This is a genomic window from Halolactibacillus halophilus (assembly GCF_900115605.1).
GTDB classification, from domain to species: Bacteria; Bacillota; Bacilli; order Bacillales; family Amphibacillaceae; genus Halolactibacillus; species Halolactibacillus halophilus.
This window is the reverse complement of record NZ_FOXC01000023.1, coordinates 1-43,166: the sequence shown is the minus strand read 5'-3', so window position 1 is coordinate 43,166 and position 43,166 is coordinate 1. Positions and strand designations below refer to the sequence as shown.

Annotated in this window: 39 protein-coding genes and 2 pseudogenes; 32 read left to right on the top strand and 9 right to left on the bottom strand. The window is 40.1% G+C overall.

Annotated features, from left to right (window positions below):
* Positions 1–525 precede the first annotated feature (525 nt).
* Both BM098_RS08830 and BM098_RS08825 read left to right on the top strand, forming a co-directional pair.
* Positions 526–1,001: pseudogene (locus BM098_RS08830) on the top strand (transposase); the annotation flags it as partial.
* Positions 1,002–1,102: 101 nt separating this feature from the next.
* Positions 1,103–1,567, top strand: coding sequence for a DMT family transporter (locus BM098_RS08825; protein ID WP_089832509.1), 465 nt, complete (start codon positions 1,103–1,105; stop codon positions 1,565–1,567).
* 640 nt (positions 1,568–2,207) lie between these two features.
* On the opposite strand, the gene BM098_RS08820 is transcribed toward BM098_RS08825, so the two are convergent.
* Positions 2,208–2,468 carry a hypothetical protein gene (locus BM098_RS08820; protein ID WP_143423395.1) on the bottom strand — a complete coding sequence of 87 codons (261 nt, stop codon included), beginning with the start codon at positions 2,466–2,468 and terminating at the stop codon, positions 2,208–2,210.
* Here BM098_RS08820 and BM098_RS08815 point away from each other — a divergent pair.
* From BM098_RS08815 to BM098_RS08770, 11 genes are all read left to right on the top strand, one after another.
* On the top strand, positions 2,444–3,688 hold the full coding sequence (locus BM098_RS08815) for a GGDEF domain-containing protein (protein WP_089832505.1): 1,245 nt from the start codon (positions 2,444–2,446) through the stop codon (positions 3,686–3,688). The genes BM098_RS08820 and BM098_RS08815 overlap by 25 nt on opposite strands.
* A gap of 236 nt (positions 3,689–3,924) precedes the next feature.
* Positions 3,925–4,200, top strand: coding sequence for a hypothetical protein (locus BM098_RS08810; protein WP_089832503.1), 276 nt, complete (start codon positions 3,925–3,927; stop codon positions 4,198–4,200).
* Positions 4,201–5,547 carry a tripartite tricarboxylate transporter permease gene (locus BM098_RS08805; protein WP_089832501.1) on the top strand — a complete coding sequence of 449 codons (1,347 nt, stop codon included), beginning with the start codon at positions 4,201–4,203 and terminating at the stop codon, positions 5,545–5,547. It abuts the gene before it with no gap.
* A 30-nt stretch (positions 5,548–5,577) separates the two neighbouring features.
* On the top strand, positions 5,578–6,576 hold the full coding sequence (mvk, locus tag BM098_RS08800) for a mevalonate kinase (protein WP_089832499.1): 999 nt from the start codon (positions 5,578–5,580) through the stop codon (positions 6,574–6,576).
* Entirely contained in the window at positions 6,533–7,510 is a 978-nt protein-coding gene (gene mvaD, locus BM098_RS08795) for a diphosphomevalonate decarboxylase (protein ID WP_089832496.1), read from the top strand. The genes mvk and mvaD overlap by 44 nt, the downstream gene beginning before the upstream one ends.
* Before the next feature lie 16 nt (positions 7,511–7,526).
* On the top strand, positions 7,527–8,606 hold the full coding sequence (locus BM098_RS08790) for a phosphomevalonate kinase (protein ID WP_089832495.1): 1,080 nt from the start codon (positions 7,527–7,529) through the stop codon (positions 8,604–8,606).
* Between the two features lie 114 nt (positions 8,607–8,720).
* The gene (locus BM098_RS13860) at positions 8,721–8,846 is read left to right on the top strand and encodes a hypothetical protein (RefSeq protein ID WP_261766439.1); all 126 of its coding nucleotides are present in this window, start codon (positions 8,721–8,723) and stop codon (positions 8,844–8,846) included.
* A 429-nt stretch (positions 8,847–9,275) separates the two neighbouring features.
* Positions 9,276–10,298: a Wadjet anti-phage system protein JetD domain-containing protein gene (locus BM098_RS08785; protein WP_089832493.1), complete on the top strand. Its 1,023-nt coding sequence runs from the start codon at positions 9,276–9,278 to the stop codon at positions 10,296–10,298.
* Positions 10,280–11,785, top strand: coding sequence for a replicative DNA helicase (locus BM098_RS08780; protein WP_089832491.1), 1,506 nt, complete (start codon positions 10,280–10,282; stop codon positions 11,783–11,785). The genes BM098_RS08785 and BM098_RS08780 overlap by 19 nt, the downstream gene beginning before the upstream one ends.
* Positions 11,775–12,524, top strand: coding sequence for a DUF6063 family protein (locus BM098_RS08775; protein WP_089832489.1), 750 nt, complete (start codon positions 11,775–11,777; stop codon positions 12,522–12,524). The genes BM098_RS08780 and BM098_RS08775 overlap by 11 nt, the downstream gene beginning before the upstream one ends.
* On the top strand, positions 12,502–16,902 hold the full coding sequence (locus BM098_RS08770) for a coiled-coil domain-containing protein (RefSeq protein WP_089832487.1): 4,401 nt from the start codon (positions 12,502–12,504) through the stop codon (positions 16,900–16,902). The genes BM098_RS08775 and BM098_RS08770 overlap by 23 nt, the downstream gene beginning before the upstream one ends.
* Before the next feature lie 73 nt (positions 16,903–16,975).
* Here the strand turns inward: BM098_RS08770 and BM098_RS08765 are convergent, their stop codons facing one another.
* The 3 genes from BM098_RS08765 to BM098_RS08755 all read right to left on the bottom strand — a co-directional run bounded on the left by BM098_RS08765 (position 16,976) and on the right by BM098_RS08755 (position 20,320).
* Positions 16,976–18,151, bottom strand: a complete 1,176-nt coding sequence (locus BM098_RS08765) for an MFS transporter (protein WP_089832485.1) — start codon at positions 18,149–18,151, stop codon at positions 16,976–16,978.
* A gap of 363 nt (positions 18,152–18,514) precedes the next feature.
* Positions 18,515–18,922, bottom strand: coding sequence for a potassium channel family protein (locus BM098_RS08760; RefSeq protein WP_089832483.1), 408 nt, complete (start codon positions 18,920–18,922; stop codon positions 18,515–18,517).
* Between the two features lie 39 nt (positions 18,923–18,961).
* The gene (locus BM098_RS08755) at positions 18,962–20,320 is read right to left on the bottom strand and encodes an aldehyde dehydrogenase (RefSeq protein ID WP_089832480.1); all 1,359 of its coding nucleotides are present in this window, start codon (positions 20,318–20,320) and stop codon (positions 18,962–18,964) included.
* 232 nt (positions 20,321–20,552) lie between these two features.
* On the opposite strand from BM098_RS08755, the gene BM098_RS08750 reads away from it, so the two are divergent.
* From BM098_RS08750 to BM098_RS08720, 8 genes and pseudogenes are all read left to right on the top strand, one after another.
* The gene (locus tag BM098_RS08750) at positions 20,553–21,539 is read left to right on the top strand and encodes a ring-cleaving dioxygenase (protein WP_089832478.1); all 987 of its coding nucleotides are present in this window, start codon (positions 20,553–20,555) and stop codon (positions 21,537–21,539) included.
* Positions 21,540–21,819: 280 nt separating this feature from the next.
* Complete coding sequence (locus tag BM098_RS08745; protein WP_089832475.1) at positions 21,820–22,752, top strand: ABC transporter ATP-binding protein; 933 nt, start codon at positions 21,820–21,822, stop codon at positions 22,750–22,752.
* 10 nt (positions 22,753–22,762) lie between these two features.
* The gene (locus BM098_RS08740; RefSeq protein WP_089832473.1) at positions 22,763–24,007 is read left to right on the top strand and encodes an ABC transporter permease; all 1,245 of its coding nucleotides are present in this window, start codon (positions 22,763–22,765) and stop codon (positions 24,005–24,007) included.
* A complete protein-coding gene (locus BM098_RS08735) occupies positions 24,007–25,071 on the top strand; it encodes an ABC transporter permease (RefSeq protein WP_089832472.1) in 1,065 nt (354 codons plus the stop codon). The genes BM098_RS08740 and BM098_RS08735 overlap by 1 nt, the downstream gene beginning before the upstream one ends.
* 221 nt (positions 25,072–25,292) lie before the next feature.
* Positions 25,293–25,442 (top strand): annotated as a pseudogene (locus tag BM098_RS08730) (TetR/AcrR family transcriptional regulator); the annotation flags it as partial.
* Between the two features lie 19 nt (positions 25,443–25,461).
* Positions 25,462–25,608, top strand: a complete 147-nt coding sequence (locus BM098_RS13740; protein WP_234987463.1) for a hypothetical protein — start codon at positions 25,462–25,464, stop codon at positions 25,606–25,608.
* A 106-nt stretch (positions 25,609–25,714) separates the two neighbouring features.
* Complete coding sequence (locus tag BM098_RS08725; RefSeq protein WP_089832468.1) at positions 25,715–26,599, top strand: ROK family protein; 885 nt, start codon at positions 25,715–25,717, stop codon at positions 26,597–26,599.
* Between the two features lie 187 nt (positions 26,600–26,786).
* Positions 26,787–27,302 (top strand): HD domain-containing protein, encoded by a 516-nt coding sequence (locus BM098_RS08720; RefSeq protein ID WP_089832466.1) that lies wholly within the window; start codon positions 26,787–26,789, stop codon positions 27,300–27,302.
* A gap of 107 nt (positions 27,303–27,409) precedes the next feature.
* Here BM098_RS08720 and BM098_RS08715 read toward each other — a convergent pair whose 3' ends face one another.
* The 3 genes from BM098_RS08715 to BM098_RS08705 form a co-directional block, all read right to left on the bottom strand.
* On the bottom strand, positions 27,410–28,078 hold the full coding sequence (locus BM098_RS08715) for a phosphatase PAP2 family protein (RefSeq protein ID WP_089832463.1): 669 nt from the start codon (positions 28,076–28,078) through the stop codon (positions 27,410–27,412).
* The gene (gene pepT / locus BM098_RS08710) at positions 28,075–29,322 is read right to left on the bottom strand and encodes a peptidase T (protein WP_089832461.1); all 1,248 of its coding nucleotides are present in this window, start codon (positions 29,320–29,322) and stop codon (positions 28,075–28,077) included. Before pepT ends, BM098_RS08715 begins: the two co-directional genes overlap by 4 nt.
* 186 nt (positions 29,323–29,508) lie before the next feature.
* Complete coding sequence (locus BM098_RS08705; RefSeq protein ID WP_089832459.1) at positions 29,509–30,381, bottom strand: MerR family transcriptional regulator; 873 nt, start codon at positions 30,379–30,381, stop codon at positions 29,509–29,511.
* A 229-nt stretch (positions 30,382–30,610) separates the two neighbouring features.
* Here BM098_RS08705 and BM098_RS08700 point away from each other — a divergent pair, with 229 nt between their 5' ends.
* From BM098_RS08700 to BM098_RS08655, 10 genes are all read left to right on the top strand, one after another.
* Positions 30,611–32,107, top strand: a complete 1,497-nt coding sequence (locus BM098_RS08700; protein WP_089832457.1) for a phytoene desaturase family protein — start codon at positions 30,611–30,613, stop codon at positions 32,105–32,107.
* A gap of 59 nt (positions 32,108–32,166) precedes the next feature.
* Complete coding sequence (locus tag BM098_RS08695) at positions 32,167–33,669, top strand: phytoene desaturase family protein (protein WP_089832455.1); 1,503 nt, start codon at positions 32,167–32,169, stop codon at positions 33,667–33,669.
* Between the two features lie 3 nt (positions 33,670–33,672).
* Positions 33,673–34,503, top strand: a complete 831-nt coding sequence (locus tag BM098_RS08690) for a phytoene/squalene synthase family protein (protein ID WP_089832453.1) — start codon at positions 33,673–33,675, stop codon at positions 34,501–34,503.
* A gap of 38 nt (positions 34,504–34,541) precedes the next feature.
* Positions 34,542–35,567: a type 2 isopentenyl-diphosphate Delta-isomerase gene (gene fni / locus BM098_RS08685; RefSeq protein WP_089832451.1), complete on the top strand. Its 1,026-nt coding sequence runs from the start codon at positions 34,542–34,544 to the stop codon at positions 35,565–35,567.
* Between the two features lie 47 nt (positions 35,568–35,614).
* On the top strand, positions 35,615–36,145 hold the full coding sequence (locus BM098_RS08680; RefSeq protein ID WP_089832449.1) for a hypothetical protein: 531 nt from the start codon (positions 35,615–35,617) through the stop codon (positions 36,143–36,145).
* Positions 36,146–36,976 (top strand): sulfurtransferase, encoded by an 831-nt coding sequence (locus BM098_RS08675; RefSeq protein ID WP_089832447.1) that lies wholly within the window; start codon positions 36,146–36,148, stop codon positions 36,974–36,976.
* A 189-nt stretch (positions 36,977–37,165) separates the two neighbouring features.
* Complete coding sequence (locus BM098_RS08670; RefSeq protein WP_089832445.1) at positions 37,166–38,155, top strand: ABC transporter substrate-binding protein; 990 nt, start codon at positions 37,166–37,168, stop codon at positions 38,153–38,155.
* 77 nt (positions 38,156–38,232) lie between these two features.
* Positions 38,233–39,219, top strand: a complete 987-nt coding sequence (locus BM098_RS08665; protein ID WP_089832443.1) for an ABC transporter permease — start codon at positions 38,233–38,235, stop codon at positions 39,217–39,219.
* Positions 39,219–40,013: an ABC transporter ATP-binding protein gene (locus tag BM098_RS08660; RefSeq protein ID WP_089832441.1), complete on the top strand. Its 795-nt coding sequence runs from the start codon at positions 39,219–39,221 to the stop codon at positions 40,011–40,013. Before BM098_RS08665 ends, BM098_RS08660 begins: the two co-directional genes overlap by 1 nt.
* Before the next feature lie 53 nt (positions 40,014–40,066).
* Positions 40,067–41,251, top strand: coding sequence for an aminotransferase-like domain-containing protein (locus BM098_RS08655; RefSeq protein ID WP_089832439.1), 1,185 nt, complete (start codon positions 40,067–40,069; stop codon positions 41,249–41,251).
* 31 nt (positions 41,252–41,282) lie between these two features.
* Here the strand turns inward: BM098_RS08655 and BM098_RS08650 are convergent, their stop codons facing one another.
* Positions 41,283–41,720, bottom strand: a complete 438-nt coding sequence (locus tag BM098_RS08650; protein WP_089832437.1) for a YueI family protein — start codon at positions 41,718–41,720, stop codon at positions 41,283–41,285.
* 218 nt (positions 41,721–41,938) lie between these two features.
* On the opposite strand from BM098_RS08650, the gene BM098_RS08645 reads away from it, so the two are divergent.
* Positions 41,939–42,712, top strand: a complete 774-nt coding sequence (locus tag BM098_RS08645) for an ABC transporter ATP-binding protein (RefSeq protein ID WP_089832434.1) — start codon at positions 41,939–41,941, stop codon at positions 42,710–42,712.
* Positions 42,713–42,935: 223 nt separating this feature from the next.
* Here BM098_RS08645 and BM098_RS13735 read toward each other — a convergent pair.
* Positions 42,936–43,166: hypothetical protein (locus BM098_RS13735; protein ID WP_234987462.1), on the bottom strand; the 231-nt coding region annotated here is incomplete at its 5' end.

The following is a 43,166-nucleotide window of genomic DNA, read 5'->3' as shown; positions in this document are numbered from 1 at the left end:
GGAAGGCATTCGCTTATTAGTAAGTGCCTAATAAAAATATAAACTCTTGGAACAAGAGGGTTAGCTTGGTCAATTTCGTCAGCTACCAAAAGTGGCGATTACCCAAGAAGCCCCCACTTCAAGCAACCCGTAAGGGTGGTAAGTGGTGGGTAGTTCACATATTCATGCACAAGTAGAGACTCAAGCTGAAAAACAAAACATTCAGGGTTTCAGTGCAGTCGTTGTCGAACCGCAATACCATGATGGGCGCTATCCCAATTAAGCTATTGAAAAAGATTTTATGAAGGAGTTACCGGATTTCACGGTCGAATAAAACTTAGCAGTCACACGAAAATGATTATGACTAAGGTTTAATATTAAAGACAAACACTGATTTTGTTTCTTAATTTATACTAGTGAATGAATTTCATAATTCTGAGGCCTTGCGGCCCAATGGTTTTGAAGCATAAAAAAGGAAGTACCTCCTCAAGTCTTGTATAATGGTAAGTAACCAAACTAAACCAAAAGACTGGAGGAGAACTCCCTATGCCTATTATACGACAAGAGAGTTTATTTAGCATTAATGAATTATATGCAATGGAACCTACCCAACGATATGACGCTATTATTTCGGTCATTGATATTGATCACATTTACCATGAGGTAAGTAAAAAATCACGTCTTGGAGCTCCGGAGGAGGAGCTTAACTACGTTGCTATGATTATTTCTGTTTTTATAAGATATGTTGAGCGTATTCCTACAATTAAAGACCTGGTCAAACGCCTAAATGAAGATATAGCTTTCAAGATTAACTGTGGATTTCTTGTGTCTGATCATATCCATCCGAGGCTTCGTATTCACGCTTAATAACCAAGCTGAGTGATTCTCATTGTCTTGAAGAGATTCAAGAGCTTATTGTTCTAGCTGCCATTCAAGAAGGTTTTATCGTTGATAACACTGTGGCGATTGATTCTACGCACTTTAATGCGCGAGATCAAGTGCCACCTAAAGAAGATAAACCTAAGTGGCCTCTCACTGTATAACCTCTTGTTGAAAAGCATCTAAAGGTTTTGTGCAGTTTTGTGTTGACATACCACATTTTCTAATTTGGAGGGAGATAGATGTGAAAAAAATATTTTTTATTCTTGCTATTATTACTTTCCTAGAAATGGTTTTGTTATTTAGTGTTGGTAATGATTATGAAAACGTCAATAACAACACCGGCTACCTTTTGGCTCTCATTATAACGTTATTTCTAGCACTCTATAACCTCTTCAATTTCAAGAATGTAAAAATAGACTCAAAACGAACAAATTTATTTATAACTACTATTATTGTGTTACTAATTCCTACACTTTTCTTTTTTACTTTACCTGATTTCACCTATACAGAAGCAAAAGAATTAGTTGAAAAAGAGGAGAATGTTCAAATCATAACCAATGAAGATAATAGGTTTCCTGATACCAGAATTGAAGGTCCGAATGAACAAAGGCACTATATAATACATGCGAAGAATGATGAGGAAATAGTACGATTTATATTCAATCCTTATGATGGTTCATATCGACCAATTATTTTTGAGGATTAAGGTTGCAAACTATTTTTACAAAAGGGTTTAACCTTTGTTTAACAAATGCAATCTAATTGTATCACACTTGTATATTAACTATAATTATACAGGTTTCCAGTCGCGAGTTTCTGTTGACATTTCGATAATTTCCTGATTTCTAAGCACCATTCTATCGGCAAGGCATCACAAAGGAACCTACTCTAAGCCTGTGAAGGACAGGAGCTTAGAGCAGGTTCCTTTGCTTCCGTGTGTATGTAAGAATTTCAGCAGAACATACGCAATCAATGCAGCGAAGTAAGTGTAAAATAGTTCTCGAGGGTTCCTGTTTTAGTAGACAAAAATAGAGAGAGTGCCGTAATATCAATGTATACACCAATACACATTAGAAAAGAGGCACTCTCTCATGAGACAAATTATATCAGATATTATTGAAATGTTAAGGGGAACAACCGATTTAATTCAGTTTGAGGAAGACTTAAAATTATACATGTTTGAAAGTTTGTGTCAAGTTGTTCTCGATAAGATTGTCAAATAAAGATTTGAGTGCGCGTTTTTTTCCGAGTTCAGTGTTTTTTGCTACCGCACTGACGTTTGCTGGCCATTCCCCTTACGTAAGGTTTTCACAACCCGAAAACCTTACATAAGGGGAACGGTAGGTTTAGCTAAGAGAGAGGCTCTTAACCAGTTGTCCAATCGCGCTTGAATTTGCGCCGTTGATTGGTATACCACCTTGTTTAGCACCGACAGATGGACGTGTTTTCTGTGATAAGTGATAGGACATACGGACACTTTTCTTCATGTCTTTTTGTTTATACTGACTAAGCGCTGAGTGGTTTAAATACATGCTTCTTAACGTCTTATTCGCGCGGGCTTGAAGAAGCTTTACCATACCTAATGCGCCTGCTTGACTCCAATGCATCCCTCATTAAGTTAGATAAACAACTCATCAGAGGGATTGATCAAGACAATATTAAGTATGCCATCGTGAAAGGCATGGTAGAAGTCACAAAGATAACAAATATCGCTTTAATTGCCGAAGGTATTGAAACAATTGGTGAACTAGAAGCTTTAATCGATTTAGGTGTACATTACGGCCAAGGGTACCTTATTCAAAGGCCAGCAGAAGCGATTCTTGATATTGAGGAAAGGTTGGTAACTAAAATCATCGAATCCAATCAGAAAAAGCATGTCCTTAACCCATCAGCCCTCCCGCACATGCAAATTGAACATATTTGTTCACTGACGGATACTGTCTCCCCACATGAAAAAGTAGCCGTGATCCAAGCGTTCTTTGCGGCGCATCCTAATCATGTTGGGTTATCTGTCGTTGAAGGGAATGTACCTGTCGGGATCGTGACTCCTGAGAAGCTCGGGGTGAAATTAAGCAGTATGTATGGCTATACGCTCTATCAAAATAAGTCAATCAGTGAGGTCATGGACCGAAGTTTTCTTAGAGTGGATAGTAACTTATCCATCAGTGAAGTGTCAGCGGTTGCGATGGCAAGGCCGAATCACCAGCTGTATGATTTTATCGTCGTCACAAAAGCTGATGACTTTATCGGTACAGTCACGATTAAAGACTTACTCCAAAAGTCAATGGAAATTGAAATCACCTCAGCTAAACACCAAAACCCGCTCTCAGGGCTACCGGGGAATTTAATTGCGGAACAACAATTAGAACAGTTTGTACTAAATCCTCAAGCGGCAAGTGTCGCTTATATCGATATTGATCACTTTAAAGCCTTCAATGATTGCTACGGTTTTGAAAACGGTGACCGGGTTATTCGGTTTCTTTCTACCTTACTAAAAAAGACCTTTCCTCATCAGTTTATAGGTCATGTTGGTGGAGATGATTTTGTCGTTGCACTAGATGATGCGGTGACAGCATCATATTTTCATACACTCAAGCAACAGTTTAAAGACCAAGCTGAGTTGTTCTATTCTGACATAGATCAAATGAACGGTTGTCTGATTGGTCAAGATAGATGCGGAGACAGGAAAACGTTCCCGCTAATGACCATTACCTGTGTCGTTGTGAATAATCGTGATCACAGCTTCACTAATATCTATGATTTGACCGAATATCTCGCGGAGTTAAAACATCAAGCAAAAACAGAAAAGTTTCGATCAGTACAATAATCAAGTAGCGTTAATGTGTTTCTACCTCTTAAGGTAAAAATGATTAACGCTTCTTTTTTGTCGTCTGAATTCAGGGGGTGTCGTTGCTAAATGGAAACAAAAGCCTATCATTTTAACAAGAAATTTCGTATGATGAGAGTATTAAATAAAGGAAATATCGCGGGATATATTGAATCGGTTGTCACATTCACTTATAATTTACAACAGTGTGAGTCTTTTTTAGGAAGGATTTTATTATGACCACAAATAAACAGAATGATATAACATTACTAACAGAATCATCAAAAGAGCTGATTGAAGTATGGGAAGATGTGATTGATATCCGTGATTTAGTGCTAGCGATCATGATAACGGTCACACTGACTATGACACTTTATGCACTAGCTCCAGACCAAGCGCCTTTTCCGCTGATTTTCGGCTTAGTGGGTGCACTGTTAGGTTTTAGTTTAAGTATCTTTTTAATCAAACCAAAACGAACCGTCACGTTAATCAAAAGTAAGGGGGAAAAGTAAATGGACCCGTTACTGATTGTTCAACTCATTATTGCCGCCGTTGCTGGGACACTGATCTATACAGTGATTGGTATTGCCCCGGGGACAGATGAAACAGCGGTACTAGCCCCGGTGACACTCGTTTTAGTTCTTACCGGCTTAGAGCCAATTATTATTTTAACGTTTTTTATTAGCGCCATTGTCGCTAAAAAACTCACCGACTCGATACCAGTTGCTGTTGCGGGTATTCCAGGCGGGGTGATGGCGGCACCGATGGTCGAACATGCGCTGGTGTTAAAAAAACATAACCGCGCTGATTTAGCGATTCGTAAAATGGCCTCAGGCTCAGTTATCGGGACGCTCATTAGTGTGCCACTAAGTTTACTGTTAGCGCAACAATTGTTGCCATTTGCCGATGTCGTGAAGACATATGCGAACCCACTCTTTTTCTTTGGGGCGATTTTTTTAGCACTGATGTCAAAAGAACGCTTCGTTAGTTTACTAGCAATTTTACCATTCGCACTTTTGATCCAAGGGTTAAGAGAACTGTACTGGGCGACTGGGGTCGTGCCAGAAAGCCAAACGGTCTTCACCTCGTTTTTCTTAGGAATCACGATTGGGCCAGTTTTACTTACCTTATTTGAATTGTTTAATACGGATAAGCGCACAACTATAAAAAAGTATCAAACAAAAGAAGTGAAACTACGTTACCAACAACATATCGAAACATTGAACCCATTTAAAATTCTGTCGAAAGAAGAATTAACCTGGAGTACGTTATCGAGTGTGCTTGGTTCATTATTATTCATTTTAAGTCCGGTCGGGATTACGATACTCTTAGGGGAAGTCATCTCGAGTCGGGTAAAAGATCCTATCAGAAAGGCGAGCCTTGCGATCAGTAGTATGGATGCTCTAACAAATGCTGCTTATATTGCGGGGACTTTAATTCCACTGATTGCCTTAGGGATCCCGCTCTCACCAGTAGCGATTGGACCAGGCGGGGCTTTATTTAATGCCCCGCCTGTCTTTAACGAAACATACAACATGCATCACGCCTTATCGATGCCTGAGTTTGTCATCGCAACATTAATTGGGGCAACAGTGGCGATTGTGATTACGTATTTTATTATCATCAAATATGCTGAAACCATCTGTTATGTCGTGTTTAAATATGTCCCACATGAAGCCCTGCTTGCGCTCTTTATTGGACTCGTCGTGCTACTTAGCTTTATGGACGGGGGCTTACTCAACGTCTTTGGTGTTGGTCTTGTCGCGATTGTGGCGGGCTACTTTCATCGCCTCGGTATGAATTACGGCGTTCAATTTATGGTGCTGTATGCTGCCCCGTGGCTGATCAGTTTATTTTAAGATATACATCAAAGAAAAAAGGAGACAAATATGGTCACAAACAAACAACGCCTCGGTGTAGGCTTAGCACATAGTAAATTGATTCTTATTGGTGAACATAGCGTCGTCTACCAGAAGCCTGCCATTGCGCTACCGTTTGAAGCAGTCTTTAGTGAAGTGAAGGTAGAACCCTCAAATGGCGCCGTGACGTTAGCAAGCCATTTTTATAACGGCAAATTAGCACAGTTACCTGATAAATTACAAGGACTGAGACACGTGATTGAAAAAGCGTGTTACATCAATCAACAACCAGTGAAAGATTTTAAACTAACGTTAACGTCAACGATTCCAATTGGCCGTGGACTCGGGTCGAGTGCATCGATTGCAGCAAGTTTAGCACGTGGGATTTTTGACTACTTTAAAAAAGAGTTATCTTTATCTGTCTTACGCGAACTCGTTGACGTATCCGAAACCTACGCGCATGGTACGCCGAGTGGGATTGACCGAGAGGCCGTGATTAGTGATGAACCGGTTTGGTTTATTAAAGGTCAGGCGGTAGAATCGATTGAGGTAAAAGAGCCCTTAAATATTATTGTTGCTGATACCGGACGGATTGGCGATACCCATGCGGCGGTAAGTGCCGTTAACGCGCGCAGACAAAGTGAACCGGAAGTGACGAATCAACTGTTAGAAGACCTTGAAAAACTAACAGAAAATGCTCGTACATTACTTAAAACGGGGGACTTAAAAGCCCTCGGTCACGTCCTTACGACCTCGCATGAGAAGTTAAAAGCCCTCGGCGTGAGTGATGAAGGATTAGACCGTTACGTCGATATTAGTCTCAGTAACGGGGCTGTTGGCGCGAAACTAACCGGTGGTGGCCGAGGTGGGTGTATGATTGCCTTAACGGCATCGACAGAACAAGCGTTAGCGGTCGAACAAGCGTTACTAAAGGCTGGCGCGAAAGAAACATGGTATATTCAACTAACGAACGGGGTGAAAACAGATGAAAAAAACAGCACGTGCACACACGAATATCGCTCTTATTAAATATTGGGGAAAGCGTGATGAGACACTGTTTTTACCAACGAATAGTAGTTTATCGATCACCCTTGATCAGTTCTATACCGATACCTCAGTAGAATTTGATGACGTGTTAGACCAAGATACGTTCACCTTGAATAATCAACCGGTCAGTGAAACAGAACGTATTAAGATTAGCCGATTTTTAGATAAAGTCAGAAGCTTTACTGGTGAGACGCGTTTCTCTCGGGTAGAGTCGACTAATCACGTCCCTACAGCCGCCGGCTTTGCCTCATCTGCCAGTGGGTTTAGCGCACTAGCGGCAGCGGCCGTAAAAGCGGCCGGAGCGGAGGCAACATTAGAAGAGTTATCGATTCTTGCCCGGCAAGGATCTGGTTCTGCTAGTCGGTCAGTTTACGGTGGTTTTGTTGAGTGGCAGATGGGCGAGAGAGAAGACGGTCTTGATTCTTATGCGAAACAAATCTTACCAGAAGGCACGTTTGACGTCTCGGTCTTATCGGTGGAAGTCTCGACCGAACAAAAGAAAATCCTTAGTCGTGAAGGCATGAAACGCACCGTTGAAACCTCACCATTTTACCAAGGATGGCTTGATACAGTAGGTGAAGACCTTACCAATATAAAAGACGCCATTATTAATCAAGACTTTACCCGTATGGGTGAAATTTTAGAATACAATGCACTGAAGATGCATGCGACAACACTCGGGGCCAACCCACCGTTTCTTTACTGGCAAAGTGCCACGTTAAAAGTGATGGAAGCAGTCCAAGCGATGCGTGAAAAAGGTTTAGAGTGTTACTTCACAATCGATGCTGGACCAAATGTTAAAGTCATCACCACACCTAAAACAGAAAAAGAGATAGAGAAAAAACTTAGATCACTCGATGTGGTGAAAGATATTTATCCATGTCGTGTTGGACCAGGTATAAGTTATATCGATTAATAAGGGGGCAGCGTTTATGAACGCACATCGTTATACTATTCAAGCACCAGGGAAATTGTTCATCGCAGGTGAATATGCGATTACTGCACCAAATCAACCAAGCATTGTGGCTGCGATTGACCGCTATTTATCAGTTGATATTCAGTCGAGTCATTTAAAGCGGATTGATTTACCACAACTTGGACTCACCGATATTCATTGGCGATTTGATGATGATAAGTTTAAGTTATCCGTCCACGATGACCGTCTGCATTTCTTTGCATCGGTGATGAAAACGATCTATCAATATAAGGGCGCTGATACACCGGCCCATATTTTTGTGACGAGTGACCTTGACCATGACGATGGCAAGAAATATGGACTCGGTTCAAGTGCCGCTTTTGTGGTCGCGCTAACTGAAGCACTGCTTCAGTGCGGCGATAAACAAGCCGTCGATAAGTTAACGGTTTTTAAGCTCGCAAGCATTGCTCACTTTAAAGCGCAAGGCAATGGGTCATGTGCCGATATTGCGGCAAGTGTCTACGGGGGACTTGTCTATTACCGTAGTTTCGATTTCGGCTTTTTAACCCAGGCGTTATCTAACAACATCCCAGTTAAAGACCTTGTCCAGATGGACTGGCCACACCTTCAAATTGAGCAACTGACTGTTCCAACGAGTCTTTATTTTATGGTCGGTTGGACAAAGGAAGAAGCACAAACGAAACCGTTCATCGAACGCTTCCAACAATTAAAAGAAACCGATCGCACGTCTTATCAAGCGTTTTTAACTGAGACGGATACGATTGTAGAAACTTTACACGAAAGCTTTAAAGACAACAGTCAAACCGGTGTACTCGCAGGCATTCGCGCCAATCGTCAACTGCTTAGAGGGCTCCAAGAAAAAATCGATGTGCCGATTGAAACAGAGACACTCACAAGATTAATTGATAGCGCAAAATCAGGTGCTTTTAAAACGTCAGGCGCTGGTGGGGGCGATTGTGGCATCGGCTTTGTCAGTGATAAAGCGACTGTTAAACAAGTAAAAGCAGCCTGGCTAGAGCACGGGATTGAGTATCTGGACCTTAATGTGTCTCCGTTTGGAGTTACTGTCAATTAATTATCATCGGAGTATATGACTATCCTTTCTAGAGGAAGGGAGAGGTTTATGAAAAAGATAACGACTATGACGGTGATTTATACTTTGTTGTTACTAGGTTAGTGGGGTTGGTTTTTGTATATTGACAACAAGCCGAAAACAAGTGTAGATCTATCGGAACAGATGTTGATTAGTGAAGACTTATCTAGCTTAATCGCTCCAAATGCTTCTATATCAGAAAGTGACGTTGAGTCTTTTTAAACCTATTTTTCAGAGGAAGGTCCGCTTAAAATCAGTCAATATACGTTGCTTGAGTATGAGGATAACTTTTTGCTTATTCAAACGAATCCTGGCTTAGTCAATAAGCAACTGTATATTCAAGATATAAGAAGTATTGAAGCAAATGAATTTAAGCGTATCTTGGAAGAAGAGTAACGGATAATCTTGGTTTTAAGAGGGTGTATAGTCACGCTTTCTCAGAAACATGTTCATATTATTTCTTAAACAAACATTCAAGTAGGTTTTGATGCTACCTTGAATGTTTGTTTTTGTATTTTAAGTTTAAGTTAACTAAACGCGAAGGATAACAGTTATTATTTGTTAGGATGTGAATGAATTACGCGGTAGATGATGTTCTCTGGCGCAATTTCTTGTACAATAGAAGAAACAAGACAAAGATAGGTGAACAAAATGAAACAAGTTTTTGACGTGCTTAAATCATATAAAAAACAGATACTATCGTTAGGGACATTGGAAACGTTACTGACACCTTTTGTCGATTCGTACGAATCGTTCAGTAAGACGGTCCTAGAGTTAGAGTCACGTGAGGTGTTGCTTCCGATTAAATCAAAAGGCCGCACCGGCCGGCAGTTATCACTTGCCCTCGGTTACCGCCTTAACCGACAACGGCTGAATGACACAGTGATTGATACGTTGCAGCACTATCGCCGCATATTTCACCCAGCGATTAACTTAGATGATTACTATACTAAATCAAACCAGGCGTTTGAACAGGATTTAGTAGCTTTAATCAAAATTGATCAGTATCTTCAAACACATGGTTTCCCTGAGAGTGAACAATCGTCTCCTGAAGTGAGCTTTTTACTCATGCACGATGAAAAATGGCTCGATGAACAAGGCGGACGAGAATTACTGAAAAGGATTCGTTTATATGATCAGTTTAATATTCGTTCAGTGGCGGATCCGCTTAGTATGGCCATCAATCCACATCAATTACATACGTCCGTTCACCGGCATTTAATTGTTGAAAATAAAGCGACTTTTCATAGTTTACTACCAGCCTTAGTCAAGACAAACTTCTCAACACTTATTTATGGCCAAGGAAAAGCGATTCTATCAAGCATTAGCCTCTTTGATGATCAGTTTCCTGTCAGTGGTAAGCATCAGTTTTATTACTTTGGTGATATTGACCGAGAAGGCATTTATATTTGGCACTTACTGAATCAAAAAAGAGACATGACGCTTGCCGTGCCGTTCTATCAAGCGTGCTTAACAAAAACATGGGCCAAAGGAAAAACGCATCACCAAGTGCGTGAACAAGCACTGGCTGACTTTCTACGAGTCTTTGATGAAACAAGTCAGCACCAGATTGCGTCTACCCTAAACAGCGGGTACTACTACCCGCAGGAAATCTTAACGACAGAGGAACTACAAACGATTTGGAGGGAATCACGATGGGGTTTATTAACTTAACCGATGTCACATCCGGATATAAAGAACGCCTGCGCCGGTTAGCATTATTTGATCCGTTATATGACTTAGACCGTAAACGCGAACGCGATCAAGATAATCAGCCGATTGATATGAAAGGGCTCGGTTTATTGACGTTACTGTTTTTCTTTGAACAAAAATTACTGCGCCATTATAAAACATCACGTGAAGATGTCGCTGACTTTTTAAAAGAGATGACAAACACCACCTACCGCATCGATGACCGTCAGCTTAGTCGACTCGTTCAAGTCATCATTGAGACCTTCCGGCCTCAAACCGGTGTGAAGCGTCAATATACGGCCTTTGACTGGGAGACGAAAACCGACACGGCACTCACTTATTCGATCTTAAAGAGTGATCACTTTGACCGGGAACAACAACGCCAATATTACACATTAGATGAAGATGGTCTAGAACTGATCTTTGCGACAAAAGAGTTTTATAGTGAGTTTCAATTATCGATTAATCAGTTGATGTTGCGAAAACAACTTGAAAAAGGCGAATATAAGGGTGCGCTTCGCCAAATCAATGAAATGCGGATTGATGTCGAGTCACTCGATACCCGGCTCGATCAATTAAAACATGAAATTAGTCGCAGCATTATTTCAGAAGAAACGTTTGAACGTTATAAACAATTGCTGGATGATATTTATCTTCGGCTTGAGCGCGAAGAAGAAGAGTTTCAAACGTTACGCCAATTTGTCCTAGAAACAAAAAATCGCCTCTATGCGAAAGATTTACATATTAAAGAACATGAGTCATATGGGTTGATCATTAAGATTGCCAGTGAATTAGAATCGGTGCACTATACGCATACGGGCTTGTTAAATCAAACGTGGGAACTTAAAAACACAACGTTAGTGAAGGCGCAGGAATCAATTTATTATACCGGGGTCGATGTGTTTAACTTTGATACCGATATTAATGCTAAAATCTTTTCTGAACCGTTACCACTTGAAGCGATGACCGGGGTATTCGCCCCGTTTTTACAGGTTGAAACGAACTCTCGGTTTTCACCGCTAACCTTCATGGCTGAACAAGCCATTATTGAACAAAAAGACGCCCCAACAGACGTTGATACGTATAAAATAGTCGACTTTAAGGATGATCCTTACTTACAAAAAACAAGTGCTTACTATGAAGCACTGATGCAAGATTTGCTTGAAGCGATGACAACTCGGCAGGTGACGACATTATCAGACTATATCGATGACCAAAATAAACGCAATGTCAATTTGTATCAATCAAAAGCGTTTTATCATTTCTTTTTAATCTTGCACCAGCGCTCACCGGTTGCTAATAGTGACCTTGAGGATGATCGGCAAACAGTGCTGACCAGTGCGATTTATCTGCTTAAAAATCAGACGTTATCATTGACAGAGCGACCAGAAATTATTAGAAAAACGACGCGCTATTCGATTCAAGATTTTACATTTGAATTAACGGAGGGAACAGCTGATGCATTATAGTGAACAACAAGTGATCCAGGCTTTTCATATCTACATGAGTTTGCAACGAGACGGGGTTGTCTATGATGAGGCAACGAAAGTATACCGTGCCGATGAGACAATTCGGTCTTTATTAGATCTTTATAGTCGTGAAGTAGATTGCGTCATTATAACGGCAGGCAATGCGCTTTATCTCATACCAGAATCCCGGCTCTCACCGTTTCATGTTAGTAATGACTGGTTAAAGCGCCATTATTTAAAAGCGAATGCGACCAATGCTGATCTATATTTACTCTACTTCGCCTCACTAATCTTTATGGGTGCTTTTTATGATAGCTATCAATCAACGACCGTTACGCGCGATTTCTTACCGTCAGATGAGTGGATTAAACTGATTCAAGAACGGATTGATCTGTTGACGAGCCACAGTGAGGAACGGTTGATTGAACTAGAAAAAGAGTTTTCTTATAACTGGCGCTTAATTATTGAAAAGTGGCAAGACATGGACGACATTAAAGAAAGTGCAAAAAAACAAACCGGTAACACGATTAGTCGGTTAAGCTTTATCGATACAACGACCCGTTTTTTACTCGACCAAGGTCTCTTAAAAGAAGTTGGTCCAGATGAATTTACCATCACCGAGAAAACAAAAACGATTGTCGAAAGTTACTTTATGGAAGTGGAATACAACAAAGGGATTTTTGCCTTCCTGTATCAATTTAGTGAGGAGGATCACGATGCCAGCGATCTCGAAGATTAGATTAACCAATGTTGTTTACGAAGAAGGGAACAAGCGTTATCATGATGAAACGTTTATGTTTGACGGACATAACGGGGCGATTGTATTAGAAAATGGTGGTGGGAAAACGGTGCTTATTCATACCGCCCTACAAGCAATCTTCCCACACGTCGATTTAGCTGATCGTAAAATTAAACAAACGCTTGTTTTAGACCAAGCCCCTGCACATATTGCGATTGAGTGGATTGACCATGACCAACCGAGACGCTACGTCGTGACCGCTGTGACGTTATTTATGACTAAACATGGACTAGATTCAGTGCGCTACGTGTATGAGTACGATGAACATGATCCGAATCGAATCGAAGATATCCCTTTTACAAAAGAAACAAAAGACGGCACCCGTGTAACCGAACGCGGAGAAATCGTCGATTATTATAGTCAAATGAAAGAAAAATCACTCACCGCAAAGACATTTCAAACGATTAAAGCTTTCCGGGAATACATTGAAGATCAGTACCACATCATTCGAAGTGAATGGGAAAGTATAGTCAAGATTAATAGCACCGAAGGTGGGGTTGAAGCGTTTTTTGATGAATGTAAAACGACCAACCAACTGTTCGACCGGTTACTGATTCCCACCGTCGAAGATGCGATTGAAGGGCACAATAAAGAAGCGTTTAGTGATCTCTTCTTTAAACAACAAGACGGTTTAAAAGAATATAAACGATTAAAAGAAACAATCGAAGAAACAAAAGATATTGAACAAGCACTCACGGTCTATACGAAAGTGTATGAACAGCTCCATCAATCAGAAACAGCTTATACTGAATCAAAACAACAAACAAAAGGGATCTACTTACATGCTAGAGGTAATGCCCGAGAGTTAGAAAAGGCCTTAACTGATAACGATCAGCATATGGATATCTTAAAACAAGACCAGCGGACGCTCAGTATGAAAGAAAAGAGTCTTGAGATACAGCGGAAAGAATATGAGCAGAAACAACTAAAAGAAACAGTGGACGCCTTACTTGGACAACAAGCCACGCTTGAAGCAAAACATCTAGAGACAAAAAAGACGCAGATTAATCTTGACTACGCGAGAGTCAAACAGTTAAAGAAGACAATCAATGAAGAACTGGCGTACATTGATGACCAACTCCGTCAGCTTGACCGGTCGGATGAACAAGTCGATTTAGAAGAGAGGCTAACGGAACGAAAAGGTGCGTTAAGAGGGTGTTATCTGACGTTACTCGAGGAGTATGAGAAGAAGTTAACCGGATTAACTCACGAACACCAACCGCTTGAACGTGAACTTGAACGTCTCAAACAAAAACAAGGAAGTGCAGTTAATGACCAGAAGACACTCAACCAACATATAACAGAAGCTGAGACCCTGATTCGTCAGCGCCAAGAAGACCTTGACTATATTAAACAAGACATCTTAAGTCAGCCCAATGATGCGGTCTTAAAAGAAGAAGTCGCCAACTGGCAACAAGAAGAAGTCGTGCTTGATGAGGCAATCGTTGACAATAAAACAGCGCTCAGTCAATTAAAGAAAGATGATTTAGCCTTAAAAGAAGAAGAAAAACTAACAAGAGACACGCTCGCTGAGGCACTTAAACAAGCAACGATTTGGCAGGAGAAAAAAGAGACAATTAAAATAAAAGAGCAGGTCGTGATCGATCAATTAGCGGCGACGCGTCATGAATGGAAACGACTCAGTAGTCTATATGAAAAAGAAGCGTCTATTTATGATACGTTTACGCATCTCCTTTATCAACAAAGAGAAGAGAAAGAACGCTTAATTGAAAAAGAACGACTCAGTTACCGGTATGTTGACTTTTATCAACACCAAACCCGCTTCTTTGCCGATCCCGTCTTACATGATGCGGTGGAGAAATGGAAAGTGAGTTTTGGCTATATTGAGACAGGGGTAGAATTTATCTCAAGGCTAGAAGACGCTGAAAGAGCGTCTCTTACGCCTAACTATCTTTGGCCAGAAGTGATTGTTACCCAGCAATCCCTTAAAGAACAAGTGAAGCGCAAAATTGTTGAGATGAAGGACCGGTTAATTTTCCCGGTCACTGTGCTTTCAACCGAAGAAGCGTTACAACAAAATCAACAAGTAGAAGCGATTCAACCAGCACACTGGGAAGAGAACTTAGATGAGGCGCATTTTACCGATTGGAAGACAGAACTGACCAGTCATGCGAAAACGTTCACGGAACGAAGAAAAGAAAAGGAACGTGACATTGAGCGTACCGAGGTTGTTTATCGTCAGTTCACGCAATTCATTGAAGATTATCCGTTTGACACTTTTAAAGATGTGACCGAACAGTTACAAGAAGCAACAAAACAAGTCTCCCAACAAAAACAACAACTCAAAACGATTGAAATAAAGCGTGAGCAGCTATTAAGAAAAGTAACTGGGCGAGAAGCTGATGTGTATCAAGCGGAGAAAAAATTAGCCTTTATTCATCAGAAGTTAATTAAAGGCCGCCAAGGGTTAAGCTATGAAGAGGTTATTAGAGAAAAAAAGGCTGAGTTAAAGACGTACATCAGTGAGTTAAACGAGGTTGATAAACGTCTCCAGAGGCTAATAGACAGTCAGGCTCGATTGGACGAGGATAAGCGTCAGCTCGGGGACCGGATGTTAGCATTAAAAACGACAAAACAAATGGTCGAAAATAGTGCGGACTTTATCAATGTAAAAAATGAAGAGGCCATTTATACCGATGACTCAGAAGCGGTGATTAAACGGGCTATTTATGATCTTGAACTTCAGCTCAATCAGTTTAACTCAACGCGAAATGAGTGGGAACTAAAGGCTAAACATGCGAAAGAAAAACGCACAAGCTGTGAACATGCGATAGAGAACATGAAAAAAGATTATGACGCGCTTGATGAAACGGTCACATTCCCAGTTGACGGGGACCGGTATTTAGAGCAACTAAAAGAAGAGTTAAAAACAATGGATGAGGCGCTTGTCGATGTCGGTAAAAAGTTAAAACAACAAGAAGCGGCCTTAAATAAAGCAATCGGTCACCTTGAAAGTGACATCGATGCATTTAAGCAATTGTATCAACAACCACCGCTTAATCTATCGGATGAAGAGCTAAATGAAGCGATCCTTGAAGAAGAGAAACACGCCTTATTAAAACGAGAGACGTATCTCATAGAAACGCGTCAGCGTCTTGACAAAGAAAAAGCGGTCCTTGATGAGGCAATCAGTTTACTCGAGCGGTTTATTGAAGCTCACCACTTTAATGGTCCTGATATTGAGGAATATAAGCTCACGCCAAAAGAACAAACAGACTTTGGTTACCAGCCGGTTGAATGGGCGAAGCGTCTGACAGATGAACTAAATAAACAACGCGAGCGACTTGAACAAACGCGTGATGTACAGGCGCAAGAGAAGAATACATTCCGTTCGTTTTGTTTAAAACATGTATCGAATGTGCAACTTCAACACATGGCGATCAACGGTATTGATACGAAACTGACGTATGATGATGTGATGACGTTTAAACAAAATATGTTGACGAAAATCCAACTCGTCTCAAAGTATGCGCATGAACATATGCGCCAGTATGATGAAGACTTGAAAATGTTCATTAACCAGATGGCAACCCATATTATCACGGTCGTAGAAGAATTAAGTCAGATTCCGAAAAAGACACGAATGAAAGTAGATGATCATTGGAAACAAATCTTTACGTTCAAATTACCGGAGTGGGATGAACAAAGTGGTAAAGCACATCTGCGTGAACATATTGAGTGGATTCTAGATAAAGTGGCGACGACGATGACAGATGAAGCAGATGAAGCTTCAAGTGAGTTAAAGAAAAAAATCCGTCATTGGCTGGAAACAAAACAATTGTTGCGGGTCGTGTTTGGTGATCAAACGATGAAAGTTCGCTTAGCCAAAGTGACCAACGATAACCGGGTCACAACGCGGACATATACGTGGGAAGAATCGAATGTGTGGTCTGGCGGAGAAAAGTGGAGTAAAAATATGACGCTCTTTTTAGGGTTGTTGAATTACGTCGCTGAGAAGAAAAAGCATATTGAACCAAGTGCTAAACGGCACCGTTCGGTTATTTTAGACAATCCGTTTGGTAAAGCATCGAGTGACCACGTCTTAAGCCCGGTCTTTTTCATCGCCGAACAACTTGGTTTCCAACTCATTGCCTTAACCGCGCATGCGGAAGGAAAGTTCTTAGAAGACTACTTCCCCATCATTTATAGCTGTCGACTCCGCGCGACCAATCACCCAGGTAAACAGATGGTTCAAAAAGAAAAATGGCTCCATCCTGCTTACTTTAAAGACCATGAACCAGATACAATGGACCGCGTCCTTGAAATGAAACAATTGGATTTATTTACTGATGAATGACAAGAGCCCCATCAATCGTGATGGGGCTCTTTCGATCAGGTATGAAAGTAGACGGATGTGTTTAAAAAAGCGGTTATTTTTGTTGTTTCACTAAAAGTAACGGGATAAACGTTCCAGTTAAGATGATGAAAAGTAAAAGGAAACTAACGTGAAAGCCTAAGCGGTCAATAAACCATCCGAATAGTGGAAAAGCAATCATAATCATAAGACTTTCAACAGCGCCAACCATTGAAAAGAAGGTCGCTCTGAAACTTGATTCGAGTTTGTGTTGAATAAAGTTTGAAAAAATCGGTTGAAGCACGGTGAAAGCTTGGGATAATAAGAGAAAACTAATGATCAAAAGCCCATGCGTCGAGTAGATAAACGCAATAAATAAGGCTAAATAAATGAAGTAGATCAGTCGGTTTATCTTAATGAACGAAAATTTTGCCTCTATCAAATAGACATACTTAACGACAAGGGCCCCAAGCAAGCCTTCAACCGCAAAAATAAAGCCAATCATAGGTGTTGAATAGCCAAGTGCTTTAAAATAACTTTGCGCATAAAAAATAATGATCACCGTCGCTGTTGACAGCAGCATGTAAACAATCACTGGCACATGCATCGTGTGATAACGACGCCAGATTTTCACACTTTCTGTCAGCTGATAATGCCAAGGCTCACTTTTTTCTGTTGTTTGAATTATTTTTTTTGGCTCTTTGATCGCGAGAAGCGGTAAAAAGGCGAGTAAGTGAACGATCATGATACCGATATAGACATAAGTGAAGCTAAACTCAGCCAAAAAACCGCCGATAAGTTGAGCGGCGCTTAGTGAGATGAGCCCAAGCATTGAAAACATGCCAAACACTTTCGTGTAGTGACTTTCTTTGCCTGTTTCTTTTAAGGAATCATATAGAAGTGCTTCCTCAGCTCCGGATTGAAAGGTAATACCTAATCCGAGTGACATCAGTGCTAAGCCAATGAAAAATATCTGATTGGTTGCCAACATAAGTATCGCGTAGACGATGCTTAAACCGTTTCCGATGAGTAAACTCCGCTTTCTACCGAAACGATCACATAATATCCCGGTAGGGATTTCAAAGATAACAATACTAAGGTGTAATAATGCCTCCACAATCCCGATGTCTGTCATGGAAAACTGTTTTTGCGTTAAAAATATCACCCATAATGACCGGTCAAAGAAAAGTTGAGCTAAAAAAATATAGCGATACATCGATGGTATATTCTGATGATACAATGGTTTTTTCATGTTTTTTCTCCTTATTGTTGTCTGGAGAAACCAAAAAACCACCGGTAAACATTACCGGTGGAAATCTAAACAACGCTCGCGAGAAGTGATGCCTAGTGTTTGTAAGGTAAATGGTTTACGACAACGTGTGTATTTTTAGGTAGTGATTAAAAAAGGGCAGACGAGTCCCGTTCACATGAAAAATACCAAAAATAGTCATCATAAAAGCGATAAAGCGTTTATGTTGATCAACACGATGCGTGAAAACCATATTTCCTCACCTACCTTCTTCTTAATTACTGTTATCATATCTTAACGTATGATAATAAACAAGGGTTATTTGGACATATTCATCTCGTATGTTAGTCGTTTCCTTTAAACTATTCATGAATCACGATCCGATTGATTCGAATTATTCCAGGCCGTTAAGAAAAAGGCAGAAGGTATGAGTAAACCAAGACTTGCTTCGAGTAAGCTGAAAATTTTGGCCACACCGACAGGGACTAAATCACCGTAACCAACAGATAGTAATGTCACACCACTAAAATATAAGTAATCACCGAAGTGGCTAATCGTGCGATTATTGACAGTGTCATGAACGACAACATAATCGTTTAAGAAAAGGCTATAATAGATCAGACTAAACCCAATGAAGACAATAAATAACGTTAAAAAGAGCCGTAAAAACATCGCTTGACTAAACTCAGTCAACGTATAGCGTTTATGTTTAATAAACCAATAGAATTTAACAATAAACAAAACGACAACGGCGCCAATGAGTAAGTTAGCCACAAAAACCCTCCTTTCTTAAATGTAGGAAATAAATCTGTCTTACTTCATTAATTTTTTCACCCATTTTAAACCCGCTTTTTGATTAGGGTAGCGTAACGGGACGTCGAACATTGTCGTCTGTTTTAAGATACTCTTTTGATGGGTGAACGTATCGAATGAGAATTTACCATGATAATTCCCGGTCCCGCTTTGACCGACACCACCAAAGGGTAAGTACGGGGTAGCTAGGTGATAAATCGTATCATTAATACATCCGCCACCAAACGGAATTTCAGCAATGACTTTTTCTCTTGTGTAATCTCTTTCAGTAAAGAGGTAAAGGGCTAATGGTTTCGGTTGTTTCGTAATGTCATCAATAATAAAATCAAGATTTTCATATGTCATGACCGGTAGAATCGGTCCAAAAATCTCTTCAGCCATCACCGGCCTATCCCAAGTGATGTCAGTTAAAACAGTTGGAGCGATAGCGCGCGTCTCTTTGTTGGTGTCACCACCATAAAAAAGTGTCCCATCATCTAAAAAGTGCGTCAGGCGGTCAAAGTGCTTGTCACTGACAATGTGTGTATAGTCAGGGTTTTCAAGTGGTTGATGTGAATAGAGGTCTTCGATCGCGTCTGTTAAGTACGTTAAAAAGTCGTCTTTCACATCTTGATGGACATAAACGTAATCAGGTGCGACACAGGTTTGTCCCGCATTAATAAATTTACCCCAGGCAATCCGTTTAGCCGCTAATTTTAATGACGCATCCTCATGGACAATCGCCGGACTTTTACCACCAAGTTCAAGTGTGTGCGGTGTTAAATATTTGCTGGCTTTCTCCATCACAATTTTTCCGACATTGACACTACCGGTAAAGAAAATATAGTCAAATGGTGTGTCTAAAAGTTGTTGGGACACGTCAACCCCACCTTGTTTTACCGCAATAAATTCGGGAATAAACGCAGCGGTAATGATTTTTTTAATCACTTCCGCTGTATGTGGGGTTAATTCAGACGGCTTAACAATCGCTGTATTTCCCCCAGCAATCGCCCCGATAAGTGGTGCCATTGCGAGTTGGAATGGATAATTCCACGGAGCGATAATCAATGTGACCCCGTAAGGATCAGGGTAAATCTTACCCTTAGTCCCAACGTGGGTGAGTGCTGTTTTCACTTTCTTAGGTTTCATCCATTTCTTTAAATGTTTGATTGTATAATCAATTTCGGTGTAAAGAATACCAATCTCGGTCGTATACGACTCAAATTCTGATTTATTTAAGTCTTGGTGTAATGCCTCAATTACTTCAGCTTCATAACGTTTGATCGTATCTTTCAAATGGTTTAATGCTGTTAGGCGGTGTTGCAGCGGTCGTGTTTGCCCACTTTTATAATAACTTTTTTGTTGATCATAGATATGCATGTATTTCGCCAACCTTCTTTATAGTTTAGTGATTTAAAAATCACAGTTTCAACTTATATTCTAATTTATATTTATACCCGAAAATGACGGGAATTAAACAAATAAGCATTGTCTTTGACGTGTACATGGTTCTCGAGTTATATTTATCTCAAATTAAAGATAATTTGTGAAAAAGATAAAAATCAGGCATAGATGCCAGTTTTTTATTAACCGAAGAAAAGGATGTGAGAAGATGGTTCAACCATTAAAAGGGATTCACCATGTAACTGCAATGACGAGTAGTGCAGAAGAAATTTATCGTTTCTTTACCTACGTGTTAGGGTTACGTTTAGTAAAGAAAACTGTTAATCAAGATGATATTAATACGTATCACCTCTTCTTTACCGATGATAAGGGTAGCCCAGGAACAGACATGACCTTTTTTGATTTTCAAGGGATACCAAAAGGTCGCCACGGGACGAATGAAATTGAACGTACCGGATTTAGAGTGCCATCAGACGAAGCACTCGCGTACTGGAGAAAACGCTTTGATCACTATGATATTAAACATGGTGGCATAACGGAACAATTCGGAAAAAAGGTCATTAATTTCATTGATTTTGATGATCAATATTATCAGTTGATCTCAGATGAACAAAATAGTGGAGTAAATGGCGGAGAACCGTGGAAGAATAGCCCGGTACCGGATGAATATCAGATTATTGGCCTCGGACCGATTCATATTACGATTGAAAAATTCGATTTCTTTAAAAAGGTACTGACAGAAGTGCTTGGGTTTACCTTAATTGACCAAGCAGATGAAAAGCATTTATTTGAAGTAGGTGAAGGTGGTAACGGGGCACAAGTCCTCGTCCGCCATGTGACGAATAAACCAGATGGACGTCAAGGATACGGGACAGTTCACCACGTAGCTTTTAGAGTCGAAGACAGAGAAGCGCTAGATGGTTGGATTGATTACTTACCACAATTCGGCTTAAGAACCTCAGGTTATGTCGATCGGTTCTTCTTTGAATCACTCTATGCCAAAGTAGCCCCACAGATTTTGTTTGAATGGGCGACAGATGGGCCTGGTTTCTTAAGCGATGAACCCTATGAAACATTAGGTGAGAAATTATCATTACCACCATTCTTAGAGCCAAAACGTGACGAGATTGAAAAAATTGTGCGTCCAATTGATACAAAAAGAAGTAATAAGAAGATTGAAAAAGAATATTTCTAATCGATAGAAAATTATGAAACGAATAATAGGTAGTATAGGAAGGGTATATGTAATCCATCGTCTTCGAATACCGTGATTCAAAGGACTTTTATGCTTTGAGTCACGGTATTTTTATCATTGCTGAGCAGTAATATGTTATAGCGATACAGTTTAAAAGTCACGATGTGGAAAAAAGTAAAGATTATAACTATTAAATAGTACGTGAGTTATATATACTTGACGTGATGGCGGTACGTTAGCTATTAAAGGTTCACACTGAAAATATGGATGAGGTGAAGACATGTTAGAAGTGCAAGGATTATCAAAATCATTTAAAGATTTACAAGCAGTGAAAGATGTAAGTCTTACATTAAAAGAAGGAGAATCGGTCGGGTTACTGGGACCAAATGGTGCCGGTAAGTCAACAACGATTCAAATGATGTCGACTGGTCTAACACCCACGTCAGGTCAAGTAATCTATAATGACAAAGATGCGCTGAAGAACCCGAAGCAATTACGACGTGACTTAGGGGTTGTGCCACAAGACATTGCTTTATACGAAGAATTATCTGCCTATGAGAATTTACTGTTTTTTGGTCGATTATATGGACTGAAAGGAAAAGCGTTAAAAACAAAAATCGAAGAGGTGTTAGCGCTTGTTGGTTTAAGTGATCGAAAAAAAGACCGGGTGAAAAATTATTCCGGTGGGATGAAACGCCGGATTAATATTGCGGCTAGTTTACTCCATAACCCGAAAGTATTAATTATGGATGAACCGACCGTCGGGATTGATCCGCAATCAAGAAGTTATATTCTTGATTTAATTAAACAACTCAACAAAGAAAATCATATGACGGTTCTGTATACATCGCATTATATGGAAGAAGTTGAAAAACTCTGTGACCGGATTTATATTATGGACCACGGAGAAGTGATTGCGAGCGGAACAAAATCAGACTTACAGAACTTGATGCAAGAAGAGGAAACAGTCTGGGTGGAAACGTTAGAGAAAAATCAAGCGTTTAAACAAGCACTTGAAGCTGATCAAACAATCACGCAAGTCATTGAATCAGACCAAGGCTATAAAGTGATAGCCGAAAAACGAGAAGACTTGCTTGGTGACTTATTTGACTATGCTAAAGTACATCACGTAAAACTAACGGCGTTAGCGATTCAAACCCCGACCTTAGAGGACGTTTTCCTGCATTTAACTGGTAGAAAGCTCAGAGATTAGAGGTGATGGTATGTTGAATTTATTAAAAAAAGATATTTTAACCATCTCTAAAGCTCGTTCAGAGGTATTAATTTTACTTGTGATGCCATTTGTCTTAATCACCATCTTGAGTCTGAGTCTGGGTGGTTTAATGACGGGTAGTGCCGAGATTGAACCGATTCATTTAGCCATTGTTGACGAGACAACAGAACGTGATGGTGATTCGGCAATACTGTTAGATCAAGGACTACCAGATGAACAGGCAAAAGCTGTGATAGACAATTTAAAAGTCAATCGTCAAATTATAGCTGTTATCGAGACGCTTGAGAAAGAACAATTATTAGTGACCGAGTTGATGACAACAGAAGCTGCAAACGAAGCATTAAATCATGCAGATGTCGAAGCTGTATTAACGATACCAGATGCGTTAACAACCCAAGTCCTTGCGGTGATGAACGGTGGTGAGGCAACCGAATCACTTCGGTTAGAAGTGATTGATGAGACGACGATTCAGTCGCAAGTCTTGCGTCAGATCTTTCACCACTTCACGTCAGAATACAATTTAATGATGAGTATTCAAACAATCAAAGGAGACACGCTCGTTGTACCAGAAGACGTGACCTTAGGTGAGATTGATACAATTGAAACAACGACAGAAGTCTCGGCGTTTCAATATTTTACAATTGGAATGGCGATGATGTTCAGTCTTTATGTCGCCTCATCAATTAGTTCAAATGCCTTTATAGAAAAGAAACAAGATGTTTTGTTAAGGATGATGTTAGCGGGTGAAAAACCGGTCCGTTATTTACTTAGTAAAGTCGTGAGCGGCTATGTATTAGCCGTGATACAACTTGGGATTTTATTTGGGCTATCACAACTGTTATTTGATACCTTTAGTGAGCGCTCGGGTGAATTTTGGCTCACGATTATAGCGGTCACTTTTATTTATGCGACGGTGATAGGGGCCTTAACGGCGTTGTTAACGTCACTGACCTTAATGATGCCAACCGATTCTGTTTCAGGTATCTTTAGTGGGCTCGTTGTAACTCTTTTTGCTTTCTTAGGTGGGAGCTTTACTCCGGTCGAACAAATCTCACCGTTTATTCGTACACTCGGTAACTGGACCCCGAATGGGGCGATGATGACCGTGTACTTACAACAAATTCAAGGCTACAGCTTGAGCGATAGTATGCCGCTATTAATGCGGATCCTGTTGTTAAGTGCGATTCTTTTCATCATTGCCTGGGGTTTATTCCCGAAAAGGAGGTTTAGCTAATGTGGACTGTCTTTATGATGCAGTGGAAGCGCCTGTTGAAACAACCGTTTGTTGTGTTAACATTCTTTGGGCTTACCCTCTTATTTGTCACCTTCTTAGGTCAAAGTCAGACGACCGGTAAAGTCGGTGTCCAAACCTATACAGACGATTTATCTAATCCGGCGTATACCATGCTGATAGATGAATTAAACGACAGCGATCAATTTGAGTTTAGACAAAGTGACAGAACAACGGTTGAAGAGCGGATTAAAAATAATCAACTCAGTTTTGCGGTCGAACTAAATGAGGCGTCTTTTAGTTTCTTAGTCGGGCAATCATCTTTTTCACAACCGCTCGTTCGTGAATACTTAACGGAAGTGTATCAAGAAAAGCGCTGGTTAGACGCGAATGATTTAACGGAAAGTGACTTGAATAATTATATTCCACTAGAAACAACCTCCGTTGATACAGCGGGAGACTCGATCCAATATCAAACCCAAGTTGTGGTTGGTATGACGCTTTATTTTGTGATGTATACCGTCCTGTTTCAAATGATGAGTATTGCTGAACAAAAAACAGACGGGACGTGGGAGCGGATGATGTTGTCCCCCGTGTCGAAGATGAAAATTTTTAGTGGCTTATTTCTCCATTACTTCCTGATTGGTTTCATTCAAGTTGGGCTCAGTTTTGTCATCTTCACGCAGTGGATTGGCTTCTCATTTGGCAATCACTACGGGTTACTCTTGTTATCAATTAGTCTCTTTTTAACTGCGATTGTCGCTTTAGGTTTGATGCTTGTCAGTTTAGTAAAAACGCCGCAACAACTTCAAGCCGTCATTCCAATTGTCGCGACAGCTTCAGCGATGCTTGGCGGGGCGTTTTGGCCATTAGAATTTGTCACACAGCCAGTGTTACTCATCTTCAGCCGGATCATACCGATTCGCTACGGTATTGAGACATTATCTGACGTGATTGTCCGTGGTGCGTCAATGAGTGAGCTTGTGTCGGGTTATGGCTTCTTAATCGCCTTAACAGTATTATTTGGTGCTATCGGTGTCTTTTTCCTTGAACGAAAGCAGGGTTAAAAAATAGCTGAGAAAAAGAGGTTGTATCTTACGGGAATATCGTTATTCAAGGTGATGCTAGACAGAAGCGTAAGTTAATATTAAAGCATAAAAATAATAATTGACCACCCTGGTCTACCGCTTTATAATGAAGTCGACCAGGGTGGTCTAATTTGTGTTTTACGAGGATTTTAATAGACGTTAAACGGTATAAGTCATGTCAATCTTTAAGGAGAGAGCGTATGACGACAACTTTTCATAATGTTGAACCGGATAAACAACAACGAATTATTGAAGCAGCAATGAAACATTTTGCTGAAAACGGTTATAAAGATGCTTCAACAAATAAGATAGTAAAAGAAGCAGGTATTGGTAAAGGGATGCTATTTTATTAGAATCCCAAATTGGCTGATGGCTGTGTCACCTTTCTACTGGACTCCAGAATTACCTGTGGATGCGTTTAATATCTGGCCATTAGTGACGTTAACAGAAATAAGTCTAATACTTTTCATCATTGGTGGTGTCGGTTTTATCTCACGTGATATCCGGCAAAATTAAGCGATGGCTGTTTAAATAATAATGGTTGCTTTTTTCCTAGAAAGCGTTATGCTTGAGTTAATGGATATATTTAGCTGGAAATTAACTTATATTGGAGTGAGAACAGATGTATATGGTCTATGATATTGGTGGCACGTTCGTTAAGTATGCTTATGTTGATCGAACAGGTGAGGCAGTAAATTCGGGTAAGTTTGAAACACCGTATGTTGATGCTGAAACGTTAATTAAACAGATAGTTGCTGTCGCAAAAACCTACACAGGTGTTCAAGGACTCGCCATCAGTTGTCCTGGCACCATTGATGTTCAAACCGGTGTTGTGTATCACGGTGGTGCTCTTAAGTACTTACATGAAGTAAATATGAAACAACGTTTATCTGAGGCGCTTCATCTACCGGTGTCGATTGAGAATGATGCCAAATGTGCCGCACTAGCAGAATTATGGAAAGGCAGTGTGAAAAATCACTTAAACAGCGTTGTATTAGTTATTGGTACCGGTGTAGGTGGCGCTATCATTATTAACGGGGCACTTTATCGAGGCGCACATTTAGAAGCAGGTGAACAAAGTTATGTGATGGACCGTTATGATGTCCAAACGAATAAAGCAACATTTGTCGGTGAAACGTGCTCAGCCTCACTGACAGTTAAAGAAATCGCCGAGACTGTTGGATTAGAGGCGCATGATGGTGAAGGGGTCTTTCGGTACTTAAATGCTGGCCACAGAGAAGCCCTTCAAATCTTTGACCGGTTCTGTCATCACTTGGCAGCACAAATTATTAATTTACAGTATGTTGTTGACCCAGAAATATTTGCGATTGGTGGCGGTATTAGCGTGCAACCACTCTTTATAGAGCGGTTAAGAAAAGCAATTGCTGAGATATTAACTCAGAATCCTCACCATGTCGCAAAGCCGAAATTAACGACCTGTCATTTTAGAAGTCAAGCTAATGTTTATGGCGCATTATATCAGCACTTACTCGAATATCAATCATAAATGAATGCTTATCCTTTGATGGGATGAGCTTTTTTTGCTTCTTTTCTCCTTTTAAATGAATAAGGCGTAGGTATGAAATAGCCGCCTGTACGTTTGCTAAAGCAATCAATTGGGAATGGTAAACTAACTTGCGTCTTTTTTAAAAACGTGCTAGGTTAGTAAGAAAAAATAAAGGGGGGCGATTCGATTGCGACAAGTCAGACTAGAAGAGTTATATCATCATCATATTGTGCAAAAGTATGTCAATCGCTCCGGTATGGCTCATGCGATTGATGTTGCTGAAGTTGCCTTAGAGATTGCGGAGGATTTTGGGGTTGATCCGGATTTAGCAACAAAAGCAGGCTTCTTACATGATATTGGTCACTATGAATGGTATCGTGATGGGGAATGGGACTATGATTTATATAAAGAAAATGATATTCATGCGATTAAAGGCGCAGAACGCGCGCATAAATTATTGATTCGTTTAGGTGAAGATCGTAAGAAAGCCAAAGCAATCGCACTTGCGATTCTTTTGCATACCGATTCCTATTTGCCAGAAGGAAAGTTAAACTTAACCCCACTACAACAGCTCGTACATGAAGCCGATACGAAAGTAGAAGAAGTTGGGGGTAATCACCACTACCGTAAAATTAGTCATGAAAAAGCACTTGATAGAATTCAAGCGCTGGACCGGCAAATTGATTATTTTCTTAGTGACTAGAGTGATTAACTGGATCAAAGGTATTTTAAAAATAGGTATTTATTAAAGCCGTAAGTGATAGCTTCGTCACTTACGGCTTTAATGTTTGGTTTTACAGGTGATTAGGTTCAATTTTTTCGCCAGATAAAGAGAATACTTAGAATAGATACGCCAAGCCAAATAAAGCTCAGTGTCGCACCGGCAATGACATCAGTAAGGTAGTGGACGTGCAAGAACACACGACTCATCATCACGTTAACAATGATGATACTGAGAATGAGACTTAAAGTGATTTTAAGCGCCCGTCTTTGTTGACTAATGATGACAAGAAAGATGAGGAAACCATAAAAGGCCATCGCACCTGTCGCATGTCCGCTAGGAAAACTGTAACCAATCCCGTCAAAAGCCTCAATCACATTGGGACGATCGCGGCCGAAAAACTGTTTGAGAAGTAACGTTAATCCGGATGTTCCGGCCATATTAATAAGAAACATTGTCACAAGAAAGCGTTGTTGATAAAACTTCACTAACACAAATATCGTCACAAGTGAGGCGGCAATGAGAAACCAAGCTGAACCGAGTTCTGTCACCCAACTGTAAAAGGTATAAAGACTTTGGTTTTCCTCTAAAACAAGCGCATCTTCGATGACGCGGTCGATATAGAACCCTTCTCCTTCAAGCACGTCTTCAGCGAGTTCAATAAAGAGCGCACCGGCAAGATACAACGTGATAAAGCTAAGACTTAAGAAGACTAAAGAACGATGTGCCTTGATAAACCTTCGAATGTCTCCAATCATAATTTACCCGCCAAGTAGTAGTTAGGAATCAGTTCAGCGATTTTACAAATGGTTTGAACCGATTTTGTCATGTCATCCAGTGAGGCAAATTCAAACTTACCGTGGAAATTTTCACCACCAGTAAAAATATTAGGCGTAGGCAGTCCTTTGTATGATAGCTGGGCGCCATCTGTCCCGCCACGAATCGGCTCAATCACCGGTTGAATGTTTAAGGTAGTCATTGCTTCACTCGCCACATCAACAATGGCCATTTTTTCTTCAATCTTATTTTTCATATTGTAATACTGATCATTCATCTCTATCTCGATCGCCGCATCACCGTATTTTTGTTTAAACTCTAGCACCATCTTATTGAGTCGGTCTTTTCGTTGATGGAATTGATCGGTATCGTGATCACGAACGATATAATAAAGTTCAGCCTGTTCGACATCACCTGACATTGATAAGAGGTGATAAAAACCTTCATACCCCTCAGTAAATTCAGGTGCTTCGTCTTTTGGTAAGCGGTCATGAAACGCCATTGAAAGCTTTGTTGCGTGGACCATCTTATTTTTAGCGGTACCTGGATGGACGTTATTACCGAAAAAGCGCACTTTCGCATAAGCGGCATTAAAACTTTCATACTGCAATTCACCAATAGGTCCACCATCAACTGTATAAGCAAAGTCGGCTCCGAAAGCATCGACGTCAAATTCGTGCGGTCCCCGACCAATCTCCTCATCAGGGGTGAAACCAATTCGGATATCCCCGTGCAAAATATCAGGATGTTGAATAAGATAGGCCATTGCCGTCATAATTTCAGCTACCCCGGCTTTATTATCAGCACCAAGGAGCGTTGTACCGTCAGTAGTGATCAGCGTATGTCCAAGATAGTTTGAAAGTTGTGGGTACTTTTTTGTTTCCATGATGATTTGTTTATCAGTGTTTAAGACAATGTCGTCACCATTATAGTCTTCGTGTAGTTGCGGATTAACATTTGTCCCAGTAAAGTCAGTTGCGGTATCGACATGGGCTAAAAAGCCAACCGTTGGTACGGTAGTGGTGGTATTTCCTTTTAAAGTTGCGAATAAATAACCGTTGTCATCAAGCGTCACATCAGTCATGCCAAGGTCAAGTAATTCTTGTTTTAATTGGTTAAGTAAGGTCCATTGTTTAGCGGTCGATGGACATGTGTCACTTGATTCATCGGATTGGGTATCTATTTTTACGTAAGAGATAAAACGGTTTAATAAAGTATCCTTCATATCATTTATTCCTCCAAAGTGTTTTTCATAAGTGTAGCATGAATTCTAAAATATTTAAAACAAGCGATTCATCCCCCACTTCGTGCTAATGCACTTGAGGAAGGTATCTTCTCGCTCTAAGACGATAAAAAATCACCTCAGGTTAGGAAAACTCGAGGTGATTAATTGAAGTAACACGTTAAAATATTAAGCCATCGTGTCCATCACCCATGTCGTCCAGTCAACGGGATCAGGACTAATCAAGTATGAATGAAAGCGTTTGGGTAATTCTGATGCTTGTTGTCCACCGATGGCCAGTTTAACGTGAGGGAAATCTTTATTTAACGTATCTAAAAATGTTATCACATTCTCTAGTTCATGTGATGTTGTTAGTGAGATAGCCGCTAAGCGAATATCGTTTTCTGCGATCATTTTCTTCACATCGTCAAGCGGGGTGGCTTCGCCGACGAATAAGACGTCAATGCCATGTTGTTTTAAGAAAATAGAAAACAACAACAGCCCAATTTGGTGCATTTCATCGACCGGACAGACCGCAACGGCCGTTGCGCGTTTTGATTTTACTTCATAATGATAGAAGTAATGCGCAATTTGTTGCTGGATAAAGTGACTCATGTAGTGTTCTTCCGCAACAGATAAGTCTCCGTGCTCCCACTCAAGTCCAATTCGCGTTAAAATAGGGATGAAGATATTGTGAAAGAGAATATCGATTTCAATTAATTCTTTTAAGTCTTCGACGTAGTTGCTCGCTTTATCTAACTGATGATGTTTCAGTAATAAAAATAACCCGTCAATAAAACGCGGGTAGTCATCTTTTGAAATTTGTGCTTTTTTAATATGTTGCCGTTTATCTTCAAGTGCTTGCATGGCTTGACCGATGGTTAAGTGGTTCTGCTTTTTTTGTCGGATGACCCACTTTAAATCTTCTAAATGTTCATCGGTATACACTCGTGTTCCACCATCTGTGCGGTCTGGTAAAATAACGCCATAGCGATTTTCCCATGCCCTTAAGGTGATAGGAGAAACGCCCGTGAGTTCTGCGATGCGTTTAATGCCGTACATAGCTCCACCCCTTTTTTTCTATTTAAAAGTATACAAAATCCTCACTTGTTTGTCATGATTTTAGACAAGCATCAGCCTTTTTAACTTTTTAAATTAGATAGATTAAGATTCTACAAAATAAAGTATAATTCTATACAAAAGTTATACAGTTATTATATAATGATTGTAAGGAAAAGTCACGGAAAAGACATATGAATTAGAAGGAATTAAAAGAAAGGCGTGAAGTGTGATGTTAAATCAGTCCGTTAGTGTGGTTGGTGCAGGTCCGGGTGGTCTTGCGATTGCGATGCAGTTGTTACATAAAGGTTATCATGTGGATGTTTTTGAAAAGGCAGCACAAGTAGGCGGGAGAACGTCAAGGTTAACCGTAGGCGATTTTCATTTTGATTTAGGACCAACTTTTTATATGATGCCATCAGTCTTAGAAGAAGTGTTTACAGAGAGTGGACGCGATCTTAAAGATTATATTCCAATGACAGAAGTTGATCCGCTTTACACCTTAAAATTTGGTGACATTGAATTTAAACCAAGTCGTAATCACCAAAAGACATACGAAGAAATAGAACGATTATTTCCTGGTAATGGTAACGGTTATTGGCGTTTTTTAAAGCGAGAAAAAAAGAAATTTGATGTTGTCAGTAATTTATTAAGAAAACCGTTTGGCTCGCTGACGGATTATATGTCCAAAGAAGCGATTACGGCGTTACCTCATTTAGATGCATTTGAAACAGTATATAGTTGTTTATCCAAGTACTTTGATGATGAACGATTAAAATGGGCGTTTTCTTTCCAGTCAAAATATTTAGGCATGTCAGCTTGGGATTGTCCTGGGACATTTACGATGCTGTCCTATTTAGAACATTCCGGTGGTCTTTTTCATCCGACAGGCGGTGTGAGTCAAGTATCAGAAAAAATGGCGGATGTAATCAGGGAATTAGGTGGGACGATTCATTTAAATACTCCAGTTAAGCGAGTTTTAGTCGAAGACAAACAAGCTATCGGTGTAGAGTTAGTAAGTGGAGAAAAGAAGTACTCAGATGATGTCGTCATTAATGCTGACTTTGGTTACGCGATGATGCAATTATTTGACCAAAAGGATTTAACAAAATATAAAAAAGACAAATTAGATAAAAAAGGTGTATCCTTATCGACCTTTATGTTGTACTTAGGAGTTGATCAACCGCTTGATTTACCACACCATATGATTCTATTTGCGAATGATTATGAACAAAATGTTAAAAATGTCACGTCTGGTGGGATTTTGTCGGATGATGACTCAATTTACGTCCATAATCCGTCGAAACTTGATCCCACACTGGCGCCGCAAGGGAAGTCGTCTCTGTATGTTTTAGTGCCTGTCCCTAATTTAGAAGCGGATATTGACTGGGAAAAAGAACAGCCCATATTACGAGAGAAAATACTGGGCCGGTTAGAAAAAGAGCCAGGTTTAGAAAACTTGCGTCAACATATCGAAGTAGAAAAGATTGTGACGCCGCAAGACTGGCAAGATGAGTACAACGTATATAAGGGTGCGACTTTTAATTTAGCACATAACTTATCACAGATGATGTATTTCCGTCCTCACAATAAATTTGAAGATATTGATCATGTCTTTTTAGTTGGTGGTGGAACACATCCTGGTAGTGGGTTACCGACGATTTATCAGTCCGCGCTGATTAGTGCGCGTTTGTTAGATCAACAATATGTCATAAGAGAGGACAACTGACCTGTTCTTTTAATGATGAATAGAGAACGAAAAGAGCGAGACTTAAGTCTCGCTCTTTTATGCCATATACACATGAACTAAAGAAGGGGGGAAGACAAGTAACGAGTGGTTATTTGTCAAGAGTGATGACGAAGATAGCAGTAGTTGGTGGTGGAATTGGTGGTATTACGGCGAGTTTATATTTAAGGCGTTTAGGGCATGAGGTGACATTATACGAACAGTCAGACCGATTAGGTGGGCGATTAACCTATGAAAGACAGGGTCACTATGAAATAGATCAAGGTCCAACGATTGTGTTGTTGCCAGAATTACTCAAAGAGATTTTTCATGAGGTAGGATTTACAGACGACCAATATGAGTTAATCCAGGTTGATCCTGTTTATGATATTCATTTCAAAGACGGTACTAACTTTCGGAAACACCGTGATCCGGCTAAAACAAAGGCAGAAATTGATCAGATATTTCCGGGTGACGGTGACGGATTTGAACGTTATTTACGTGAAATGAAGGGCGTATATGACTTCGGCGTAAAGGCGTTTTTAACACGTGACTTTCAAACTAAACGTGACTTTCTATCGTTAACCAATTTAAATTTTGTCCTAAAGTCGAAATCATACCGAACGGTGACGGACTATCTGTCACGATTTTTCAACGATCAACGGCTAAGGGCGGCCTATAGTTTACAAACACTCTATATTGGTGGTGCACCGCATCAAGTTCCAGCTTTATACGGGTTAATTTCTTATAGTGAACATGCCTTTGGTGTCTGGTATATCAAAGGCGGGTATTATTCACTCATACCAAGACTAGAAACGTATTTATATGATCAAGGCGTGATTGTAAAAAAAGAAACGAAGGTTGATAGAATCATTGTTGAAAATAATCAGATAAAAGGCCTGATTTCTTCCGGCAAGTCTGAATTATATGATAAAGTAGTGTATAACGGAGATTATCCAACGATAGAAGGTCTGATTGATCATCATAAAGTCTGGAATCGGCCATTAAAACCATCGAGTGGTTGTATTTTGGTCTATTTAGGCTTATCGAAACAATATAACGATCAGCTGCCCCATCAATTTTTCATGTCAGGTGATTTTAATTACTATATGAAAAGTGTCATGGAAAAACAAACACTACCAATGGATCCATCACTTTATGTGTTTAATCCAAGCGCGATTGAACAACAATCCCAATTAAATAGCACATTGTATGTCCTAATCCCTGTTCCAGCCGCTATTGATCCTACTGAAAAAGAGCTTCACACTTTCGTTGATAAGCAATTAAGCTGGTTAGAAGCAGCCGCTTATAAAGATTTAACGAAACATATCGAGTGGAAAAAAGTACGCACACCGCGTGATGCTGAACGAGATGGTTTATATTTAGGAGGGGGGTTTGGCGTTAGTCCATTGTTGTCACAATCTGGTGCCTTTCGTCCCCAGATTGTTCACCCGACGATTAAAGGGCTGTATGCGGTAGGGGCCAGTGTTCATCCAGGTGGTGGGGTCCCGATTGTCATGCAGGGGGCGCGATTATTGAAACAAGCAATAGAAAGAGGAGAGTAAGGCATGTATTTAGCGAAAGATTTACGCGAGCAAGCGAAAACAATGATGAAACAAGGGTCATCAAGCTTTTATCATGCGTTTAAATTCTTACCAAGACAAGAACGCGAAGCGGTTTATGTCGTGTATGCATTTTGTCGATTAATTGATGATGCGGTTGATGAACCAGAAACATCCGTTTATACGATTGATGAGATTAAGACGCACTTTGATCAGTTAGAGAAAGCCGAAGGCCATTTTATTTGGCCCGCACTGCGCTGGGCATTTGATGCTTTCCCACTGACAAAAGCTCCTTACTATATTCAGATGAGTGGTCAGTTGTTAGATTTCAAGCAAACTGAATACGACACGATGGCTGCACTTGAAGATTATTGTTACCGAGTGGCTGGCAGTGTCGGTGAAATGCTGATCCCAATTCTGCATCCGGATCCAACAGATGAGCTCATTCAAGCCGGTATTCAACTTGGTAAAGGGATGCAGATTGTCAATATTATTCGTGATGTTGGACAAGATATGACACTGAACCGGCGCTATTTGCCCCTAGAAGTATTTGGCCGACACGGTTATACATTAACGATGTTTGATAACCAAGAAGTTAATGAGCAATTTAAAGCAGTGATTGATGATTTAACTGACCAAGCTGATCTGTGGTTTACCGAAGGCCTAGCGTATGTTGATCAATACCCGAAAAAAAGTGCGCTTACCCTAAAATTAGCGGCTCGTTACTACCGTGAGATTATACAAGTCGTTAAAGAAAATGAATATCAAGTCTTCAATAAACGCGCATTTGTGACAGATAAGCGAAAACTAACGTTGTTTAACCGTATTAATCAGTAATATATTAACCATTTTAGATGGAGAGGGGGTAGTCATAAATGACAGAATCGATTCACCAACGAAAAGCCGAACATATTAAATGGTGCTTAACAGATGAGGTATTAGGGGAAGGAATTACGACAGGATTAGAGAAGGTTCGATTCATTCATAATGCCTTACCAGAAATAAACTTTGATGATGTGTCGCTTTCGACGTCTTTATTTGGCGAAACAATCAATACCCCGTTTTTAATTAGTTCAATGACGGGTGGGGCAGCACTTGCCGGGAGTATTAATGAATATTTAGCGCGTGCGTGTGAAGCGCGAGGGTGGGTGTTTGCGCTAGGGTCCACGCGCGCCTTAATTGAAGATGAGCAATTTAGACAATCATTTAAAGTCCGTCCTTACGCACCAACAATACCGATTATCGCGAACTTAGGAGCGGTCCAGCTTAACTACGGCTTTACTGAAGCGATGTGTCAAACAATTATCGATGAGACAGAAGCAACAGCACTTGTACTGCACCTTAATTCGATTCAAGAATTAATTCAAACAGGAGGCGACACAAACTTTGAGTCACTGTTACCGAAGATTGAATCACTCGTTAAAGCACTCGATGTCCCTGTCGGTGTAAAAGAAGTCGGTTTTGGGATTGATGGTTACTTAGCCAAACAGCTGACGAATATCGGTATTCAATTTATTGATGTTGCCGGTGCTGGTGGGACGAGTTGGTCCCAAGTCGAAAAATTACGTTCACAAGATAAAGTGAAAAAACAAGCGGCCGAAGCATTTACTGGCTGGGGTATCCCAACTGTGGAAAGTTTACGCGCGGTTCGAGCAAATACCAATCAGCCTGTGTTTGCATCAGGTGGGATGCGCACGGGTGTGGATGCAGCTAAAGCGTTAGGGCTAGGTGCTGATCTCGTTGGATATGCGCGTGGTATACTAAAAGAAGCAACGGATTCTGTTGAAGCAGTGATGGAAACGATGGCGATTCGAGAACGCGAGCTTAAGATGGCGATGTTTGGTTTAGGCCATCAAACGATTGCTGACTTAAAACAATCCAGTCGTGTTATTATCGATTAAGACGACATGTTAATCTGATAAAGAATACAATTAGAAAGAGGTTATATATGAAAAAAATACTAACAACATTAATCATTAGCTATATCGTTATCTTATTTGATATTGAGTTAAATGGTTTTGATTTACTATTTGATAGCGTTGGCTATGGGTTCATTGCCTATAGTTTGTATCAGTATAATCAAGCGGAATTTACTGATTTACGAATCGTTTTACCTATTGTAGGAGCAGTGATTGCTTTTATTGATGCGCTTTTCTTTTATAATTCTACGGATATACTTGGTTCTCTCAGCTGGAGTGTCATGAGCATCATTCATTTCCTTGTTGTGCTAGAAATACTAAAGCTGTTACATAGTCGGGCAAAATCTTATCAATATCAAGATTTAATAAATGGGGTTGAAAATTTAAGAAGAAGTTACCAACTTATTTTTGGTGTGAGCTTTGGCTTGAATGTTTTTGTCCTCCTGTTACCTAATATCGTGACAGGCCTTGCTGCTCTAGTCTTTATAGTGTTGTTGATTATCGCTGAAGTTAGGATTATCTTTAGAATTAATAAGTTTCGTACATTGGAGGTTGCTTAAATGTCATTTTTAATTGAACCAGAAGCATTACTTGATTCAATCGATCAATATACTATCATCGATACACGTTTTGAACTAATGGATCAAACAAAAGGTCAAGCGCTATATGAAGCTGCTCATATACCAGGAGCTGTTTACTTTGATTTAAATAAAGATTTATCAAGTATGCCCGGGACCCATGGTGGTAATCATCCGTTACCAGATGAACAGGTCTTTATTGATAAATTGCGGACGATTGGTATTACGCCAGATACGGAGGTCGTCATTTATGATCAGGGCAATGCGATGTTTGCCGCTCGGCTCTACTGGTTATTTGATTATTACCAACACCCATCAGTAAAGGTGCTCAATGGTGGTTTTAATCGCTGGGAAGAGCTTCAGTATCCTGTCACTTCGGTCGTAAAACGAAAACAAACATCATCGACGCCGTTTATTAAAAATAATGATTTGATCGTTGATATTGATTATGTGATCGAACATAAAGATGATTTTAATATCACACTGACAGATGCGCGCAGTCTAGAGCGTTATCTCGGTCAAACCGAACCACTCTATCATAAAAAAGGACACATTCCAGGAGCAAAATGCTTTGACTGGCAGCAAGTCTTAAACAGTGATGGAACGTTTAAGTCAAATGCTGAACTTGAAGAAGTGTTTAAAGAGTTAAATAAAGATGAGGAAATTATTCTTTCCTGTGGGTCCGGGGTCTCTGCTTGCATGAATTACCTCGCTTTAAAGTCACTCGGATATAGTAATGTGAAATTGTATCCCGGGAGCTTTAGTGATTGGATTAGTCATCCTGAGTTACCGGTTGAAACAAAACAAGAATAATAGATTGACACACAAGTGATCAACGCTTGTGTGTTTTCTTTTGTCTTTTAATTTAACTTTGACGAATATTATCGTGAATTTTTAGATTATTTAAAAAACATAGTACTCGAACGGTAAGGTTTGTGTTATAATAATCGTCATATATTCTGAAAATTTAAAAAAGACAAACAATAAAAGGGGAGACAACAGATGAAAAAATGGTTAGGTATGGTGATGTTACTTATTACCACAATTGCACTAGCAGCTTGTGGTGCTGCAGATGAAGAAACAGAAGCAGAAAATGAACAAGGAACAGAACAAATATATACAATTGGGGCAAGTCAATTTGTTGAACACCCCTCACTTGATGCGGCATTTGAAGGGTTTAAACAAGCACTGACAGATCAAGGTTTAGAAGTTGAGTATGATTTCCAAAGCGCACAAGCGGATCAAACGAACGCATTAACGATCGCCCAAAGCTTTAGCTCAGATCAAGTTGATTTAATTTTTGCCAACGCAACGCCGAGTGCATTGACGGCCTTACAAGCAACGAAAGATATACCGATCGTGTTTACGTCAGTAACAGATGCGGTGAGTGCGGGATTAGTTACAGCGATGGATTCACCAGGAGACAACATTACCGGTGTTGTTGATATGCATCCGGATGCAGTGAATAATACCGTACAATTTATTGATCAATATTTTGAAGGTGCAACTGTTGGGATGATTTATAACACGGGTGAACAAAACTCGATCGTCCAAATTGAATCGGTGAAAGCAGCAGTGGAAGGCACAAGTCTTTCAATTGTTGAACGTACCGTATCGACCTCAGCAGAAGTGCAACAAGCTGCTACGTCATTAGTTGGTGAAGCGGATGTCTTTTATATTGTCACTGATAACACTGTTGTATCAGCTCTAGAGAGCGTTGTTGGGGTAGCGAATGAACAAGATATTCCTCTTATTGTTGGTGAGCCCGATTCACTTGCGCGTGGTGGTTTTGCGACATACGGCATTGATTATTACACAATTGGTTACCGCTCTGGAGAGATGGCCGCGGATATACTAACGGGCGACAAACAACCCAATGAAATCGCGGTTGAATACCCACCAGAAATGCAATTGTTTATTAATAAAGAAGCAGCAACAGAACAAAATATTACCTGGCAAGACGCTTGGGACGAAGAAGCGGCTATTGAATAAAAGATAAAAAGAACAGTCGACTAAACAAGCATATCGTTATGTTTAGTCGATTTTTCTTATCGTGAAGGGGAGTTATTATGTTTATTTCAATGTTTAATGCGGTAGAATCAGGGGTTATTTTTGCGATTATGGCTTTAGGTGTTTACTTATCTTTTCGAATTTTAGATTTTCCAGATTTAACGGTTGACGGGAGTTTTGTGACGGGGGCGGCAGTGTCAGCTTTAATGATTGTGAATGGCATGCCAACAGGTGTTGCGATATTAGGGGCGTTACTTGCCGGTTTTCTAGCTGGTAGTATGACGGGACTCCTTAATACGAAGGGCAAAGTTAATCCCTTGCTGTCTGGTATATTAATGATGACGGCCCTTTATTCGATTAACTTAAGGATTATGGGGCAATCGAATATCCCACTTTTGAATCAAGAGACGTTTTTCACTCAATTGCGCACAATCTTTGATTCCCTTGGGATTAATCAATTCTTTGATCAAGGCTTAGCCGCATTAGGTGTAGAGAACTTACCCGCAACCTATTCCGCTCTTATTATTATGCTCGTTGTCACATTCCTGATTAAATTTGTGACCGATTATTTCCTAAAGACGGAGATTGGTCTTGCCTTGCGTGCGATTGGAGATAATGAACAAATGATTCGTAGTTTTTCAGCCAATACCGATCATTTAAAAGTGTTAGGATTAGGCGTTTCAAACGGTCTTGTAGCTTTAGCTGGTGGTTTATATGCTCAGTTTACTGGTTTTTCTGATTTAAATATGGGGATTGGGATGATCGTCATCGGTCTAGCATCGGTTATTATTGGTGAATCTGTGGTTGGGACAAAGACAATTGGTCGAACCACGCTCGCCGTTATTGTTGGTGCTGTGATTTACCGGATTGTTATTACCCTCGCGATTCGGTCGGATTTTTTAGATAATGGGGATACGAAACTTATTACGGCCTTACTTGTCGTTTTAGCATTAGTCGTACCAAAAGTGGTTGAGACAACAAAAGAGAGTAACAGAAAAAGAAAGAAACGCCAAATATTAAATCAACAAGTAAGGAGGGGTGCATAATGTTAAAAATAGAGGATTTATCCATCACATTTAATGAAGGAACGCCTGATGAAAAAAAGGCGTTACAACATATTCAACTTGAGCTAAAACCAGGTGACTTTGTAACAGTAATCGGCAGTAACGGGGCAGGAAAATCAACGTTAATGAATATGATCTCAGGCGCTTTATTTCCGGATGTTGGTATAGTTGAAATAAACGGTCAAAATGTGACGACACTAAAAGAACATAAACGAGCCAAAAAGATTGGCCGTGTCTTTCAGGATCCAATGGCGGGCACCTCACCCAAAATGACGATCGAAGAAAACTTAGCTATTGCTTATGCCCGTAATAAAACAAGAATGTTAAAGCCAGGTGCCAATAAAAAACGACGGGTGTTATTTAAAGAAGAATTAAATCGACTGCATCTTGGATTAGAAAATCGGTTATCGGCTAAAGTTGGTTTACTCTCAGGTGGTGAACGGCAAGCGTTGTCATTATTAATGGCGACCTTTACTCAACCTGATATTTTATTATTAGATGAACATACCGCCGCGCTTGACCCGTCACGAGCGGAGTTGATTACGAGTCTCACTGGTGAGATTGTGAAAGAAACCAACCTCACCACTTTAATGGTGACGCATAATATGCAGCAAGCATTAGACCTTGGTAACCGATTAATTATGATGGACAAAGGTCAAATTATTTTAGATATAGACGGAGCTAAAAAACAAGCCTTAACAATTGAAAAGTTATTGCAAGAATTTAAACGGATCCGCGGAACAGATATGGATAACGACCGAGCAATACTTGGTTAGCAATATGGTATAATAATGAATATGAAGACAGAAGGTAGAAAGAAGGGAATGTAATGAAGTATGGTTTTGCAGATCGTGTCCGTTATTTCGACTCATCAGCTGTACGCGATATTTTAAAGGTAGTCAATAAAGGGAATGTGATCTCTTTTGCGGGTGGCTTACCAGATGAAGAGCTTTTCCCAGTTGAAGCTGTTGACGCCGCCTTTCATAAAGCAATTACTTCAGGTAATAAAGCGCTACAATATGCTGAAACAGAAGGTTTACTTGAATTAAGACGGCAACTAGCTGAACGTATGTTGGAAAAAGGAATCAAGAAAGACCCGGATGATATTCTCATCACCTCAGGTTCGCAACAAGCCATTGACTTATTCTCTCGGATTATGTTTAACCCAGGCGACATTATTCTAACCGAGAACCCAACCTATTTAGCGGCACTACAAGTGTTCAGTTCATACGAAACAACGGTCATCCCAGTTGATTCAGATGAAGATGGTATGATTGAAAGTGACTTAGAAGAAAAGATAAAAACACATAAACCAAAGTGTATTTATGTTGTCCCAACCTTCTCAAACCCTGAAGGCAAAGTATGGTCACAAGCACGCCGCGAGATGTTGTTGGAATTAGCGGAAAAATATCACGTGGTGATTATGGAGGATGATCCTTATGGTGATATTCAGTTTGACCCAGCTTCTATGCCCGATAGTTTAGCGTCAATGGACAAAGGTAACGAGTATGTCGTTTACACGAGTACGATCTCGAAGACGGTTGTTCCAGCGATGCGTCTTGGTTGGATTACAGGGCCACATCAGATTATCCGCTTAATCGCTCAAGCGAAACAAGCGGCTGATCTTCATACCAATTCAATTAGCCAGCATGCGCTTGTACATTTACTTAACGATTTTGATTTAGATGCCCATATTGAGACGATTCGTTCAACGTACAAAGGACGTATGGAAGTAATGAAGCGTTGTTTGGATGAGGCGAATATTGAAGGACTAACATATTTAGAACCAAAAGGCGGGATGTTTTTCTGGGTAACGTTACCAGTCCATATGGACCCTGAGAGTTTACTAACAAAGGCAGTTGAGAATGGTGTTGCCTTTGTACCTGGTCAACCATTTTATGTTGGTAATAAGAAACGTTCGACGATGCGTCTGAACTTCACGAACAGTTCACCGGAATTAATTGAAGAAGGCATGAAGCGGTTAACGAAAGTTTTAACGGCTGTTCATGCATAAGAAAAAAGCCTAGTCGCGATCCGACTAGGCTTTAGTTTTTTCCAAACAGTTTTTCAAAAAAAGATGGTTTTGATTTTGGCGAATGTTCTTCTTTTACAGGTACAGGTTCCTTATAAAAGATATCATCGATATCAACCGCATGGTCATAAGTGACGACAATGCCATACGCATTTTCGTTTGAGTCTTCATCAAGGATGGTATAGTTTTTTTCGTGTTTTAAAGCGATGCGCCGATAAGGACTCAATGTGTTTAATGAATGTTGGGCATTAAACAACAAATCCACGTCTTGGTGTTGTTTGAGTACTTCATCAAAGGCTTGAAGTCCTTTTTGTTGGCTCACTTGTTCTTGTGTTAAGACAAAAGCAGCGCGTTCGCGTAAGCTTCCTAAAAATAATCGCCGTTCATCAGGTTTTGTGTGCTTAGATCCGTACATACCTTCTTGTAAATAATCATCCATGTTTTTTGGCATTGTTCTCACCTCGCATTAAGTATAACATCTTTTGATGACGGCTCCTATAACTAAAGTAATGGGAATCATCAACAATGATAAGGAAATGGGTAACGGTTCATAAACGTTTTATTATAATAGAAGGAAGTCGTTTAATTCATGTTAATATGAGAGTAAGTCTAATGAAAAATAAGAAAGCGTGAGTTAAAGAGTCGTTGATAAAAAAGGAGTGATGAAAGATGATTCAATTAGAACACGTCGGTCTATTACGGCAAGGTCAATGGATTTTAAAAGATATTAACTGGGAAGTAAAAGCGGGCGAACAGTGGGTTGTACTTGGCTTAAATGGTGCGGGTAAAACGGCTCTCCTTCATATGTTAAGTGCCTTTCACTTTCCAGTCACTGGCGAAGTGACGGTATTAGGTCGACGATTCGGTAAAGATCCACTTGGCGAGGCACTTAGACAAGACATTGGTCTTGTATCGCAAACATTAAAACAGCGCTTTTATGTAGAAGATACGGCATATCAGATTGTGTTAAGTGGTGGATTTAGCTCGATTGGGCTTTATGAAACACCGACCGATCAGATGCGCAAAAAAGCAAAACAATTACTGAAAGATGTCGACATCTTTCACTATGCCGATCAGGCATACGAGAAGTTATCACAAGGTGAAAAGCAACGGGTGATGATTGCGCGTAGTTTAATGCAGGACCCGAAGCTGTTAATTTTAGATGAACCGACTACTGGTTTAGATTTTGTGGCCAAAGAACAGTTACTTGAGACGGTTGAGTCGATTATGAAGAAAGACAATCCACCCCTCGTGTTATATGTGACGCATCATGTTGATGAAATCTTACCGACATTTACTCATGTATTGATGTTAAAAAATGGAGAAGTTTTTCAGTCAGGTGAACGACGTGCATTATTAACTGAAGCAAGTTTGACTAACTTCTTTCAATTACCATTAGAGATAATGTGGCAACGCGAGCGCCCATATTTATTTAAAATATAACAGAATGTGTAACGATCAATATTTTTCGGGAGGTACCTATTATGAAGTAGATCATTCGACTCTTGTCGCTCATTATTTTGATCACCTTGCTCTATAGCCTGTTTAGTGACAACACTTTACCTACTCACATAGTGATGATTGTATCGCTGTCATCCTTTATCTTATCCTATATAGGTAAGAAGCTAGATGAAAAACTAGATAAAGTCAACAACTCATCATCTCATTAAGGTGTGATTGCCTTGATGGGGTGTTTTTTTATCGCATTAAGGCGAGAAGACACCTTCCTCAAGTGCGTCAGCACTAGGTGGGTGATGAATCGTTTGTTTTGAATATTTTTGAAGTGACAAACATATATTCCGCATGGTATAATTAAAGCACTAACAATGACCGTCACAAAAAAAGAGAGGGTGTGTATCATGGGCATGAAGGCCATTTTTTCAAATCGCTTATATAA

Excerpts from the sequence above, each read along its gene's own strand:
- BM098_RS08815 (WP_089832505.1), top strand. The coding sequence starts at position 2,444 with ATGCGCCTGCTTGACTCCAATGCATCCCTCATTAAGTTAGATAAACAA.
- BM098_RS08820 (WP_143423395.1), bottom strand. The coding sequence starts at position 2,468 with ATGCATTGGAGTCAAGCAGGCGCATTAGGTATGGTAAAGCTTCTTCAA.
- BM098_RS08810 (WP_089832503.1), top strand. The coding sequence starts at position 3,925 with ATGACCACAAATAAACAGAATGATATAACATTACTAACAGAATCATCA.
- BM098_RS08805 (WP_089832501.1), top strand. The coding sequence starts at position 4,201 with ATGGACCCGTTACTGATTGTTCAACTCATTATTGCCGCCGTTGCTGGG.
- mvk (WP_089832499.1), top strand. The coding sequence starts at position 5,578 with ATGGTCACAAACAAACAACGCCTCGGTGTAGGCTTAGCACATAGTAAA.
- mvaD (WP_089832496.1), top strand. The coding sequence starts at position 6,533 with ATGAAAAAAACAGCACGTGCACACACGAATATCGCTCTTATTAAATAT.
- BM098_RS08790 (WP_089832495.1), top strand. The coding sequence starts at position 7,527 with ATGAACGCACATCGTTATACTATTCAAGCACCAGGGAAATTGTTCATC.
- BM098_RS08785 (WP_089832493.1), top strand. The coding sequence starts at position 9,276 with ATGAAACAAGTTTTTGACGTGCTTAAATCATATAAAAAACAGATACTA.
- BM098_RS08780 (WP_089832491.1), top strand. The coding sequence starts at position 10,280 with ATGGGGTTTATTAACTTAACCGATGTCACATCCGGATATAAAGAACGC.
- BM098_RS08775 (WP_089832489.1), top strand. The coding sequence starts at position 11,775 with ATGCATTATAGTGAACAACAAGTGATCCAGGCTTTTCATATCTACATG.
- BM098_RS08770 (WP_089832487.1), top strand. The coding sequence starts at position 12,502 with ATGCCAGCGATCTCGAAGATTAGATTAACCAATGTTGTTTACGAAGAA.
- BM098_RS08765 (WP_089832485.1), bottom strand. The coding sequence starts at position 18,151 with ATGAAAAAACCATTGTATCATCAGAATATACCATCGATGTATCGCTAT.
- BM098_RS08755 (WP_089832480.1), bottom strand. The coding sequence starts at position 20,320 with ATGCATATCTATGATCAACAAAAAAGTTATTATAAAAGTGGGCAAACA.
- BM098_RS08750 (WP_089832478.1), top strand. The coding sequence starts at position 20,553 with ATGGTTCAACCATTAAAAGGGATTCACCATGTAACTGCAATGACGAGT.
- BM098_RS08745 (WP_089832475.1), top strand. The coding sequence starts at position 21,820 with ATGTTAGAAGTGCAAGGATTATCAAAATCATTTAAAGATTTACAAGCA.
- BM098_RS08740 (WP_089832473.1), top strand. The coding sequence starts at position 22,763 with ATGTTGAATTTATTAAAAAAAGATATTTTAACCATCTCTAAAGCTCGT.
- BM098_RS08735 (WP_089832472.1), top strand. The coding sequence starts at position 24,007 with ATGTGGACTGTCTTTATGATGCAGTGGAAGCGCCTGTTGAAACAACCG.
- BM098_RS13740 (WP_234987463.1), top strand. The coding sequence starts at position 25,462 with ATGGCTGTGTCACCTTTCTACTGGACTCCAGAATTACCTGTGGATGCG.
- BM098_RS08725 (WP_089832468.1), top strand. The coding sequence starts at position 25,715 with ATGTATATGGTCTATGATATTGGTGGCACGTTCGTTAAGTATGCTTAT.
- BM098_RS08715 (WP_089832463.1), bottom strand. The coding sequence starts at position 28,078 with ATGATTGGAGACATTCGAAGGTTTATCAAGGCACATCGTTCTTTAGTC.
- pepT (WP_089832461.1), bottom strand. The coding sequence starts at position 29,322 with ATGAAGGATACTTTATTAAACCGTTTTATCTCTTACGTAAAAATAGAT.
- BM098_RS08705 (WP_089832459.1), bottom strand. The coding sequence starts at position 30,381 with ATGTACGGCATTAAACGCATCGCAGAACTCACGGGCGTTTCTCCTATC.
- BM098_RS08700 (WP_089832457.1), top strand. The coding sequence starts at position 30,611 with ATGTTAAATCAGTCCGTTAGTGTGGTTGGTGCAGGTCCGGGTGGTCTT.
- BM098_RS08695 (WP_089832455.1), top strand. The coding sequence starts at position 32,167 with ATGCCATATACACATGAACTAAAGAAGGGGGGAAGACAAGTAACGAGT.
- BM098_RS08690 (WP_089832453.1), top strand. The coding sequence starts at position 33,673 with ATGTATTTAGCGAAAGATTTACGCGAGCAAGCGAAAACAATGATGAAA.
- fni (WP_089832451.1), top strand. The coding sequence starts at position 34,542 with ATGACAGAATCGATTCACCAACGAAAAGCCGAACATATTAAATGGTGC.
- BM098_RS08680 (WP_089832449.1), top strand. The coding sequence starts at position 35,615 with ATGAAAAAAATACTAACAACATTAATCATTAGCTATATCGTTATCTTA.
- BM098_RS08675 (WP_089832447.1), top strand. The coding sequence starts at position 36,146 with ATGTCATTTTTAATTGAACCAGAAGCATTACTTGATTCAATCGATCAA.
- BM098_RS08670 (WP_089832445.1), top strand. The coding sequence starts at position 37,166 with ATGAAAAAATGGTTAGGTATGGTGATGTTACTTATTACCACAATTGCA.
- BM098_RS08665 (WP_089832443.1), top strand. The coding sequence starts at position 38,233 with ATGTTTATTTCAATGTTTAATGCGGTAGAATCAGGGGTTATTTTTGCG.
- BM098_RS08660 (WP_089832441.1), top strand. The coding sequence starts at position 39,219 with ATGTTAAAAATAGAGGATTTATCCATCACATTTAATGAAGGAACGCCT.
- BM098_RS08655 (WP_089832439.1), top strand. The coding sequence starts at position 40,067 with ATGAAGTATGGTTTTGCAGATCGTGTCCGTTATTTCGACTCATCAGCT.
- BM098_RS08650 (WP_089832437.1), bottom strand. The coding sequence starts at position 41,720 with ATGCCAAAAAACATGGATGATTATTTACAAGAAGGTATGTACGGATCT.
- BM098_RS08645 (WP_089832434.1), top strand. The coding sequence starts at position 41,939 with ATGATTCAATTAGAACACGTCGGTCTATTACGGCAAGGTCAATGGATT.